Source organism: Bradyrhizobium sp. SPXBL-04, assembly GCF_051853035.1.
Classification (GTDB): Bacteria; Pseudomonadota; Alphaproteobacteria; order Rhizobiales; family Xanthobacteraceae; genus Bradyrhizobium; species Bradyrhizobium zhanjiangense.
This window is the reverse complement of the sequence record NZ_CP182472.1, coordinates 1,416,035-1,472,762: the sequence shown is the minus strand read 5'-3', so window position 1 is coordinate 1,472,762 and position 56,728 is coordinate 1,416,035. Positions and strand designations below refer to the sequence as shown.

General features: G+C 59.1%; 50 protein-coding genes and 5 pseudogenes (2 of these 55 cut by a window edge). 27 read left to right on the top strand and 28 right to left on the bottom strand.

Annotated elements, in window-relative coordinates:
- The 3 genes from ACNJX8_RS06940 to ACNJX8_RS06930 form a co-directional block, all read left to right on the top strand.
- Nucleotides 1-642: the 3' portion of an NADP-dependent oxidoreductase gene (locus tag ACNJX8_RS06940; protein ID WP_271587719.1), read on the top strand. Its footprint begins 276 nt before the window's first position; the window shows 642 of its 918 coding nt (coding positions 277-918); its start codon lies beyond the left edge, outside the window; it ends in the stop codon at nt 640-642.
- A 215-nt stretch (nt 643-857) separates the two neighbouring features.
- A complete protein-coding gene (locus tag ACNJX8_RS06935; protein WP_439360023.1) occupies nt 858-1,553 on the top strand; it encodes a glutathione S-transferase N-terminal domain-containing protein in 696 nt (231 codons plus the stop codon).
- A 32-nt stretch (nt 1,554-1,585) separates the two neighbouring features.
- A complete protein-coding gene (locus ACNJX8_RS06930; RefSeq protein ID WP_122401530.1) occupies nt 1,586-2,056 on the top strand; it encodes a pyridoxamine 5'-phosphate oxidase family protein in 471 nt (156 codons plus the stop codon).
- A gap of 778 nt (nt 2,057-2,834) precedes the next feature.
- Here the strand turns inward: ACNJX8_RS06930 and ACNJX8_RS06925 are convergent.
- From ACNJX8_RS06925 to ACNJX8_RS06910, 4 genes are all read right to left on the bottom strand, one after another.
- Entirely contained in the window at nt 2,835-3,044 is a 210-nt protein-coding gene (locus tag ACNJX8_RS06925) for a hypothetical protein (RefSeq protein ID WP_271587717.1), read from the bottom strand.
- On the bottom strand, nt 3,041-3,229 hold the full coding sequence (locus ACNJX8_RS06920; protein ID WP_439360022.1) for a hypothetical protein: 189 nt from the start codon (nt 3,227-3,229) through the stop codon (nt 3,041-3,043). Before ACNJX8_RS06920 ends, ACNJX8_RS06925 begins: the two co-directional genes overlap by 4 nt.
- 147 nt (nt 3,230-3,376) lie before the next feature.
- On the bottom strand, nt 3,377-4,612 hold the full coding sequence (gene clpX, locus ACNJX8_RS06915) for an ATP-dependent Clp protease ATP-binding subunit ClpX (RefSeq protein WP_439360021.1): 1,236 nt from the start codon (nt 4,610-4,612) through the stop codon (nt 3,377-3,379).
- A 91-nt stretch (nt 4,613-4,703) separates the two neighbouring features.
- A complete protein-coding gene (locus ACNJX8_RS06910) occupies nt 4,704-5,360 on the bottom strand; it encodes a hypothetical protein (RefSeq protein ID WP_439360020.1) in 657 nt (218 codons plus the stop codon).
- An 826-nt stretch (nt 5,361-6,186) separates the two neighbouring features.
- Between ACNJX8_RS06910 and ACNJX8_RS06905 the strand changes: the two genes are divergently transcribed.
- Complete coding sequence (locus ACNJX8_RS06905; RefSeq protein WP_439360019.1) at nt 6,187-7,239, top strand: LysR family transcriptional regulator; 1,053 nt, start codon at nt 6,187-6,189, stop codon at nt 7,237-7,239.
- Nucleotides 7,240-7,319: 80 nt separating this feature from the next.
- Here ACNJX8_RS06905 and ACNJX8_RS06900 read toward each other — a convergent pair whose 3' ends face one another.
- Nucleotides 7,320-8,273 (bottom strand): AraC family transcriptional regulator, encoded by a 954-nt coding sequence (locus ACNJX8_RS06900; protein ID WP_439360018.1) that lies wholly within the window; start codon nt 8,271-8,273, stop codon nt 7,320-7,322.
- Between the two features lie 1,092 nt (nt 8,274-9,365).
- Between ACNJX8_RS06900 and ACNJX8_RS06895 the strand changes: the two genes are divergently transcribed.
- Nucleotides 9,366-9,743, top strand: coding sequence for a c-type cytochrome (locus ACNJX8_RS06895; protein ID WP_271587711.1), 378 nt, complete (start codon nt 9,366-9,368; stop codon nt 9,741-9,743).
- 149 nt (nt 9,744-9,892) lie between these two features.
- Here ACNJX8_RS06895 and ACNJX8_RS06890 read toward each other — a convergent pair.
- From ACNJX8_RS06890 to ACNJX8_RS06875, 4 genes and pseudogenes are all read right to left on the bottom strand, one after another.
- A pseudogene (locus ACNJX8_RS06890) lies at nt 9,893-10,225 on the bottom strand ((2Fe-2S)-binding protein); the annotation flags it as partial.
- Nucleotides 10,226-10,249: 24 nt separating this feature from the next.
- On the bottom strand, nt 10,250-11,167 hold the full coding sequence (locus ACNJX8_RS06885) for an NADP-dependent oxidoreductase (protein WP_439360017.1): 918 nt from the start codon (nt 11,165-11,167) through the stop codon (nt 10,250-10,252).
- A 71-nt stretch (nt 11,168-11,238) separates the two neighbouring features.
- Nucleotides 11,239-14,412, bottom strand: a complete 3,174-nt coding sequence (locus ACNJX8_RS06880; RefSeq protein WP_439360016.1) for an efflux RND transporter permease subunit — start codon at nt 14,410-14,412, stop codon at nt 11,239-11,241.
- Nucleotides 14,409-15,530 (bottom strand): efflux RND transporter periplasmic adaptor subunit, encoded by a 1,122-nt coding sequence (locus ACNJX8_RS06875; RefSeq protein ID WP_439361824.1) that lies wholly within the window; start codon nt 15,528-15,530, stop codon nt 14,409-14,411. Before ACNJX8_RS06875 ends, ACNJX8_RS06880 begins: the two co-directional genes overlap by 4 nt.
- A 972-nt stretch (nt 15,531-16,502) precedes the next feature.
- Between ACNJX8_RS06875 and ACNJX8_RS06870 the strand changes: the two genes are divergently transcribed.
- Entirely contained in the window at nt 16,503-17,540 is a 1,038-nt protein-coding gene (locus ACNJX8_RS06870) for a hypothetical protein (protein WP_439360015.1), read from the top strand.
- Nucleotides 17,541-18,209: 669 nt separating this feature from the next.
- Here the strand turns inward: ACNJX8_RS06870 and ACNJX8_RS06865 are convergent.
- The gene (locus ACNJX8_RS06865) at nt 18,210-18,689 is read right to left on the bottom strand and encodes a redoxin domain-containing protein (protein ID WP_439360014.1); all 480 of its coding nucleotides are present in this window, start codon (nt 18,687-18,689) and stop codon (nt 18,210-18,212) included.
- 735 nt (nt 18,690-19,424) lie between these two features.
- Between ACNJX8_RS06865 and ACNJX8_RS06860 the strand changes: the two genes are divergently transcribed.
- Nucleotides 19,425-19,841 carry a cupin domain-containing protein gene (locus tag ACNJX8_RS06860; protein ID WP_271587706.1) on the top strand — a complete coding sequence of 139 codons (417 nt, stop codon included), beginning with the start codon at nt 19,425-19,427 and terminating at the stop codon, nt 19,839-19,841.
- A 502-nt stretch (nt 19,842-20,343) separates the two neighbouring features.
- On the opposite strand, the gene ACNJX8_RS06855 is transcribed toward ACNJX8_RS06860, so the two are convergent.
- Nucleotides 20,344-20,817: a cytochrome b gene (locus ACNJX8_RS06855; RefSeq protein ID WP_439360013.1), complete on the bottom strand. Its 474-nt coding sequence runs from the start codon at nt 20,815-20,817 to the stop codon at nt 20,344-20,346.
- Between the two features lie 65 nt (nt 20,818-20,882).
- Entirely contained in the window at nt 20,883-21,170 is a 288-nt protein-coding gene (locus tag ACNJX8_RS06850) for a hypothetical protein (protein WP_439360011.1), read from the bottom strand.
- 621 nt (nt 21,171-21,791) lie between these two features.
- Here ACNJX8_RS06850 and ACNJX8_RS06845 point away from each other — a divergent pair.
- From ACNJX8_RS06845 to hemC, 6 genes are all read left to right on the top strand, one after another.
- On the top strand, nt 21,792-22,031 hold the full coding sequence (locus tag ACNJX8_RS06845) for a hypothetical protein (protein WP_439360010.1): 240 nt from the start codon (nt 21,792-21,794) through the stop codon (nt 22,029-22,031).
- A 24-nt stretch (nt 22,032-22,055) separates the two neighbouring features.
- Nucleotides 22,056-23,453, top strand: a complete 1,398-nt coding sequence (locus tag ACNJX8_RS06840; RefSeq protein WP_439360009.1) for a cbb3-type cytochrome c oxidase subunit I — start codon at nt 22,056-22,058, stop codon at nt 23,451-23,453.
- Nucleotides 23,450-24,778, top strand: coding sequence for a c-type cytochrome (locus ACNJX8_RS06835; protein ID WP_439360008.1), 1,329 nt, complete (start codon nt 23,450-23,452; stop codon nt 24,776-24,778). Before ACNJX8_RS06840 ends, ACNJX8_RS06835 begins: the two co-directional genes overlap by 4 nt.
- A gap of 9 nt (nt 24,779-24,787) precedes the next feature.
- Nucleotides 24,788-25,030 (top strand): hypothetical protein, encoded by a 243-nt coding sequence (locus ACNJX8_RS06830; protein ID WP_439360007.1) that lies wholly within the window; start codon nt 24,788-24,790, stop codon nt 25,028-25,030.
- A gap of 13 nt (nt 25,031-25,043) precedes the next feature.
- Entirely contained in the window at nt 25,044-25,490 is a 447-nt protein-coding gene (locus ACNJX8_RS06825) for a cytochrome C (RefSeq protein ID WP_271587699.1), read from the top strand.
- Nucleotides 25,491-26,323: 833 nt separating this feature from the next.
- Nucleotides 26,324-27,259 carry a hydroxymethylbilane synthase gene (hemC, locus tag ACNJX8_RS06820; RefSeq protein ID WP_439360006.1) on the top strand — a complete coding sequence of 312 codons (936 nt, stop codon included), beginning with the start codon at nt 26,324-26,326 and terminating at the stop codon, nt 27,257-27,259.
- Between the two features lie 281 nt (nt 27,260-27,540).
- On the opposite strand, the gene ACNJX8_RS06815 is transcribed toward hemC, so the two are convergent.
- Together ACNJX8_RS06815 and nhaA are read right to left on the bottom strand one after the other, a co-directional pair.
- Entirely contained in the window at nt 27,541-27,774 is a 234-nt protein-coding gene (locus ACNJX8_RS06815; protein WP_439360005.1) for a DUF6894 family protein, read from the bottom strand.
- Nucleotides 27,775-27,957: 183 nt separating this feature from the next.
- A complete protein-coding gene (nhaA, locus tag ACNJX8_RS06810; RefSeq protein WP_439360004.1) occupies nt 27,958-29,826 on the bottom strand; it encodes a Na+/H+ antiporter NhaA in 1,869 nt (622 codons plus the stop codon).
- A gap of 1,284 nt (nt 29,827-31,110) precedes the next feature.
- Between nhaA and ACNJX8_RS06805 the strand changes: the two genes are divergently transcribed.
- The 4 genes and pseudogenes from ACNJX8_RS06805 to ACNJX8_RS06790 all read left to right on the top strand — a co-directional run.
- Complete coding sequence (locus ACNJX8_RS06805; RefSeq protein ID WP_439360003.1) at nt 31,111-31,599, top strand: hypothetical protein; 489 nt, start codon at nt 31,111-31,113, stop codon at nt 31,597-31,599.
- 42 nt (nt 31,600-31,641) lie between these two features.
- The gene (locus tag ACNJX8_RS06800; RefSeq protein ID WP_439360002.1) at nt 31,642-32,508 is read left to right on the top strand and encodes a caspase family protein; all 867 of its coding nucleotides are present in this window, start codon (nt 31,642-31,644) and stop codon (nt 32,506-32,508) included.
- A gap of 162 nt (nt 32,509-32,670) precedes the next feature.
- On the top strand, nt 32,671-32,955 hold the full coding sequence (locus ACNJX8_RS06795) for a (2Fe-2S)-binding protein (RefSeq protein ID WP_271587694.1): 285 nt from the start codon (nt 32,671-32,673) through the stop codon (nt 32,953-32,955).
- Nucleotides 32,956-33,038: 83 nt separating this feature from the next.
- Nucleotides 33,039-33,218, top strand: a pseudogene (locus tag ACNJX8_RS06790) (ferritin-like domain-containing protein); the annotation flags it as partial.
- Between the two features lie 25 nt (nt 33,219-33,243).
- Here ACNJX8_RS06790 and hemE read toward each other — a convergent pair.
- A pseudogene (gene hemE / locus ACNJX8_RS06785) lies at nt 33,244-34,277 on the bottom strand (uroporphyrinogen decarboxylase).
- Between the two features lie 111 nt (nt 34,278-34,388).
- Here hemE and ACNJX8_RS06780 point away from each other — a divergent pair.
- Nucleotides 34,389-34,570 (top strand): annotated as a pseudogene (locus tag ACNJX8_RS06780) (hypothetical protein); the annotation flags it as partial.
- 487 nt (nt 34,571-35,057) lie between these two features.
- Here the strand turns inward: ACNJX8_RS06780 and ACNJX8_RS06775 are convergent.
- The 3 genes from ACNJX8_RS06775 to ACNJX8_RS06765 form a co-directional block, all read right to left on the bottom strand.
- Nucleotides 35,058-36,152: a DUF7482 domain-containing protein gene (locus tag ACNJX8_RS06775; protein ID WP_439360001.1), complete on the bottom strand. Its 1,095-nt coding sequence runs from the start codon at nt 36,150-36,152 to the stop codon at nt 35,058-35,060.
- A gap of 69 nt (nt 36,153-36,221) precedes the next feature.
- On the bottom strand, nt 36,222-36,791 hold the full coding sequence (locus ACNJX8_RS06770) for a cytochrome P460 family protein (protein WP_271587690.1): 570 nt from the start codon (nt 36,789-36,791) through the stop codon (nt 36,222-36,224).
- Between the two features lie 11 nt (nt 36,792-36,802).
- Nucleotides 36,803-37,477, bottom strand: a complete 675-nt coding sequence (locus tag ACNJX8_RS06765; protein WP_128935402.1) for a cytochrome P460 family protein — start codon at nt 37,475-37,477, stop codon at nt 36,803-36,805.
- A 1,082-nt stretch (nt 37,478-38,559) separates the two neighbouring features.
- On the opposite strand from ACNJX8_RS06765, the gene hemA reads away from it, so the two are divergent.
- The 3 genes from hemA (at nt 38,560) to ccmB (ending at nt 41,627) form a co-directional block, all read left to right on the top strand.
- Complete coding sequence (gene hemA / locus ACNJX8_RS06760) at nt 38,560-39,825, top strand: 5-aminolevulinate synthase (protein WP_439360000.1); 1,266 nt, start codon at nt 38,560-38,562, stop codon at nt 39,823-39,825.
- A gap of 382 nt (nt 39,826-40,207) precedes the next feature.
- A complete protein-coding gene (gene ccmA / locus ACNJX8_RS06755; RefSeq protein WP_439359999.1) occupies nt 40,208-40,834 on the top strand; it encodes a heme ABC exporter ATP-binding protein CcmA in 627 nt (208 codons plus the stop codon).
- Between the two features lie 130 nt (nt 40,835-40,964).
- Complete coding sequence (gene ccmB, locus ACNJX8_RS06750) at nt 40,965-41,627, top strand: heme exporter protein CcmB (RefSeq protein ID WP_128935405.1); 663 nt, start codon at nt 40,965-40,967, stop codon at nt 41,625-41,627.
- 84 nt (nt 41,628-41,711) lie between these two features.
- Here the strand turns inward: ccmB and ACNJX8_RS06745 are convergent, their stop codons facing one another.
- From ACNJX8_RS06745 to ACNJX8_RS06715, 7 genes are all read right to left on the bottom strand, one after another.
- Nucleotides 41,712-42,188, bottom strand: coding sequence for a cytochrome c-type biogenesis protein (locus ACNJX8_RS06745; RefSeq protein ID WP_439359998.1), 477 nt, complete (start codon nt 42,186-42,188; stop codon nt 41,712-41,714).
- Entirely contained in the window at nt 42,185-44,182 is a 1,998-nt protein-coding gene (locus ACNJX8_RS06740; RefSeq protein ID WP_439359997.1) for a heme lyase CcmF/NrfE family subunit, read from the bottom strand. The genes ACNJX8_RS06745 and ACNJX8_RS06740 overlap by 4 nt, the downstream gene beginning before the upstream one ends.
- A gap of 42 nt (nt 44,183-44,224) precedes the next feature.
- Nucleotides 44,225-44,677 carry a cytochrome c maturation protein CcmE gene (gene ccmE / locus ACNJX8_RS06735; protein WP_439359996.1) on the bottom strand — a complete coding sequence of 151 codons (453 nt, stop codon included), beginning with the start codon at nt 44,675-44,677 and terminating at the stop codon, nt 44,225-44,227.
- A 3-nt stretch (nt 44,678-44,680) separates the two neighbouring features.
- A complete protein-coding gene (ccmI, locus tag ACNJX8_RS06730; RefSeq protein WP_439359995.1) occupies nt 44,681-45,379 on the bottom strand; it encodes a c-type cytochrome biogenesis protein CcmI in 699 nt (232 codons plus the stop codon).
- A 199-nt stretch (nt 45,380-45,578) separates the two neighbouring features.
- Complete coding sequence (locus ACNJX8_RS06725; RefSeq protein ID WP_439359994.1) at nt 45,579-46,202, bottom strand: DsbE family thiol:disulfide interchange protein; 624 nt, start codon at nt 46,200-46,202, stop codon at nt 45,579-45,581.
- Nucleotides 46,199-46,351: a heme exporter protein CcmD gene (ccmD, locus tag ACNJX8_RS06720; protein ID WP_341510187.1), complete on the bottom strand. Its 153-nt coding sequence runs from the start codon at nt 46,349-46,351 to the stop codon at nt 46,199-46,201. Before ccmD ends, ACNJX8_RS06725 begins: the two co-directional genes overlap by 4 nt.
- Before the next feature lie 7 nt (nt 46,352-46,358).
- Complete coding sequence (locus ACNJX8_RS06715) at nt 46,359-47,132, bottom strand: heme ABC transporter permease (RefSeq protein WP_439359993.1); 774 nt, start codon at nt 47,130-47,132, stop codon at nt 46,359-46,361.
- Nucleotides 47,133-49,398: 2,266 nt separating this feature from the next.
- Between ACNJX8_RS06715 and ACNJX8_RS06710 the strand changes: the two genes are divergently transcribed.
- From ACNJX8_RS06710 to ACNJX8_RS06700, 3 genes are all read left to right on the top strand, one after another.
- Nucleotides 49,399-50,298, top strand: coding sequence for a helix-turn-helix domain-containing protein (locus tag ACNJX8_RS06710; protein ID WP_439359992.1), 900 nt, complete (start codon nt 49,399-49,401; stop codon nt 50,296-50,298).
- Nucleotides 50,299-50,912: 614 nt separating this feature from the next.
- On the top strand, nt 50,913-51,569 hold the full coding sequence (locus ACNJX8_RS06705; protein ID WP_128956813.1) for a response regulator transcription factor: 657 nt from the start codon (nt 50,913-50,915) through the stop codon (nt 51,567-51,569).
- Between the two features lie 349 nt (nt 51,570-51,918).
- A complete protein-coding gene (locus ACNJX8_RS06700; RefSeq protein WP_439359991.1) occupies nt 51,919-52,311 on the top strand; it encodes a response regulator transcription factor in 393 nt (130 codons plus the stop codon).
- A gap of 46 nt (nt 52,312-52,357) precedes the next feature.
- Here ACNJX8_RS06700 and ACNJX8_RS06695 read toward each other — a convergent pair whose 3' ends face one another.
- A complete protein-coding gene (locus tag ACNJX8_RS06695) occupies nt 52,358-52,972 on the bottom strand; it encodes a sulfite oxidase-like oxidoreductase (RefSeq protein WP_439359990.1) in 615 nt (204 codons plus the stop codon).
- Nucleotides 52,973-53,147: 175 nt separating this feature from the next.
- Nucleotides 53,148-53,684, bottom strand: coding sequence for a PAS domain-containing protein (locus ACNJX8_RS06690; RefSeq protein WP_439359989.1), 537 nt, complete (start codon nt 53,682-53,684; stop codon nt 53,148-53,150).
- 332 nt (nt 53,685-54,016) lie between these two features.
- On the opposite strand from ACNJX8_RS06690, the gene ACNJX8_RS06685 reads away from it, so the two are divergent.
- Both ACNJX8_RS06685 and ACNJX8_RS06680 read left to right on the top strand, forming a co-directional pair.
- Nucleotides 54,017-55,021: a helix-turn-helix domain-containing protein gene (locus ACNJX8_RS06685; RefSeq protein WP_439359988.1), complete on the top strand. Its 1,005-nt coding sequence runs from the start codon at nt 54,017-54,019 to the stop codon at nt 55,019-55,021.
- 223 nt (nt 55,022-55,244) lie between these two features.
- Nucleotides 55,245-55,652: a globin domain-containing protein gene (locus tag ACNJX8_RS06680; RefSeq protein WP_439359987.1), complete on the top strand. Its 408-nt coding sequence runs from the start codon at nt 55,245-55,247 to the stop codon at nt 55,650-55,652.
- Nucleotides 55,653-55,765: 113 nt separating this feature from the next.
- Here ACNJX8_RS06680 and ACNJX8_RS06675 read toward each other — a convergent pair.
- Nucleotides 55,766-55,925 (bottom strand): annotated as a pseudogene (locus ACNJX8_RS06675) (IS5/IS1182 family transposase); the annotation flags it as partial.
- A 283-nt stretch (nt 55,926-56,208) separates the two neighbouring features.
- Between ACNJX8_RS06675 and ACNJX8_RS06670 the strand changes: the two are divergent.
- Nucleotides 56,209-56,728 carry the beginning of a trifunctional serine/threonine-protein kinase/ATP-binding protein/sensor histidine kinase gene (locus tag ACNJX8_RS06670; RefSeq protein WP_439359986.1) on the top strand. It continues 4,160 nt past the right edge of the window, so the window shows 520 of its 4,680 coding nt (coding positions 1-520); the start codon lies at nt 56,209-56,211; the stop codon falls past the right edge of the window.

Genomic DNA, 56,728 nt, shown 5'->3' with positions numbered 1-56,728 from the left:
GACTCGTATCGCAGCGGCACCCTGGCCGAGTATGTGGCAGTGGAGGCACGCAATCTCGCTCCGCTGCCAGGCGACGTCGAGTTCTCGGTGGGGGCGGCCGTGGCGATGCCGGGCCTGACTGCTTGGCAGGGACTGTTCGTGCACGGTCGCCTTCAGGCGGGGCAGAGCGTTCTCGTGCACGGCGCGGCCGGCGCGGTCGGCTCGATGGTGACGCAGCTCGCACGAGAGGCCGGTGCCTACGTCATCGGCACGGGACGTGCCGCCGACCGTCAGAAAGCGCTCGACTTCGGCGCGCAGGAGTTCGTCGACCTCGAGAACGGCGATCTCGAAGGCGTCGGCGGAGTCCATCTGGTTTTCGACGTCATCGGGGGCGAGATCGGTAAGCGGTCCGCCGGCCTGGTTCGAACCGGAGGAACGTTGGTAACCATCGCCGGGCCGACCGAAGCGCGGCCTGTCGACGGCTTGGCGATCGACTTTGTTCTGGTGTCCGATCGCGCGCAACTGGGTGAGATCGTCCAGCGGGTACGGGACGGACGACTGCGTACAAACATCGGCAACATCGCGACCCTTGACGAGGCAGTCGCCGCCTTCAATCCGACGCGGCGGATCAGCGGGAAAACGATCATCCGAGTTCGTCCGTGAGGAAGCAGCGAAGGCGAGCGGTTCTCCCCTCACACATGCATTGTCGGCGCTTTCCCCGGGCCGGTGCGTGGGGCAGGCAATGCCCATCCATCCCATCGTCTCTCAGCTGATGTCCAAGGTCGTGCCTGGGTACCCATGCTAGCTCGGCTCGCATCCTGGCGGAGAATTCGCCTTTGCCCCGGCCCGGCGCGGCCCGCTTATCTAGGAGGAAGAAAGTGACTGTTGATCATGCAATCTTTGCGCGCTGGCCGGCGCAGTATCCCGATCGGCTGCAACTCTTTTCCACTTCCACGCCCAACGGAGTGAAGGTCGGCATCATGCTTGAGGAAACGAGCCTTCCTTACGAGCCGCACCGGATCGACATCATGGCAAACGAAACCCACGACCCGGCCTTTCTGGCGCTCAACCCCAACGGAAAGATTCCCGCAATCTACGACCCTGATGGGCCTAGCGGAACACCGCTCGCGCTGTTCGAATCGGGCGCGATCCTCCTCTACCTTGCCGACAAGACCGGGCAATTCATCTCAGCCGATCCAAACGCCCGCTACGAAACGATCCAGTGGGTGATGTGGCAAATGGGCGGAGTCGGGCCGATGTTCGGCCAAGTCGGGTTCTTCAACAAATTCGCCGGTAAGGCCTATGAAGACAAGCGCCCGCGCGACCGCTACGCGACCGAATCAGCGCGGCTGCTCGGTGTCCTGGACCAACGGCTGGCGGGCCGGGACTGGGTGATGGGGGCCGACTACAGCATCGCAGACATTTCGCTGCTCGGCTGGGTGCGCAATTTGATCGGCTTCTACGAAGCACGCGATCTCGTCGGCTTCGACCGCTTTCTTCATGTGCAGGCGTGGCTCACCCGTGGCCTCGCTCGGCCGGCGGTGCAACGCGGGCTGCAAGTGACAGCTGGCTAGAAGCGCTCGCGAAGAACAAGGAGATGGTATCTATGATTGAAATCACTGCCGACATGGAGGCAATCATCAAGCAGGCGATATTGTCGTTTGTGGCGACAGTCAACGAGGATGGAACGCCAAATCTTTCCCCGAAGGCGTCTTTGACGGTAAGAAACGGCGTTCTGTACTTCGCTGACATCGCCTCGCCTCGGACGATATTGAACTTGGAGCGCAATCCCGCTGTCGAAATTAACGTAGTCGACATCTTCCAGAGGCGCGGCTACCGATTCAAGGGCCGTGCGTTGATACTGCCGCCAGAAGATGGCGAGTCCTTGATGATCGCCGACTGGGTTCGGGCGACGAATGGCCTAGAGTATCCTGTCGATCACGTTGTCAAAATCGAAACCACTTCAATCAGCCCGTTGCTATCTCCAGCCCATGTCTTCGCTCGCCCTCCTCGAAGTCAGGATGAAATCAGGAGCACCTACTATCAAAAGTACGGTGTGAAGCCCATCGGGGCATAAGTGCGGGCTCCGCAAAAAAAGACCAATCGGTACCCAGAGGTAGAAAGTCCGCGAACATCCGAACCACTATCTCGATCGCCCGCGGAGCGCAGCCTTATCGATGGCCGCCCCTGGCTGATGTGAGTTCGGGCACGAGGCTGCTCGCTGTCTACTGCCTAGACACCGATGACAAGGCGCTTACCGCGCTCATCAAATGACCCCCTTTGGACTTAAGAGGAGCGAAAGTCTTTCGTCGTAGGGCGGAAGCGGTCCATGCCGTCGAATTTAACCTGCGACGCCTCAATCGCGACGGTGGGAGCTTCCATGGGCGCGTTTACGAAGTTTCTTTCTTTACTTTCTACTGGACGTGCTTGCAGCTCCTCGGTGGCGTTTCGAAACAATATGACTGTCCCGCGACCGTCGAGGAAAAGTAACCTGTGGAGATAGTGATCGGCGGCATAGGCATCATTAGCTCGAAGATCGTTCTATTCCAGGGCATGACATCGTCGCGGCGTCGTGGGCATCCACATCGTCACTGGAGATGGCCAAAGAGCCACGGCGGGCGCACAGGTGGTCATCTGTATGTCGCTGACGTGACAGCTTAGCTGCCGCCTACGGCGAATACTTCGCTCCGACCAGAAAACTGATCATGACTGCCTTGGTCGAGCTCGGCCGCGCTTATCTCATCCCAGTCTTGGCGAGTTTCCTCATGCCGGCCTGGACCCAAGCAAATTGACTCCTCGCGGATCGAGCGCGGAGTCGCGGAACTATTTGAGGAACAAAATCGGCCCCGGGGACCCTAAGCGCCCCTGCCATCCCTTTTACCGAGCACGCAGCGCCATGCTGCGAGGCGCTCGGTCGGATGCTGATTCATCCAGTCGGCAAGCTGCGGTGCGCCCATCAGGCAGGACTGCATCGAGATGTCAGCGAAGTTCGAGGTGGTGACGGTCTGCTCGTGGCAATTTGCGGGAGAAGACAAGCTGCAGAGTACGGCAATGATCGCGATCATGATGCGCCCCCATCGCCGTGATCGATGTCTGCGTCCACGCGCACGTGGCTTGCGCATGCATTGTCCGGCTGGTCGCAGGCGCATTCAGGCGGCGGGAAGACGCTGTCATAAATCGCTCGAGCTTCTCGAACAAGGCGAGCTCGCTCTCGCTCCGACTTTGGTGCAAATCGAATGACATCACCCATGTTTCACTCCTATCATAGTACATTATCGTACTATTTAGCGATTTAGGTTCGTTGACGTCGATTTGGGCACCGGAGCAGTAGCAAACGAGGGGGAAGAACAAGTAACGGATCGGATGTTGTAGGCGTCAGTCGTTTGGCCCGGTCGAGTTAGTACGCTATAGCGCTGCTTCCCACCGTGCGCCCCGAGCGATCCGCGTAGATGTAGAGCGGCCGCGCCGTGCCCTCCACGACCTCGCGGGAAATCACGACTTCTTCCACACCTTCGAGCCCCGGCAGGTCGAACATGGTCTCGAGCAGGATCGCCTCGAGGATCGAGCGCAGGCCGCGCGCGCCGGTCTTGCGCTCGATCGCCTTGCGGGCGACCGCGCCAAGCGCCTCGTCGGCGAAGGTCAGCTCGATGTTCTCCATCTCGAACAGCCGCTGGTACTGTTTCACCAGCGCGTTCTTCGGCTCGGTCAGGATCTTCTTCAGCGAGGTCTCGTCGAGGTCCTCGAGCGTCGCCACGACGGGCAGACGGCCGACGAACTCGGGGATGAGGCCGTACTTCAGGAGGTCCTCAGGCTCGACGTGACGGAAGATCTCGCCGGTGCGGCGGTCCTCCGGTGCGAGCACCTGGGCACCGAAGCCGATCGAGGTCGACCGGCCGCGCGCCGAGATGATCTTCTCGAGGCCGGCGAAGGCGCCGCCGCAGATGAACAGGATGTTGGTCGTGTCCACCTGCAGGAACTCCTGCTGCGGATGCTTGCGGCCGCCCTGCGGCGGGATCGAAGCCACCGTGCCCTCCATGATCTTGAGCAGCGCCTGCTGCACGCCCTCACCCGACACGTCGCGCGTGATCGAGGGGTTGTCGGACTTGCGGCTGATCTTGTCGATTTCGTCGATGTAGACGATGCCGCGCTGGGCGCGCTCGACATTGTAGTCGGCGGCCTGGAGCAGCTTCAGGATGATGTTCTCGACGTCCTCACCGACATAACCGGCTTCGGTCAACGTGGTCGCATCCGCCATCGTGAACGGCACGTCCAGGATGCGGGCGAGCGTCTGCGCGAGCAGCGTCTTGCCCGAGCCGGTCGGACCGATCAGCAGGATGTTCGACTTCGCGAGCTCGACGTCGTTGTGCTTGGTCTGGTGGTTGAGGCGCTTGTAGTGGTTGTGCACCGCGACCGAGAGGACCTTCTTCGCATGGCTCTGGCCGATCACGTAATCGTCCAGCACCTTGCAGATTTCCTTCGGCGTCGGAATGCCGTCGCGCGACTTCACGAGCGAGGACTTGTTCTCCCCGCGGATGATGTCCCTGCAGAGCTCGACGCACTCATCGCAGATAAAGATCGTGGGACCTGCCACCAAATTGTGGAGTGTAGTGTTGGTGATTGAGTGAACTGCCATGGCGGCCTCAAACCAGATCCAGGGGGTTGTCAACGGGAATACGATCATCTGCTGCCCCGCGCCCATTGTCATTGCCAGAGAACAGTGGGGGTCAACCGCCGCATTTCGGCGCCAACAGATCGTTGAAAATATTGATCACGGAATCGAGCGCAGTTAACACCCTCGCGCCGTCGACGCCGCCAGCAGCGGCTTGCCGCAGCATCGCGGACTGATAGAATGAGGCGACGTAGACGCGGCAAGCCTCGTCTTTGTCGGCCGCATTGGCGGGTTTGCTGTGCACCGTCGCCAAGGCCGCGCGAGCGGTGTTAACATCCTTGTTTAAGTTGGACTCTGCGGCAGGCCCGGCATTCGTAGATGCAATGATCAGAGCAGAGGCGACGAGAACAGTGATTCTTCTCATGATCAGGCTCCAGAATGGCAGGTGTTGCGAGGGACTTACATTTCGGCCGGGCGATAACGCATCCATGTCTTTCTTTGATCTCCGTTGCGCCAAGCCTAAGGCGATTGTCACGAGCGGCTCAATTGAGCGCCGGTTGAGCTCGGGCACCCAAAAGGGCGCGGGACGACGATCCGAAGGTTTAATGCACTCGAACAAATCGTAGAGTTCGTCCGCTTCGGCATCCTGCGACTGCTTTCCTTCCGTCGGACGCCCGCAACCATGCGGGATTTGCTTCGCAATCAGGCTCGCACCTTCGCGCGAAACCGATTTTCGGCCCGTGCACGATGAGCGAACGATGAAAGGTTCCATATTTTCGATGAGGCCGGTTGAAAGAAAAACTACATTTCGTCTTGGAGTTGCCAGCCGACCGTCGCTGGAAGGGCTGAGGCACGCCTTCCCGCGGGAGAGGGCGCACTCGTCGATGACGATCGGCTCAATGGAACTTTCGGATCAGATTCGTGACGCGGATTTTCGCCTCTAGCTGGCCCTTAAGCGGCGGCGGCCGTGGCGGGTACGGCGGGCAAATCCCTCATTCTTCCTAAAATGAAGAAGGATCAATCATACGGCTTCCGAGGGTACTCGCGGCCCTCCGGACTACCTACGAGAGCACGGCGCGCCCGACACGCTCTCGGACTTCGCGCACCACTCGGTGATCGTCAGTCCGGCCCACTCATCGCCGACCTTCTCCTTACGCAAAGACGTGTCACCTCCGTGCGCGTTGAGAGCCAGCTCGCGATCACCACCAGCGAAGGAGCCACAGCAAGCGCCGTAGCCGGGCTAGGGTTTGCCGCGTCGGACGAAATCAGCGTGCGGGCAGAGCTGGAGACTGGGCAGCTCGTACGGATGCTGCCTGAATGGGATTTCGGCTCGATCGAACTGAATGCGCTCTTCGTGAGGGGATAAAGACCATAAAGCCTGCCGCAGGGCATTTGCCGATTTCCTCGTCAGGGAGCTCCGCCCACCTCGCTGCGCACTAGCCCGGCTCTCAGAGCCTCCAGAAAGCGTGTCCGTGCGTCCAAACCAATAGACTGGGCCGTTCCAACGTGTGCATGCAAGTGGCATCCACAGTGCCGTCATTTCGGCGCCCCCCGTCACGGCGTCAAGTGCATAGACAGGAGCAAGTTATCGGAGACCCATGGAGCTTCATCAAGTTCGCTATTTCCTCGCGGTCGCATCCACGCTTAACTTCACCCGCGCGGCGGAGCAGTGCAATGTAACACAGCCCGCTTTGACCAAGGGGATCCAGAAGCTGGAGCAGGCACTCGGGGGCCCGTTGATTTATCGTGAGCGCCAGCTGACGCAGCTCACCGACCTCGGGAAGGAGGTTCTTCCGATGCTGGCGCGCACACTGGCCTCGGCAGAAACGGCACGTCGCAGAGCTAAAGAATTTCAACGCAAGGAGGTCGCGCCACTCAAGATAGGCCTCGCCCCCTCTATCTCGGCTTCGCTCATTCTCGATCTGATCACTGAGATTGCAAGGTTCGTCGCGGGACTTAATGTCGAGCTGTGCGAGGGCACGGCGGAGAAGCTCATCGACCTGCTGCTTGAGGGGGAGATCAGTGCCGCAATCGTCGGGGACGTGCAGGACATACCCACCCGCATCGACGACTGGTTGCTCTTCGAAGAGCGCTACGTCGCGGTTCTGGCGCCGACACACCAGCTCGCAAATCGCCCCTCGATCGGAATTGACGACCTCCGCGAGACCGTCTTGCTGGAGCGCGTCGGATGCGACGTCCTCCCAAAGATTCAACGGTTGTATTTCCCCAAGGAACCGCCGCATCTGGGCCACCGCAGCGGTCACGACTTGCACCTCCAGTACCTGGCCGCCGCTGGCTTCGGCGTGGTACTCGCGCCCGAGCACATGCCATGCCTTCCGACGCTCAAGACTATTCCGCTCGAAGGCGACCCGATTTCGCGGGAGGTGCGGCTGCTGGCCGTGCAGGGGCGCCGCTACTCGCCGGCACTGGACGCTTTTATCAAAGTCGCGCGGTTTCGAGACTGGTCGATCGAAGTCCGCCAGAAGGAAATGCCGCATGTAAGGCTCCCAGAGATGGCGAGCGCGCCCGCACCGGCGAGCACGCGGAAGGCGAGCGGCTTACAGCGCATCGATCCCACAGCCAGAGACCTTACGCGGTGCAAACGAGCTAAGACGCTCGCCTGCGTTCGCCCCGACCCGAGGGAGCACTGAGTTGATCGAGCTCGCGTGTCATAACAAGGCGCAATGAGCTCGCCGGCGGCGGCGCCAACGCTCTTGCGGACGAATGATTCTCACGCGGCATCGGATTGCTCGATCGCATCTTCAGTCGGAGCAGCCCTTGAGGACCGTGCGCTCTGCGCTTTGGAGCGGTATTCTGAGGGGTCGCTGCCGTAGTACCGACGAAAACTGCGCGTAAAGCTGCTCCGGCTCTGGTAGCCGACGTTTAGGGCGACCTGGTCGATCGATAGCGCGTTGGCTGAGAGCAGGTCAGCAGCGAGGCGCATCCTAAGACGGCGCAGGAGAGACATGGGCGCCTCACCGAAGGCAGTTGAGAAGCGCGCCATGAAAGCTGAGCGGCTGAGACCGACGGCCTGGGATAGACTTTGTACGGTGTGCGGAAAGGAGGGGCGCGAGGCCATCTCGGCGAAAGCTCGTGCGATCGGCGGGTCGCTTAAGATCGCGAAGCGCTCGACCCACGCTTTCGTCGAGACTAGGCAACGTCGAAGCAGCGCGAGCAACACGAGCTTCAGCAGCGCCGCCGACATTGGCCCCACACCGACGTCCTGGGCCGCGAGCTCGGCTATTGCGCAGGCTATCACTTGGTCGAGTTGGTCATGTACGTCGAACGTCTCAACAATGGGCGTTGCAAGGGATGCGAACAAGTCCAGTGCTGGGCCGTAGGTGGCTCGAAACGTGCCGCACGCAAGCGCCAGTGTCGGCTTGCCATCGCCGACGGTGTGCCGGTACGACGAGCCGGGCACGAAGCGGCCGTCGTCGCCCTTGCCTACCTTCCGCAGTAGGGTCGGGCGCTCCGTGGCGACAATTGTCATTGCTCGTCCAGGCGGGACTATCACCAGTGTATGCGGCGTCAGGCGGATGGGCGTTTCACCCTCCAGGAGAATGAACCCGACGCCTCGAAGACAGTAGTGGATGGTGGTGGCATCCGCGCAGGCGACGGCAAGGTGAGCCCCCGTCGCAAGCACGCATTGCGATAGTCTGACGAAGGTGACGTCCAATGTGGTCATCAACTTGTCGAGGTCTTGTCGCGATATACGCCAGAATGGCTCACCTGCCACGTCCAAAACGCCTCTATGTTACTCAGGTTCATGAGATCAGCGCGGGCGGCGAGAGGACGCATCTCGCAAGCAGCCAATCTCGCACCGAGCGAAGGGTCCTTCCGCGCCTTAACCTGATCTGGGATTTTGATTGGTTCGGTCTTCGTTGCCTCCGACTAAACACGCAGGACAAGTAGCCACTTGCGGCTGCCCCAGTAGTGGTGACAGCCGAATTAGATATATTCAGCTGTAACATGAATGAGCCCGCTGAGCGTCTCAACGACTTGGGAACATTATGAATTCGCGTGAACGCACGCCGACGCGCGTCAGGAAGCCCCGAGCCGCCATCGCAACAGCTGGCTTCGTCACGGACCGATCGTACGCACGGGTGTCGGACCCGCAGGTCGTGATGTGACCGCGGACTGCTCGACCCCCCTAGCAACTCGTATGCGACGAATCGTAAGGCGGTCAGGATGGGCACGTTCCAGATCAAAAGCCGCGCGCAGGTAAGTATTACCGCGGTTCAAGCCGCGCACTTGTCGCGATCTCGTCGTTTCGGTCGAGATCGTCACGCCGAAGTCAATCCGGGCCGATTTGGTGCTTCCCTACCTGTTTCCCTGCGAAGCGCTGGAGCCGGATCCAGGCTCGAAGCTGGAAGGAGTGCTCGCGCATGACGTTTCGAAGCAACCCAACGGGAAAGAGTGATCGCGAATTGCCCTTTTTGTGTCGTCCTACGCCACGCCCACAGACCTCTTGGATGATATCTCACGCCTATCGAATGCATGTCCAAAAGGAATTTCTCATTTTGTCCCCTGTATCCGATCTTTCGGTGTGGCGGGCGGTCGAGCGCACGCGGCCGTCCCGTTAAGGACTGAAACTATCGCGCGATTCGCCGTGACGCGCGCGGCCAGCGAAGGATGCGCGATGAAAGTACCAATGTAAGCCCGGCTGTAGCCGCGCGGATCTGGTCTGCTCGGCGCCACCCGCCTCGACTCGGAGACGATCTCAACGATTTCGCGCAGCCGCGCCACCTCTGATCCCGATAAAAAAAGGATGTTCGTAATGAACAGCGCAGGAACACTTCGTGCGATTGTCGCGGCGCTCTTGTTTGCGGGAGCCGCCGCCAATCCAGGCCACGCGCAGGACGCCGCGCACGGAAAGACAATCTTCCAAGCTTGCGCAACGTGCCACGCTACGGATCAGGCCAATCGTGTGGGGCCTGGCCTGGGAGGAATCGTCGGCAGAAAGGCGGGTACGGCTCCCGGGTTCCCCTACAGTGACGCGATGAAGAAGTCCGATATTGTGTGGGATACGAAGATCCTCGATGCGTATTTGGAATCGCCCCAGAAGGTAGTTCCCGGAAACAAGATGCCCTACGCAGGGCTGAAGAACCCGACGGACCGGGCTGACCTCGATGCCTATCTTGCGACGTTGAAGTAGCGGATCGTTGGGCGAGACCTTGGCAGGGCACGGCCCAGTTGAACGTCTAAGCATCTTTTTACTGCCGCCTCGTCTGCGCAGGCATCCGAATTGCCTGATCACGTGTCTGATGAGCGAACGTGGAAAGAAAAATCCGGAACAAGCGGCCTGAGCCGCGCAGCCGCCGACATGATCTGGGCGGACTGACAGTAGCCGCACTGCGCCACCTCCAGCTCCGGCCATGCCTTCTGTAAGGCTGCACCCTGCGGCGCCTCGCTGATCGCCTCGATCGTGGTGACCGCGCTATCGCCAACGCTGTCGACCAGTGTTTGGCAGGAGCGGACCGGCTGGCCGTCGACATGCACGGTGCAGGCGCCGCACAGCGCCTGGCCGCAGCCGAATTTGGTGCCGGTCATACAGAGCACATCGCGGAGCACCCACAGCAGCGGGGTGGCTAGGGCTGATAAGACGCAGGCGGTCGACCCGGACCGCGCCGGCCGAATGCATGCATCAAGGGGCACGGGTCCCTACGGACGAACGCGGATGATAGTCTTCCCCTTGCGTCGCTCGGTCCGGTTGAAAGAAGCGACGGCATCGTCGAGGGTCGCGATGTTGCCAACGTTCGTCCGCAGTCGCCCGTCCCGTACCCGCTGGACGATCTCACGCAGTTGGGCACGATCGGACTCGACGACGAAATCGACTGCCAAGCCGTTGGCGGGCCGTTCCTCGCTTGGCCCGACGATTGAAACAAGGGTTCCTCCGGCTCGAACCAGCCGCACCGACCGCTTTCCGATGTCGCCGCCGAAGACATCGAAAACCAAATCGATTTGGCCGACGTCTTCCAAAACATCGTTCTCGAGGTCGACGAACTCCTGAGCGCCGAAGTCGAGCGCCTTCTGACGGTCGGCAGCGCGTCCGGTGCCGATGACATAGGCGCCGGCCTCTCGCGCGAGCTGGGTCACCATCGAACCGACTACGCCAGCCGCACCGTGCGCCAGGACGCTCTGCCCCGCCTGAAGGCGGCCGTGCTCGAACAGTCCCTGCCAAGCAGTCAGGCCCGGCATCGGCAGGCTCGCGCCCACGGTGAAATCGACGTCGCCCGGGAGCGCCGCGAGGTTGCGCGCCTCGACCGCGACATACTCAGCCAGTGTTCCGTCGCGATACCAGTCCGTGAGGCCGAAAACCCGCTGTCCCACCGACAGCCCTGTCGTGCCATAGCCGAGCGCGGTGACCACTCCGGCCAACTCGTGCCCAGGGATCGACGGTGTTCGGTCATGATCGAAGCGATCGGCCCAGGTCGGTGGCCACGTCAGCTCATCCCACGTGAAACCCGACGCACGAACCTGAACGACGACGTCGTTTATCGCTGCCTGTGGCTCGGGCTGCTCCACCAGCTTCATACCGGCCGTTCCCGCAGCCCGGTCCGTCACAATGATCGCCTTCATGGGAATTCTCTCCTCGGTAATTTGCCTCTTCGGCGGCGGCCGTTCTGGCTTCATCTCGGCGTAACCGCAACTCACTCCGCCGCGGCGGCCATCGCGTGCGTCGGCTTGCCCTCATCCGCTCCTTCCGCGAGGTTGCGCACGACCATGTAGAAGATCGGCGTGAAGATTAGGCCGAACAGCGTAACTCCGAGCATACCGAAGAAAACGGCGACGCCGACGGCCTGGCGCATCTCCGATCCGGGTCCGGTGGAGACGACGAGCGGCAGCACGCCGAGGATGAAAGCGAACGAGGTCATCAGGATCGGCCGCAGTCGCAACCGGCAAGCCTCGATCACCGCTTCCAGGCGCGGTTTACCCTCAAGCTCGATGTCCCGCGCGAACTCGACGATCAGGATCGCGTTTTTGGCCGCAAGTCCTACCAGCACCACGAAGCCGATCTGGGTCAGGATGTTAATGTCCTCGCCCATGATGCGCACGCCGATGGTGGCCGCGAAGAGGCACATCGGCACGATCAGGATCACCGCGAGTGGTAGCGTCCAACTGCCGTACTGCGCCGCCAGCACCAGATAGACGAACAGCACACAGATCGGGAACACATAGAGCCCGGCATTGCCACCCGTCACCTGTTGATAGGACAGATCGGTCCATTCGAAAGAAAAACCGCTCGGTAATGTTTTGTCGGCCAATAGCTTGATGGTGTTGAGCGCGGTCTTCGAGCTCACGCCTGGCGCCGGCTCGCCCTGCAGCTCGGATGCTGAGTAGAGATTGTAGCGCGCGACACGATCGGGCCCGGAGATATCCTTGAAGTCCACTACGCTCCCCAGCATAACCATGTCACCGGCCGCGTTGCGGGTACGCAGCCGCGCCAAATCAGAGGCCTCTCTTCGGAATGGAAGATCGGCCTGCGCGGTGACATGATAGGTCCGCCCAAACAGATTGAAATCGTTGACATAGGTCGAACCGAAGTAGGTTTGGATCGTGTCGTTAATGCTGGCGATGGGAACACCGAGCTTCTGCGCCCTCACGCGATCGATGTCGACGAATAGCTGCGGCGTATTCGCCGTGAACGGTGAGAACACCGACGTTAGGTTTGGCGACTTCCGCGCGGCGGCCACGAGCTCGTCCGTGGCAGCTCCGAGCAGCTCGGGACCGCGCCCCTGTCGATCCTGGATGCGGATGGCGAAGCCGCCGCCGGTGCCGATGCCTGGCACCGCAGGCGGTGGGATGACGATGATGAAGGCGCCCTGGATCGCCGACAGCCGCTTTCGCAGATCCGCAGTGATCACGCTGGCAGTCAGGCCCTTCCTAACTCGCGCCTCGGGGTCGTCGAAGACGGGGAACAGTGCCGCGGCGTTGCCCGCCTGCGTGCGGGTCGCGCCGGAGAAGCCAGCAAACGCCGCGACACGGATGATCCCTGGCGTATCCAGCGCAATTCGCTCGATTTCCCGCACCACCGCGGTGGTCCGCACCAGCGACGCGGCGCCCGGCAATTGCACCGAGATGATCAGATAACCACGATCCTGCGCCGGGATGAAGCCCTGAGAAGTGGTGGCGAGCAGCCAGCCAGCACCGCCGATCAGCGCGAGGTAGATCGCCAGCATCACCACCGTGTGTCGGATCACGAAGGCGGTGGCGGCCGCGTAGCCATGCGCTAGGCGCTCGAAGATGCAATTGAAAAGCGCGGTGAAGCCGTCCCAACCCCGTGCAACGATGTTCCAGCGCGCCATTGGACGTTTCTGCTCATGCGGAGTAAGAATTCGGGAGGCCAGTGCTGGCGACAGCGTTAGCGAACAGAAGCAAGAGATCGCGGTCGCGACCGCGATTGTGACGGCGAATTGCTGGAAGAATCGCCCGGAAATGCCGCCGAGGAACGCGGTCGGCACGAACACCGCGCAGAGCACGAGGGCGATCGAGACCAGCGCGCCGCCGACCTCCTCCATCGTCTTGAGAGCCGCCTCGCGCCGGCTCATACCTGCCTGGAGATGTCGCTCGACATTCTCCACAACCACGATGGCGTCGTCTACCACGATGCCGACCGCAAGTACGAGGCCGAATAGCGTAAGGTTATTGATGCCGAAGCCGAGCACCGCCATCGCTGCAAATGTGCCGACCAGCGACACCGGGATCGCAACAATTGGGATGATCGCAGGCCGCCAACCTTGAAGGAACGCCAGCACCACGATGACCACGAGCGCCATCGCCTCGTAAATCGTCTTGATCAGCTCATGAACCGATTGGGCGATGAATTCGGTCGGATTGTAGCCGATATTGTAGTCGAGCCCCTTTGGGAAGCTCGTCTTGAGCTGCACCATCGTGTCGGAGATATGTTTCGCGGTGGCGAGCGCGTTCGATCCGGGCCGCTGCGTCACCACCATCGCAACGGCTGACTTTCGTAGTATGAAGCTGTTGGTAGTGTAGGCCAGCGCGCCAAGCTCGATCCGCGCAACGTCGCGCAGCCGTACGGTACGGCCGTCGGAACCAGCCTTCACCACGATGTCCTCGAATTGCCTGATATCCTTGAGGCGCCCAGTGAAGACCAGGTTCGGCTGGAATGCGCGATCCGCAATCGGTGGCTCTGCGATCTGGCCGCCCGCGATCTGCAGGTTTTGGGCCCGGACCGCGGCAATGACGTCGCTTGAGGTCATACCGAGATTGGCGATCCGGTCAGGATCGAGCCACAACCGCATCGAATAGTCGCGCGCGCCAAACATCTGGATGTCGCCAATGCCATCGAGCCGCAGAAGCTGGTCGCGCACCTGCAACAGCGTATAATTCGATATGTAGAGCTGGTCGAAGCTATCGTCGGGCGACAGCATGAACACGACCATCAGGATGTCGGGTGAGTTCTTACGGGTGACTACTCCGTTGCGCTGCACCTCCTCCGGCAGCCGCGGCTGCGCGATCGCGACGCGGTTCTGCACCAGCACTTGGGCCTTGTCGAGATCGGTGCCAAGCTTGAAAGTCACGGTTATCGTGAGCTGGCCGTTGGAGGTCGCCTGGCTGTACAAGTACAGCATGTCCTCGACCCCATTGATCTCCTGCTCGATGGGAGCTGCGACCGTATCGGACACAGTCTGTGCCGAGGCGCCGGGGTATTGCGTGGTGACCGTAACCGTAGGCGGCACTACCTGCGGATATTCAGAGACGGGCAGCGTCTGGTACGCGATCGCGCCCACAATCAAGAGCACGATCGACAGCACCATCGCCAGGATGGGCTGATTGACGGAAAGACGTCCGAGATTCATGACTTACTGCCGCTGATCTCGACGCTGCGCGGGCTCACCTTAGCGCCAACGCGTGCTCGCTGGAGGCCGTCGATGATGACACGATCCTCCGGCTTCAGGCCTGTGCGAACAACGCGCAGTCCCTGATCCAACGGACCGAGTTCAACCGCACGCGCTTCCACAGTGTTGTCATCCTTGACCACGAACACGATCTTGCGCGACTGATCGGTCGCGATCGCTACATCTGGCAAAAGAAGCGCCTCATAGGGCGAGGAGCCAATTAGCCGCACGCGGCCGAATTGGCCGGGCAGGATGGATAGATCGTGGTTCGGGATGATCGCGCGGCTGCGAAGCGTGCCGGTGGAGACGTCGAGCCGGTTGTCGATGAAATCCATATGGCCGTCGTGCGATGGTTTGGTCTCGCCGGTCAGCGCCACCTGCACTGGATTAGGCGTATCGCGTGAGCTCGGCCGCTTACCCTCGAACCACAGTTTGTTGTTCTTAAGATAGGTCGCCTCGTCAACGTCGAAATATACGTACATTGGGTCCATTGAAACAATCGTGGTAAGTAGCGTCGAGCCGCCGTTGTCGCTCCCCTGCACGAGGTTGCCGACGCTCACAAAATGGCGGCTGACGCGGCCGGTTATCGGTGCCACCACATGCGTGAATTCGACATTAAGCTGGGCGGCCTTTAGCGCGCCTTCGGCAATAGTCTCAGCGGCGTGAGCGGCCTCCAATGCCGCGCGACGCTGGTCGACGACTTGCTCGGAGACAGCACTGGTCTTTACGAGGATGAGCCCGCGCTCAAGCTCGCGCTTGGCCAGCTCTGTCTTGGCTCGCGCATCGGCGAGCTGACCGTCCGCTTGGGTCGCCACCGCCTCGAACGGGCGAGGGTCGATGATGTAGAGCAGATCGCCGGCGTGCACCATGTCGCCGTCTTTGAACTCGACACTGGTGACAAAGCCACCGACGCGGGCACGGACTTGCACCTCCTGGATCGCTTCGAACCTGCCGGTGAACTCGTCCCAGTCGGTGACGGTGCGTTTGACCGGTTGCGCCACCGTAACGGACGGCGGAGGCGCGACCACCTGCGATTGCGCCTTCTCGTTGCAGCCCGCGAGCGTAAGCGCAAGTAGCATGCAGATCGATGCGCCAACGCATCTGCGAAAGCGACGAAACGGACGTCCGATGAACTGGATCGCCACAGCCATTCTTTCAGCTGCGCTCACTTCCGGCTCTCCCAAACGAGCTAGAACGCCGCATTGACTGAGACAGGTATCTTGCGGCCTTGCGAAGTTTGCGGTCATGTTCGATCGATACAAAGGCAATTACCGCACGAACAGCACCAATGTCTTGGAAGTAGATAACTTGGCTGACGGCACCGCCAAGAGACGCGACAGCCTCAATTGCGCCGCTGCATTGCATGTCGACTCTCCAATAGCATCGTGTTCCGCGTGTCGGTTCAGCGTTGAACGTTACGACACGAAGATGCTCTAGAGAGTGACCCTGCAGCACGGCGAAGGGAAATTACAATTCGACATCGACTTGATAAACGATGGTTATTTCTGCTTTCCGATTGGCATGATTATGTAGTCGGAATGCACGACCACACCGCACGCTGAGCCCGGCGCTTCGTTTCAGCAAAGGCTTCTGAGCCGCGTTGTCGGTGACTCCGCAATGAACGCCGTCACGACACGCACACCGTTGCCGCGACTTAGGTCGCGAGCCCGAACAGACGCTCATCAGTTATCTGCGTGAGCGACACGCATTATGAACAGTGAGGTCAGCCATTCATGATAACTCAAATACATTTTTTCCGGCTAGCGACTCATCGGCGAATTGAGCATCTTGCGTGCTAGGATCCGCCGTTTCTATCAGGACATGCTTGCCTTCGGCGGAAGCTTCGACTGACGCTACCTTCCGCTCTTGCTATGCACCGGTCGAACATTCAATAGCTCAATCAAGACGGTAATTGCTCGAAAGAGACACTTCGCCCAGCAATGAACGCTTGATCGGAACCGATGCACCACGCGAGACAATACTCGAAGGCCCTCCCTCTCTCGGAGGTCGTCTCGTAACCGGTTTGTTAACCGTGACTCCGTAGGTTGAGGATGGACGCAATTGTTCGCGAGCAAAATCGTAGGAGGCGTCTCGAGAAGCGCTATAGCTATGTCGCCCTTGCGCCGGCGGCAGCGGCAATTTGTTATCCATTTCTGCTCAAAGCTTTCCATGCTATCGTCGGCACGCAAGGCGTAAGCCTGCCACCCTTCGCAATCGCCTGCGCGACTTGTGTTTTGATCGTTGCGTTCGTGGTGCCGTTCCTCGGGATCGCTCTGGCTTGTCGACCATCGTCCGATTCCGGTTCAAGACGCCTCGCCTATGCGAGCGTTGTCTCGCCGACGCTCTATGTGTTTCTCGGCGTTGTGCAAGCCCTAATCAAGAGCCCTATTCCCGATGAGGTTATCTGGTGCGCGATCTGGCTCGCAATCGCGAAATGGTCGCAGTCTGCACGAGGTCCGGTTGAATCAGCTGAGCCTGTGGTCGGAGGTTGGCGGGTTGTCCACGGAGTAACGGCCGTGGTCCTAAGCCTATATGTGATGTTTCATCTCGCGAACCATCTGTTCGGCTTGATAGGTCCTGATGCGCACACCGCAGTGATGAAGATCGGACGCGTGGTTTATCGCTCTGCCGTAGGTGAACCTGTGTTGGTTGCAACGATGCTTTTCCAGATAGGGACCGGCCTCCTTCTGGCGTGGCGCTGGAGCGCCTCGGCGCATAATTTCCAGAGGACCTATCAGGTCGCTTCGGGTGCCTATCTCTCCGTCTTCATTCTCGGCCACATGAATTCGGTCTTCGTCTACGCACGAAGCTTTCTCGGCATACCCACGGATTGGAACTTCGCGATCGGAGCTCCGACTGGGCTCATTCATGACGCTTGGAACATCCGTCTGCTCCCTCACTACGCGTTCGGCGTCTTCTTTGTCTTGAGCCACCTCGCTTCAGGATTAAGTGTGGTGCTGATCGCACACGGTGTCGATCAACGTACTGCCGGTCGACTTTGGGGTGTCTGCATCGCTATAAGCGCCGTCATAGCAACAGCGATAATCGCCGGAATGTCTGGAATCAGAATCGGTGCATTCGCTTCGTGAGTTTCGACCACAAAATTGCCTGGCATACGCCTTTTTCAGCGAGGCCCGTGGAAACCATACGTCTCATCGTGTGGCGCTGCCAAGCTATGACTACGATCCGGCGATCGCCGATGGGACCTGACGGAGAAGTCCCGACCCGCTTCCGATTACGCTCCATTGCCCAGGTCATCGGCACTTGCGGTGCTGCAGCTACCCTATAAGCAATCTAAGGCGTGCTATCGCATTCTCCTACTGACGAGACTACCCGCTTCGGAAGATGGTGAAGAAGGCAAACGAGAACGCGGCAACGCTGCTGAAGCCGACATCTGCCGCGACGCGCGAGATTGAACGCCCGACCCAGAGTTGATCGATCGCAAAAGCTATTCTTGCTCTTCGGACTAGCTAGGCCGAGATCATAGCACGATCTTTTGTTTGGTTGCAGGAATGACCTTCGCCCTGATGGGAGCTGCTAGAGCAACGTTCGCCAACTTAGATAGCTTCCAAAACCGGAATGCCAGCACTTCGTCGAAAGTGTTGCCGTTATCTGACTAGGTGAGCCGCTGCAGACGTCGTGGCGGAACCCTAACCAACCACGCAAAACATTCCTGAATCATGTCCCCCGCGAAGCGCCATCCAGACACGTGCGCCATCCATCGATCTCCCAGCTAATCCCCCGCTGCTTTGCTGCTTTCAATTTTTTGCCAAAGATTTGAGGTGGCGGACAAAACCGAGCACATCGTCGGGCATCAGACGGCCGATCGCGCGGGTCGAATAGACGGCCGTCACCACTTGGCCTTCCGGGTTCAGGACGAAGCCGGTTGCCTGGAGACAGACGGGATCGTCATTAACGAAGGCGCCGGTCACCGCGGAAACCGCTCGCGCGTCAGCACCGTAAGCGACGGGGAAACCGATTTTGTGCTTTTCGACGAGCATTTCCGACTTTTCCCGGTCGTCTACCGATACCGAGACGACCTTGATGCCTTCACCGACGAATTTGTCTGCCGCTCGCGCGAAAGCAGCGAGCTGAGCGTTGCAGTACGGGCACCAGGAGCCACGATGGAATACAACCACGCCGAACCAACCTGCAAGATCGGCAGGCAGGCTGATTTTTCCGCCCCCGACGCGAGCGAAGGTAAGAGATGGAAAGGTGTCGCCGTTTTGCAGCATCATAATTGGCCTCACTGTTTGAACCGCAAGGCGCTCAAATCGCCCGCGGCTTCCTCAAGAACGGCCCCGCATCCGATGACCAGGTCTCTTCGCTGATCCCATCTCCGGAAGGCGCGCCGATTCGATGGGTCGTTGCTTCGCATTATCGAGCCGCCTAGCTTCTCAAGCCGACATTGTATGTCGGTCGCAGGATCGAATTATACGACGTTAGCTCGGAGATTGACCAAAGGACGTCGGCAACGCAAAATTGATTGTCGCCATAAAATCAATAAACGATAGTTATAGTCACTCGCGCAGTGCGCCCCCGAGCCAGATGCCAGTGGCGGCGTCTGCAGAAACCCGCCGCCTCGGCAATCGATCAACGTCCCGGCCTGCGGCAAACGGCCGCCTATCCACTCCTGGACTGACATTGCATGGCGCCAATGATGTCATGTGTAGCGTTGACGTGGCACACCTAATTCTCCAGGTGCGTGCGGCACGCGGGCTCCTCTCGCGTCGGACCTCATCAGCACAATGGACGCGCTGGAATGGAAACCATAACAGTCAGACATTTGCCCGTGAGGTGACGTCAGCTTAGCATCGCTCAAGCGAGCCCAACGTTCCAACACGAGTTTCAGATAACATTTGAAATAGCCAGTCTCGTGACGACCTCTTCCCGCCCGTTATATCGGATACGATCGTGATTTTCCTATCGAGGATCATCATCTTTCCGACTTGTTTCTCAAAAGGACAAAACCCATGAAGATCCAACCCATTATCGTCCTCAGCGCCGCTCTCGCCTTCTCGATGACCGGCCCTATTTGCGCCCATGATAGCGGGGCGGAAACCGTCACGAAGAACTTCGAGGCGGCTATTCCCAATATCCCTGGCAAGTCGCTGATTGCTGTGGAAGTCGATTACGCACCGGGCGCGGCCTCTCCGCCCCACACCCACGCGAACTCTGCTTTTATCTATGCATATGTGATCTCTGGCGCGATCGAGTCGAAGGTAAATGATAGCGAGACGCGCATCTATCGGGCCGGCGAGAGCTGGTCTGAATCTCCGGGCTCGCTCCACTCGATCAGCCGCAACGCGAGCAAGACCGAGCCGGCGAAGCTGCTCGCCCTGTTCGTCCTTGACACCAATGACAGCCCGCTCACCACTCCTACAAACTGACGCTTCAGACGCAGTGAGCAACGAACGTCCTCAAGGAGCTAACGATAGACGAGTACAATGCGTTCACTCGGTTCGCCGGGCCTGCACCGCATCGAACGGATCTTAGCCACGCTCGCTAGCACATTCTACGGCAAGCCAACTGCCCGCGCCGTCGAGGCTGTTTGCGGCAGGATCGGCAACCCCAACGCAGATCTTCACGCGCTACGATTGCGCAAACTACTTGCGCGACGTCGAACAAACGAGCCTCAATGTTGCTAGACTTGATTAGGTAATCGGCAATTCGGCGACTCAAATTGCACCAGCTAACAACGGCGGTCGAGGGCGACCTCGGCTTCCTGCAGGAGGCACGGACTTCGACATCATCCACCTTATTTGTGTCAGTGCGCTGTCGCGACGAACTCCTGTCATTGGAGCGGCAGCGCATGAGATTCAGTGATTTTTGCAAGCAAACATCGCCAATTTCAGAGGGAATACGGCTCTCCGCGGTACTCGGACTGATCATTCATGCGCCGGGAATCATCGACTGAAACACTTCATCACGCAGATAAAAATAGTGGAAGAGGGCCGCGGCTGTATGCACGCCGGCAACCCAGAGGATGGCGTTACCTAACGTGGCATGTATTTCCATCATCAGATGACCCAGACCATGCGCTTTCGTGATCTGCGGAGCAATGTCGAATCCGGGAAGAGTGACGGGAATCCCCTCAAGCCAGGTACCAAGCACGGCCGTTGTTGGAATCGCTATGAGGAACACATAAAGCACGAAGTGGACGAGCTGCGCGACCAGGGTCATCCATCGCGGCATCGGCTGCTTCGCTGGCGCGCTGTCGATCAGCCTCCATACCAACCGCAGTACGACGACACTGAAAACAAGAACCCCGAGCGTCTCGTGAATCCTCCGGAGCCCGTCCGCGGAGGCGGAATAGAGCGAGTAGCCATCGCCACTGCTCAGCACATAAGCAACAAGAACCAGCATGACCGTCAGCCAATGGAACAATCGGGCGCCGGCGCCGTAGCGAGAAGAAGTGCTGCGCAAAGCGATTACCAAACTTGGAAATTCACCACCGCGGCTTCGCCTCTGGCTCCGGGCAGCGTCACCCTGAAGGTGATTTCGACGAGCTGTTCAGGAAAGGCCAGTCTCGCCACACCGATCAGGTTGCTGGCGCACCGAGGCGTGCCGCCGGCCTCCCTGCGCACGTTGCCCGCCGCGGCGAATGCGGCGACGACGAGGACATAAAGCCTCTCCTGGGCGGCGGTGTTCAGCGTCGCTCCGAAGCGCGCTGAACTCTTGACGGCATTGGCGTCGGTCGCTCGCATCTGTCGTTCCATTATCGAAACCTCCGCGAGCCGACCGAATTCATCGAGAAGCAGGTGCTATCAGGTTGCCATTTTCTTGCCGGCTGAGTTGGCCAGAGACATGGATCGCATCACCGACCTTAAACTGTTGTCTTTCATATCGACCCTCGTTGCTTTTCACGCTGGTCGCGTCTCGTTGGCGGCATTTAGTGTTTGAATGACGACGGTTGAAGAATGACCCTGCAACTGCGCCGAGTGAAATCACCTTTCGCCATAGAGTCGATAGACGATCGTTATTGCCGCCTCCGCGGTGTGACGACGCCATAGCGGGGAATGCCTGCAGGCGCATATCCAAGCGACTGGCGCTCGCGCCTTTGGACAAATCGAGTTTTGCTCATTCGATAGCGGCGCCCGCTTACCCTTGTCGCAACCTAGGCGATCAGCGTAGGGCAACCTGGATCTCTGGAGATGCGACGGGGTGGCATTCCTCACTACGACGCTGTTGGTCGGCGATAACGATCGTATATCGACTCTATATCGAAAGGTGATTTCTCTTGGCGGTCTTGCAAGCTCATTCTCCAACGCGTCGTCATACCGCAGCTTTCAAATGACGTCACCAACACGCGATCAGATCGAGAAGCCAGGAGGCTCGATATGCAAAGCAACGGCGTAAACCCGGCTTCAGTAAGTGGTAAAGCCGTCGATTTCGGCGAACCATGGGAAGATGGCTACCGGTACGTAACGGCGGACAGGATCGGCGAAACGATCCATGTTTCCGACCAGCTCAGCTACAAAAATAAGGACAAAGTGATCGCGCCGGATTCTCCCGATAACGCCGGCCCGGTTGCAATGCCGCTGACGTCACGCTTTTGGTGCGCCTCAGGGCAACGCTGAACAACGTCGTCGGGGAGACGGATGATGTCCGATAGCGCTGCAGCCATTCCACTTCGCGAGCTCCCTCCGGATGACCGTGTTTTGGCACGGGTGCTCGCGGCGTACGTCGCCTCGGCAACAATCTGGCTTGTATTCGCCACGGCCGTGGGGCTCCTCGTCAGCTTCAAATTCGCTTACCCGGATTTCGCGACCACGCCAGCGCTGTCGTTCGGTCGGCTGCGCGCGATACACACCAGCGGAACGTTTTATGCCTGGGCGAGCCAGGCGCTGATTGGGCTTGCGCTGTTTGTCGCCGCGCGCAGTTCTGGCGCAAGGCTCTACAGCGAGCGCCTCGCATGGATCAGTCTTGCGCTCCTCAATGTCGCCGCCGCGCTGGGCACGGTCACACTCGATCTCGGCTTCACCTACGGCCAGGAGTATCGCGAATGGCTGTGGTGGATTCGCGCAATCCTTGGACTCGGCTTGATCACCGCGGTCTGGAATATGATCGCCACTGTCGAGCGCCGGGATGACGAGCATATCTATATTTCTAACTGGTATACTATCGGGGGCACGCTGTGGACGATTGTTATGGTCGTGGTGTCGATGTTGCCCTGGTATCAGTACGGACTGGGTCAGGTCGCGGTACAAGCCTTCTTCATGCATAACGCCGTCGGACTATGGTTCACGCCTCTATCGCTCGGAGTGTCCTACTATGCGCTGCCGAAGCTCTTAAACCGGCCGATCTATTCATATTCTCTCGGCGTCTTTGCATTCTGGACCAATCTCATCTTCTATCCGATCATCGGCGCTCATCATTTTGAATTCAGTCCACTACCATGGTGGCTGCAGACTACGGCCATCGTCTTCAGTGTGGCCATGCTGGTTCCAGTGCTGAGCGGCACCGCAAACTTCCTTCTCACCTTCCGGGGGACTCACGAATGGATATATCGCTCGCCCGCGGTTTTCATCCTCGTCGGCGTCTACGGCTATATACTGGGTTCGACACAAGGCACATTCGAGGCGTTTCGCTCGCTGCAGCAGCTTTGGCATCTGACCAATTACACGGTAGGGCACTCGCACCTGACGATGTATGGCTTCGTCACTTTCGCGATCTGGGGCGGCATCTATGCGCTGTTGCCGCGCGCCACTGGCAAGTACCCCTACAACGTGACCATGGGCATACATTTCTGGCTATCCGCCGTCGGCGTCGTCATATACGTTGCGGCGCTATCGGCCGCCGGCACCGTTCAGGGGCTCGATTGGTTTCGAGGACTCACCTTCATCCAGTCGGTCGAAGATGCCGCGCCATACTGGCTGTGGCGCTCCGTCGGCGGCTCGCTGATGTTCGCCGGCCATCTTGTCTTCGCTTTCAACGTCTGGACAATGACCTACGGTAGGTCCTGCACCAAGCTTGCGGCAGCCAAGACGGTGCCGGCATGAACAGGACATTGGCCATTTCTGGCGGTTCAACGCTGATTTACACTGGATTAGCGATTCTTATGGGCGTGCTGCCGGGGATCTGGCTGTCGAAGGTGCCACCGACGCCGGGCCTTAAGCCACTAACCTCGATTGAGGCGCGGGGTCGAGATGTCTATGTCTCCGAGGGCTGCTTCTATTGCCATACCCAGCAAGTACGTCCGCTCTCTGGAGATAAGCCGTTTGGCCGCCCGTCTGCGCCGGGCGATTATGCCTATCAGACTACGGAATTACTAGGTTCGGAGCGCACTGGTCCAGACTTGAGCAATATCGGCGCGCGGCAGTCGAGTAGCATATGGCAGTACATCCATCTCTATCAACCGCGAGCAGTTGTGCCTCAATCGATCATGCCGGCCTTCCCCTGGCTGTTCAAGATTGTGGACAAACTACCTCCGGGAGAGAAAGCGGTGCCATTGCCGCCCCAGTTCGCGCCAGGCGGGACCGTCATCCCCAACGAGGACGGCAAGGCGCTCGTAGCCTATTTGTTGTCCCTGAAGCAGCCCCCGCTCGTTCCGACGCAGTCCCGCGCCGCGACTGAGAGTCCTTCGAGCGGGTCCCTGGGGTTTGACGCCACCAAGGGTGCCGCATTGTTCGCCGACAACTGCGCATCCTGCCATGGTGCGGAAGGCAAGGGTGTGCCGGGAACGTTTCCGCCGCTCGCCGGAGATCCGGTGGTTAACGACGCCGATCCCACGGCACATATCGGCGCTGTGCTGCACGGACTTGGCGGGCGGGTAATCAATGGCCAGAGCTATGAAGCGCAAATGCCGGCGTTTGCCGATCAAATGTCTGATCAGCAGATTGCTGACATCATCAATTACGAGCGATCCTCGTGGGGCAATCGTGGTGCCTTAATCAGTGCGGCTGATGTCGTCGCGGCTCGCGCCACCGAACCAATGCAGAAGCAGGCAACGACGCCGAAACAGGTCTCGCCGGTAGCGCCCCCGGCACCGACGTTCGATGCTGCGGAAGGACCGAAGCTCTTCGCCGACAACTGCGGCGTCTGCCACGGCGCCGAGGGCAAAGGCGTTCCTGGCACATTTCCGCCGCTTGCAGGCGATGCGGTCGTTAATGCCCCTGACCCTGCCGAGCATATCACCACCATGCTGCGCGGCCTTAGCGGTAAGGCAATCGACGGCCAGAAGTACGAAGTAGAGATGCCGCCGTTCGCTGACCGACTGTCTGATCAGCAGATCGCCGATATCATCAATCACGAGCGCACGTCATGGGGTAACCATGGGCCGTTGGTGACGCCTGCCGAGATCACGAAGCTCCGTGCTGAAAAATAGGAGGCGACGATGACCGATACGATTACCACCTGGATTCTCTCGGCGCTTGGCTACCTCTGCACTGCGCCTTCGATCGTTGGTGGCGCTGGCGGTCCTAGTCTTGACGGACCACTAATCGGCAACGCGCTGGTGGCGGGCGGGGCCGGGCTCGTGACACTGAGCTGCATCGTGGCGGCGGTGTGGATGCTGGTCGCCCCCGGCGAACGGGATCCCTATCATCCAAAATATCGCGTCCTGCATGCCGACCGTTAGAGGATTGCAACACGTGTCCGATCCGCGCATCCGCATCTATCTCGACGAAGCGACCGATCCCGTCACCGAGCAGCGGCCACCGGCGCAGATAGCGCTCGACACCAAGAGCCTTGCCGACGGCGAACACGGCCTGCGCATCGAAGCCCAGGACGCCACTGGCCAAGTCGGCGTCCGACGCCTTCGGTTCCAGGTCCGCAATGGGCCCGGAATCACACTCAGCGGGCTCGGTGATGGGGCCGTCGTTCACGGTACGCTGCGCTTCATGGTCAACGCGTTTGGAGCCGAAGAACCATTCGAGCCGCACCGGGCAGAATCGCCCTCGCCAATCCCTGTTTGGGTTTGGGTGCTAAGCCTGCTGATCGTTGCTTGGACCGCCTGGTATGTCGCGACGCTTTGGAACGTTCCCGCGAACTACGCCAAAACCCCGACCTATTCCACGTCAATGAATCCATTCAAATAGCGCGCTGCTAGAAAAGCGAGCTTAACAATGAGGGGCTTCGCCCCAGCATCAGGGATCAAGCTCACATGCCACGCACCATAGTCAACAAGCACGGCTTCCCCGGCGTCAGGAAGCGGTCGGACTGTGCTAGGCGACGAAAACCCTACTATGCCCGCATCAGCAATGGTTGCGAAAACTTCATCTATAGCAAGAACTTCGCGACGGCCGAGGAGGCCGCTGAGGAATATCAGCGAATGAGAGCTGAAAAGCCATCGCCCCTATCGTCGAAGATTGCCGGTGAGCATCCTGCCCGAGGTGACCACCCCGGCGCCACCGACCCATCCGGATTTCCGCGACTCCGAGCGAATATGCGCACTCACGACACAGTACGCGGAGGCGACTAGAAAGCGACGCGATCCAATCGAGCGGCTTCGGCTCTTGATCATGGAGACTCCCCCTTGGCCTGGCATAATGGCCACAGGATTTTTCGATCACCGTTCTACCTTTATCGCTTCGTTATGAACACAAGTGACGGCGGCCCACATGAAGCCTTACAGGTCGATCCCTTCGACTTGAAAGGATGCAGGGAATCAATCGATGCACTCGTATCTAAAGGCTCAAATTCCGTTCTCGTCGAACCGGCATCCTCGTTCTCGACTTGGTCCAGCAACTTTCGAAGTTGCGATCCAGGCTGCTATCCGTTTCGGGCGGCGTGAATTGATGAAATACGGACCGAGGAAATATGCTCACGCACCAGAGTTCTGTCGTGCGGCTAAAACGAGCAGGTGCCGACCTTATTGCTACTTGCGCAGCGCTAGAGGTCGGCGCGCTACACAACAATCAGAGCGTTGATCATGGAAATTCGCCTTGGCACCAGGCGAAGTGATTTGGCCCGCTGGCAAGCCAGTCACGTCGCCGCTCTTATTCATGGCGTCGAACCGTCCGCTGAGGTAAGACTCGTTTTCACAAGTTCGGTTGGCGATAGAGATCGACTGTCGTCGTTTCAACAGTTTGGTGGCATCGGAGCATTCACGAAGGAGAGCGAAGACGCGCTTACGCACAAAGAAGTTGACTTGGTCGTTCACTCTCTCAAGGATCTTCCGACCAGATTGCAGCCCGGTTTGGTATTGGCGGCCGTTCCCAAAAGAGCGGACCCTCGTGACGCAATTTGTGGCGTTATACTAGATCAGCTACGACCGGGGCTGCGCGTCGGCACTGGATCAATTCGCCGCAAAGCGCAACTTCTCGCTCTTTGCAGTGCTCTGGATGTTCGACCCATCCGTGGAAACGTTTTTCCAAGGCTTTGTAAGGCAAAGAACCGAGAGGGAATAGACGCTACTCTATTGGCTGCGGCGGGGTTGTCACGGCTAGGATTGCTACATGAGGCCTCACAGATTCTAGACCCGAATGTTTTCCCGTATGCAGTCGGCCAAGGCGCCCTCGCGGTCGAAGCTCGCGAAGAAGATACGGCACTCATAGCACTGCTTCAAAAGATTGAAGATCGGAAATCGCGCACCGAAGTAGACGCAGAGCGCGCATTGATGAGAAGTCTCGATGCGGGTTGCAGCTTACCGCTTGGGGTTTCTGTCAGATGGGTCGCCGGGACATTAACGCTTCGAGGACAGGTGACTCATCCAGATGGTCACACGAAGATTGCTCATGAATGCGTTGGTACGGCCGACCAAGCCGACGCAATAGGCACACGTCTAGGAGACAAACTTCTTCAGCGAGGTGCGGAGGAGATATTGAAGGCTGTGCCTCGCATCATGGAAGAGCAAAGGCCAATCTGACTTCGATACCTGGCCTGACGAAAGACTTCGGGTCTTTGGACACCGCATGCAATTTTCGGCGCGACCAGTTGCAAAGCCTCAAACCTGGCCCACCACCGAAACGCAAGGTTGCCAACCGCCGTTGCTGCCCAGAGCGCGCGAGCACTCCTCCGCAATTCGCGTTGGCGCGTCAGACCTTACGGCGCTGACGCTGAAGATAGTCTTCGTAGGGCACCAACGGCCCGCTTTTCAAGTGGGACATATGCGCGTTGGTCCAAACGATCGCTTGGAACACGGCGACCTCAATTCGGCTCCCCGAGCACGAAAGTGAAGGGCACAACGAAGAGCTCATCGCCCTGATCATCGCTGACATGCAGAACCCAGTCACGCCAATCCTCGAGGCTGCGCTCTTTGGTGAGGGTCTGCACGATGCGGTTCGCATGATCCCGCGCTTCAGCAAGATCATCCACGACAGCGCCGCGGCGATCGACGAAAACCTTCTTGGTGTTCGCGCAGTGGAAATATACGTGCGTCATTTCGACTCCTTCAAATGCGACGGTTCGCCACGATAACTCTGTTCTCTGGTGTCCTCGACCGCGGGATACCAGGAGATCTCGACCAAGTGCCCTAAGTTTCACGCCTGCAATGTGGAACAGGCAGACCGCCTCGTCGCAGGTGGAATCATCTCCTTTTCACGGTCAGGCATAAGCGGCGGCAGGCTATGATGATTTAATGCCGGCGCTCTGCGGCGCAGCTCCGATAAGCTCCTGACGCGGAGCTCCCCAGAGCAGGCCAGTCCCGACGACGGCAGAAAGACTCGAGGCGGCGAACACAGCGATTTTTGCGGCCGAGAAGTCGGTGGCGCTTGGAAATGCCTGTCCGGCGATGAAGAGCGACATCGTGAAGCCAATGCCAGCGAGGGCTCCTGCCCCGCCCAGCTGCCGCCACGTGTATTCGGCCGGCTTGACGGCTATGCCTGTGCGCACTGCCGCCGCGGCCGCGAGGAAGACGCCGAGCGGTTTTCCTATAGCGAGACTAGCGACGATCGCAGCCGTGAGACGGCCATGGCCAGCGAGGACGCCTGGGTTGATCGTCACTCCGGCATTCGCCAATGCGAAGATTGGGAGGACAGCGTAGCTCGATCGCGCGCCGGCGTGTCGTAGCAGTCGATCGGCGGGCGATTCAATTCTATCGTAGATTGCGTCGAGCGCCTGCAGGGCTGGAGTGGAGGGGCCGCGCCTGAGAACTTCGCCCTCATGCCGAGCCTCGGACGCGATGATGGTGCTCGCCTGCGTCATCAGGGCGGCCAGATTGGCGGGCGGTCGCGTCGGAATGAACAAGGCAAGTAACACGCCGGCCAATGTTGCGTGGAGACCGCCCGCGTATACGAGGGCCCACAGCGCAGCGCCCATCAGGATGTAGGGCGAGAGATGGTACACCCCAGTTCGGCTCAGCAGCACTAGCGCAACCACAACCATCGCCGCCGCAGCAAGGTAGGCCACGTGGATTTCGCCGGAGTAAAACACGGCGACGACGACGATCGCACCGATGTCGTCAACGATCGCCGCCGCGGTGAGGAAGATACGCAGCTCGACGGGGACGCGGGATCCCATCAGTGCAATCAAGGCAATCGCGAACGCGGTGTCGGTCGCCATCGGAACGCCCCACCCGTACGACCACGGCCCCACGGGGAGAACCAGCGAATACAGACACGCCGGCACAACCATGCCCCCGAAGGCGGCCGCGATCGGAAGCGCCGCGGAGCGACGGCTTGCGAGGTGTCCGACTGTCATCTCGCGCTTCACTTCCAATCCCACAACGAGGAAGAACAGCGTCAACAGCCCGTCGTTGACCCAATGGAGGATGGACATCCGAAAGGCTGCGCTGCCCAAGCTCACGCCGAACTCCCAGCGCCAGAGCGCCTCGAACGCCGGCCCGATCGGCGAGTTCGTCAAGACAATCGCCGCCACAGTCGCGACGACGAGCATAATGCCAGCAGACGGGCCCCAGCTCGCGAAGTCTAGGGCAGCCGTACGGACGCGGTGGCCAAGCGTGCCAAGCATTGCATCAACGAGAGAACTTTCGTCCCAGGGTCCGTCGTAGCGCCGGCGGTTGATGTAAAATGTCGGCGTGAATCTCACGCCGCTCGCACGTGCACTCGCGATGTCCGACTCCACCCTCGCCTTCGCGCGGCGAACCGCGTCGCTATCGCGAAGCGCGGGGTTGGCATGCACACCCAGGTCAGCGGCCACCGCCGAAAGGTCGTCCTCTGTGAGCTGCATCGACCTCGTCATCAGCTTGATGTGCGCGGACCAGAACGTCTCTGGCGTCTGAGCAAGCTCAGCGAGCTCCGCAGCACGGAAGGAAAGACTGTTGTCCGTGAGCGGCCTGTGGCGGAAGGCATAGCAAACGCGGTCGCCAAGTTGATCGCGCGCCTGCGCGATGCGCTCGTTGGCAGCCCTGCAGTGCGGACAGGCGTAGCTGCCGTACTCAACCAGCGAGATCTCGGCATCGGCGGGGCCGAGCACGTGCTCTGTCTTGTGATCGACCGCACGATCGAGGCGGCCGGGCGGGATCATCAGCTTCATCGCTGAACGGAGCCCAAGTGTTCGCGCGCCGCTCTCACCTGGGGCCGCTCGCCAGCAGCGACCGCGGCTCGCGCATCGAACTTAGTATGGCACAAGACGCCCGACACCTCGGCGTTAGACCCGACGACTGGGATCTCCATACATCTCGACGCGAAGCGGCCGGTATCGTCATCGCGCAAGCAACTCACACTTGTGCTGAACGCACGCTCCAATCCGTTCGCAACACTCGCCCCCTCCACGAGCGCGATGACATTCTCCAACGGCGGGCGTTCGACAGAGCGGGGCAAGGAAATGCAGGCAGTCTCTTCGATGTGCATGTCGGACCTCTTATGATCGTCCAACGGGAGGCCGACTTCGGCCGCAGCCGCGGGCGGGCGATGACGGATTAAGATTGGGTCAGCGACGATGGAAAAGAAAATCACCTCTCGCCATGAAGTCGATAGCCAGCCGTTATCGGAACAGCTCAAAAGTAGTGCGTCACGAGCTGCCGACCGGAGCGGAACTCTCGGCTAGCGCGAAGAGGTGTTCACGCGCTCATACTTCGGCGGAAGGATTATCTGCGCGGCTCAGCCGATCTCCCGGCGAAAACACCGGTGCCGCGAGCGCGGTCGTAAAGCCCAAGCGCCCGTACACCCCGCCCCAATCGGAGCTGCGAGTAAACCGTGACCCAGAGCACTGCAGAAAGACCGGCCCCTTACCTAGCCGTCCCCCACCTCATCGATGCGGCCAGAAGGACCGCCTGTCGCTCTGAAGACACACGGCCCCGGCATGGCTTTGCGCTTTTTACCCTGGTGCGGTGTCCGCCACTCGCACGGATTTCCAACACTCGAGGCGTCGGTTTAAGCAAGCTCCGCGGACCGAGGACGGCGGGGGCGCGGCCGTCTCGACCGGGTTCGAGGGTACTCACCGTCAATCCGCAAAACCAGCCCCGCTATGGCGCCGGGGTCCCTTCGGCCCCAAGAGCCCGTCGTCCACCGCCGTCCTTTACCACTTCGGAAACTCTGGTTCTTCGAATGCATATCACTCGAAGTTGGTGCCATCACGCTCTAGCCCATGAGTTCGGCGCGCCATGGGTGGTTACATGATTGTCTGCTCGCCACGTCCGCAGAGGCTCCTAACTCGTCGTCGCCCTTGAACTACCCGATGATGGGCCTCCTCACTGTAGTCTCGCCCAGCAAAGCGGCAATAATGGTCGTCTATCGACTCCATGGCGAGAGGTGATTTCCCTCGACCGAGTTGCAAGGTCATTCTCGTTGCGTGATTTAAAGCGAAACAGGAGCTTCCATGAAGATTCAGGTCTGCAAGCTCGCGAGTGCGCTCGCAATTGCTGTTCCAATCGCGATCGCCGCCACGGCCAAATCGTCGGCCTCCCCGATCAATGGCACGTCGATCAGGGCGACGACACCAGATTTGACGACAGACGTGCACTTATTGCAGCGGCGGAGTCACCACGCTGCGCCGGCAGCATCGGCAGCATACGGTTCATCGTCCTACGACGGCTCCTGGGACCTCATATTCGTGACGCAAAGCGGAACCTGCGATTCCACCTACAGCTTCACTGTCGATGTGACCAACGGAATTGTCTCGCATCCCAATCTCGTGAAGTTTCGAGGATACGTTGCAAAAACGGGCGCGGTTCGCGCTTCCGTGACGGTCCAAGACAAATATGCCGCGGGCGCGGGCAAACTGTTTGCGACGTCCGGTCGGGGGACCTGGAGCGGCCACTCAGGATCAGCGCGCTGTTCAGGCTACTGGACGGCGCGACGGAATTGACGAGCAAGGGGAAAGGCGCGTTTCGTCGGAGACCACAATGGAATGAGATCTCCCGGACTAGTCGGCCTTGCAGTCTCGCTCAGCTTGCTCTCAACCAGTCTCGACTGGACAAGGCAGCGGGAGACGCCTCGGCCCATCAGCGATCCCATCTGGTCGGGCAAATCCGCGCCCCTCGATACTAGTCGACTAGCGCTAGTGATTGGCAATTCGGCCTATCCCGACGCTGACTCTCCTCTTCCCATAATGACACGGGACGCGGAAGGCCTGACAAATGCTCTTCGGGAGCACGGCTTTCTGGTCGATGCCGTTGAAAATGCCACGGGCTCGGACATGACACACGCAATCGATCATCTAAGGGCAAGAGTACATTCGAACTCAACTGTGTTAGTTTATTTCGGAGGTTACGGAATCCAGTGTGACGGACACAATTATCTAATCCCAGTCGATGCGAAGATTTGGAGTGAAGAAGATATCCGTCTACAAGGGTTAAGCATTGACCATCTCCTCTCGCAACTCCAGACCTCCGGAGCACGCGTCAGGCTCCTAGTTATTGAGGCTTCGCGCCGCAACCCTTACGAGCGACGCTTCAGGACTTATTCACATGGGCTTGCACCCATTCAAGGAGGTGCGAATGCGCTAATCCTGAGCTCAGCCGCGCCTGGTGTAATCGTCGAAGATCCTGATGAACTACATAGTCGGCTGATGACCGCTCTTCTTACACAGATGGATTCTTCGAAGGGGATAGAGGAGGTCTTCAACAATACCCAAAATGCAGTGGTGACTGCAACTCAGCGCCAGCAGACTCCAGTTGTGTCATCTACGCTAACCGAGAGTGTCGACCTTTGGGCGGGACGGAGCGGCGTTCCTGTGTCCTCGGTCGGATCTGCGGCTAGCGGTCCCAGCGAGTGAACATACTAAGTTCTGCTGATCTGCAAGGAACTAGGGTCAGGGAACACCTCCAGGGGCGGGTCTCCACTCAATCATCTCCATGTTCTTTGGAACATTCTACGCGCCCGACCGCCGTCCCATATCGATCTCAACCGCTTTGCTGAAACGTCCCTTTAGGGTTTTATGATCGTTTGCTCCTGCAATGTCCTCACCGACCGCGATGTTCGCCACGCCGTGAACACAGCCGAGGATGGGCGGCGCAATGCCAAACAGATCTATGACTGTCTCGGCTGCAGCGCTGAGTGCGGCCGCTGCGCGCGCACCATCAAGACGATCATCGACGATGCGTATAGGGAATGTGCGCTAGCCTGTCAGGCCGACTGTCCGTATCGCCGGATCAAGGATGACGCGCAGGATGAGCCCAGAGTTGGACCCGCAGCGACCGACTTCCTTGGTTTTTCTCGATAGGTGCCCCTCGGTTTCGTCTCGGGGATGCTTGCTTGTCTTTCATCAGAAGCGTTCTAAGCTAAGAAAGGCAAAGGCCCGACCTCATGCAGGGCGACCCCAGAGTCATCGAGTATCTTAACAAGGGACTGCGTCACGAGCTCACCGCGATTAGCCAATACTGGCTGCACTACCGGTTCTTGGGTAACTGGGGCTTGCTGGAAATGGCCAAGGCTTGGCGCAGAGAATCGATCGAGGAGATGAAGCACACCGACCGCTTCACCGATGTCGGGTCTGTCGGAGGATCGCTCGCTAGCCACGTACGCGTTTGATCATCTGTTCGACATGGGCGATCGGCGTCTCCGGCTGGATGCCGTGGCCGAGATTGAAGATGAAGCGCCCTTGCGCAAAATTTGCCAGCACGTTGTCGACCGCGCGGTCGAGTGCCGCGCCGCCTGATATCAGCACCAGTGGATCGAGATTGCCCTGCACGGCGACTTTGTTTTGCACGCGCTCGCGGATGAAGGCCGGCTCGGCGGTCCAGTCCATGCTGACCGCATTGACGCTGGTCGCTTCGACATAGCCAGGCAGCTGCGCGCCGGCGCCGCGCGGGAAGCCGATGATCTTGGCATCAGGCACCTTGGCGCGCACGCCTTCGACGATGCGCCGCGTCGGCTCGGGCGACCAGCGCGCGAACTCGGCGGGTGGCAGCACGCCGGCCCAGGTGTCGAAGATCTGCAAGGCGTTGGCGCCGGCGTCGAGCTGCGCCAGCAGATAGTGGATCGAGTTCTCGACCAGCACGTCGATGATTTCAGCGAACGCCTCGGGATGCCGGTAGGCCATCATCCGCGCCGGCGCCTGGTCGGACGTGCCGTGGCCCGCGACCATGTAGGTCGCAACCGTCCACGGCGCGCCGCAGAAGCCGATCAGCGCCACCTCAGGGTCAAGCGCGCCGCGCACGATCCTGAGCGCCTCGAACACCGGCTGGAGCGTGTCGAAGTCGGCCTGCGCTTTGAGCGTTGCGACCTTAGCCGGATCATCCAGCGGCTCGAGTCGCGGACCTTCGCCGACCTCGAACCGTACCGAGCGGCCGAGCGCATAAGGGATCACCAGGATGTCGGAGAAGATGATCGCCGCATCGAAGCCGAACCTGCGGATCGGCTGCAGCGTGACCTCGGCGGCGAGCTCCGGATTGAAGCAGAGGTCGAGGAAGCCGCCAGCCTTGGCGCGCACTCGCGATATTCGGGCAAGTATCGGCCCGCTTGCCGCATCATCCACAAAGGCGGCACGGCTTGCCGCTGGCCGGAGAGCACGTCGATGAAGGGCTTGGTTGCAGACTGGGGCACTGATGGTCCTGATGCAGAGTTGAAGTTCCTGACACACCGCCGCGCGCGGAAGCGGAGCAGTGAAACCAGCGCAAATGCGCCGCGTTGGCTCAGGCAATGGAGGAGGAATCCATCGCTCAGACCTTCAAGCCCGCGCCGCACGACAAGCACGCCGAAGATTTAGGCGAAACGCTCGCGGCCGATCGCCACGCCAAGCTCGACACCGGGTTGGAAGATAGCTTCCCGCCTCCGATCCCGTCAGCGCCACGCAGCCGACGCCATCGAAGGCCGACGCAGATGCCGACAATTCAAGTCGATCTTCAGCTAGCGCCCGCCGGTTTCCGATAGGCTTGGTCCGTAGGAGTACCCTGGTCCGTAGGAGTACCAAGCATCTTATCAACGTTGTCGAGGATCGGCTTGGAGCCCGCAGGAGCGTCCTCGCGCTTCGGAATGGCAATACGGGGCACTTGACTCTCCTGCTCCGAGCCGCAAATGATTATTCGGTTGGTGGCAAAGCGGCCCGTCATTGACGCTAGCCGTGTCAGCCCGTGGTGGCCAATGGACTGGCTCGAAACATAGCGCCGATCGCACCACAGCACTGACGTGGACGGCAACCTGTCCTTCAACGCCGCAGCATCGGTCGCGATAGCCCGGCAGATTATCAAGGCCTACAAACAGAAGCGTCGGGTCCTAGCGCGTGCTCATCAAATTCGCATCGACGTGAGAGGGAAGAGTCGGTGGCTGAGAGACCGATTGCGCTTCCCGCGTGAACGAGGGAAGCGCAGCTATGTGGCCAGGAGATTATTCATCGGTGAAGCCTACAACCGGACAATTCACTAGATTTCCCGTTGTCTTCACCGGCCCGCCCGCAGGGCTCACCAGTAAGCCCGCCGCACTTTTGGATTCAAGATCGTCGCCGTCAGTGATCAGTTTTCTTTGATCCTTCACGATAGCTTCCTTGGTCCACTCGGCTAGCCGTACGTCCCACATCGGGGAGTATCCGGCGCTGATCTCAGTGAAGTGCGCGAGGATGTCGAGCGAAGGCCCCTCTCCCTTGATAGCACTGTTGAGTCCCTGGCGATTCGGATCTTTCGCCCCCATGTTTCCATTCACAATCGTATAGATCACCTCGATCGCGCCGCTCTGAAGAATGTCGCTTTCCGCAGGCGCAAAGGTGGACGCCTCAAGGGTTGCCGACTCCTCGGAATTTGCGTCAAAACTAAGATAACGCAGGTGTTTTCCGTTCGCGAATCCAGACCGGAGTTTCAAGTCGACAGTGCCCTTATCAGGACAGATGCTTGCTACGGAGTCCGTCACCACGGAGTAGTCAGGGCTGCCGTTGCAGAATGAAATTTTGTCCGGCCCGACATCGAACGCGATGATCGGCGCATTGAAAACGATATTCATTTTATTGGACACCCGCACCAGTGGGCTGTAGTGCGCATCCCCAATAGATCCGGCTCGGGCTGTCTTAGGAGGAAAGAAACTGGGCGCGTCCCCTCCGATCAACTTCTGCGAAGGTGAGAAATCGACCCGCCCTGATTTAAAGGTGAAGTTACCCGAGTCGTCCATTTCCGCAACCCGTGTGCTCTTCAGGTCCTTGGCATCAGTGAGACTCGGCGCCCACGTAAGTCCCATCTTTTGCGAAGTATCGTAATCGCTTACGTCGGTGAGAACGAACCAAACGGTCTCTCCCGAGGCAAGACGGCCGCGGTGGAGCGGTAGCGTCACCACCTCTCGTACTAGGTCCACCTGGCCCGACGTAAGAAATTGCTTCGTGATCTTTTTGCCAGCAGCTGGATCGGCCGCTAGACTTACATGAGGTGTCGAAAACGACACCGCAAACATCACCATCGATCCGCCAACGCATCTGACGAGCTTCCCGCTGGGTTTCATGACGCTACCTTCTTTGCATCCAGTCTGGTTTTGCACACGTGACATTGAAGCTAGTTCGCCGAGGGCCTGTCACTTTTTGAGTCCGGGATAGCCTTGAACATAGATCCAGTCAGTCGCTTTGGCAGGGATGTGGCAACCTAGGCAATCTGAGCGGAAGTCGGTTGAGGTCGTTTTCACCGGGTCACCCGCGTCAAACCAGGACCAGCCCCAACCGTTGCCCCACAATTTATTATCGGGGTGACTGTTTTTGTCGTCCTTCACCATCATGAACCATCCTTTGAGGCTTTGTTGATGGCTGACGGTCCCAGTCGTCATTTCCGAAGTCGCCGCGGCGTACACTTCTTTCACCAGGATCGAACCGTCGGGAAATTTGCCAGTCGTCCGATAAGCTGCCGCAGTTCCGGGCGACCCATAGACCACGTGCATCTCCTTAGCACCTTTGTCACCTGCAACAGACCAGCTCCCAAGGAATTCGTAGGTCGTTCGGTACTTCTTCGGGACATGCATATTGCCTGCCCCGTCGACGAGTTGTTCTTGCGCAGACGCGGCCCGGCTAGGTACGACCTGCGATACTAAGCAGCCGACGCTCACAGCGATGAACGATGCGGACGCTATGGCCGCACTTCTGAGAATTTTCATCACGGTTGTCCCTACTTTTTGATAGACGGATTCTCGCTGGGCGGCATTTTCTTGGAGCCACTCTGGCCGGGCGGTAGCGGCACCTGGTCGAGCAGCGCGTAGAACTGCGTCCATACGTCATCCCGTTTCGCGCTTGCGATGTGGCAGTAGCCGCACTCCTCGACCGGCCGGACTTTGGCAGTGGCCGCTTTCGGTTCGTGGTGATTGAAGTTGAAATAACCCCAACCGTCGCTTGCCTTATATCTCTCGGTGTCCTTGACGGTCACATCCGCTCCGTTGAACGCCCCCGGGAAAAATCCTTTTCCCGATGGCGCGGTACTCGAACCGTCCGGATTGGTGGCAGGCTGCATAAGCTGCAATTCCTTCACGAAGATTGTTCCTTCAGGGAAGACGCCCGTTTTCTTGTAAATATCGTAAGAACCGGGCTCGATATACACGTTATGAAATTCCGGGAAGTTTGCTTGAGGCGGGTTCAAAAAGTTGGGCGTCAGTGGCGATCCGACGTAAACCCATTCGTGAAAGTTTTTTGGCAGAATAAGGTCCCCGTCTTTCGTGTATTCAGGAAGATAGCGGCCGGTGGCGTGCCAATCGTCAGGTGGCGGAAGCTGTGGTTGCTGCGCGAAGGCTGCGGTTGCTAGAGCGCCAACGCCAAGGACCGCGGAAAGTGCCAGTACGGTGCGTCTCATAATCTCTCTCCTATGACAGCTCGATATTGCCGATGAGGCAATGACTGCATTCTTGCGCAGGTGGTCTCATTAACCGCGCGCAGATCAGACTAGGCGTGGATGCCCAAGTGCGAAAGCAACAAGGGGTCATGAAATCGATGCCCGATGGAAATGACGCACTCTCGAACTATTGCTGTTTGATCATCGAATCTTTCTGTCCCCTCGTAACGCGGCGCAGTGAGTTGCGACTAATGGCCATGTCCAGTCATTGCTGATGAGCTAGACTCTTTGCTCATCTGCAGATTGGGCCATTGAGTGTCCAATTCTTGTTGTTCCAAATGTCGCACGCGATCCCACGGAAAGGGGCCAGTGCAGTTTCTCGGCCGATACCGAGCCCCGATCACTCAATCCCTTTTAGGGTCGCCCACTCGCTCGCGGCTTGCCTCTGCCTACTCCGAGCGATTGTCGCGTCACTGCAGCTTACGAGCTAATGTCCAGCGTGTTGGTGGAGGCACTTCGCGAGAAGGCATAGTGTCTCGACTGGCGACACCTCACCGCGCCAGCGCTGAAGAGGCCTCCTACATCAAACTATGGGTGCATGACACTACCAGTCGGCAGGCGCTCTTTGTTCAATTCGACCCGGCTGCCGATCCGGATCGCCCAGCTCTTCGCTGGTGAACAGCCATCGAGCGGCTTGGACTATGATCTGGGCGGCATCTTAGAATGCGGTGAGCGACGAACCATCTCGCTGATCTGGTCGTACGGTCGACTTAGCTTCCGGTACCAAGTCGCGACCAGGGGGATTTTGCGTCCGGGCGGCGTGCGCACCATGCAAAAAAGGACAGGAGGCTAGCCTAAGTCTGAGCTGCCTCAGGCAGCGGCGCTCGATCATAACCGGAAGATTTTAAAATCATAACTGAGACGAGTGCGAAGTGCTCTGCGTGATGGGCTATGGTCGACCTATGCTCGAGCGACGGATAGGGAAGGTTGACATGGAAGATCTCGACATATCGGCTGAGCGTCAAGCGAAGCATCCAGCGCACGGAAGCTCCGGTAATGGACATTCGTGTGCGAACACACATTCGTGTGCGGACATGTTGTGCATGAAACGAGCGTTGACGACGTCCACCGCAACCTTCGCTAGGGGCGCCGTCAATTGTGCGGCCGAAACATACGAACACCATTTTCGTGGCTCTCTTGAGCGCCTGCGCGAAGAACAACGTTATCGCGTCTTCGCTAACATCGAACGCGTCTCCGGTCGCTTCCCTACCGCCAAATGGCGCCGCCTCGACGGATCCGTTACTGAAATCACGGTTTGGTGCTCGAATGATTATCTGGGCATGGGACAACATCCGGAGGTCGTGAGCGCGCTGACCGCGACGGCACACCGCTGCGGTGCAGGAGCAGGTGGAACTCGCAACATCGCGGGAAATAGTTCGCCCTTGGTTGATTTAGAGGGCGAACTTGCTGATTTGCACGGCAAGGAGGCCAGTCTCGTCTTCACCTCCGGCTACGTATCGAACCAGGCCAGCATCTCCACGATCGGTAAGCTAATCCCAGAGTGCGTAATCTTTTCTGATGCATTCAACCACAATTCGATTATCGAAGGCATCCGTCAATCAGGTTGCGAAAAGCGAATTTTCCGCCACAACGATCTTGGTCACCTTGAGGCCTTGCTTCGCGAGGCGGGAAGCCGCCCCAAGCTCGTCGTGTTCGAATCGGTCTACTCAATGGACGGCGATGTGGCGCCGATCGGCGCAATCTGCGACCTTGCCGAGCGGTATGGGGCGATGACCTACCTTGATGAGGTTCACGCCGTCGGCCTCTACGGCGCTCGCGGCGGCGGAATTAGCGAGCTCGAGGGTGTGATGCACCGCTTGACGGTGATCGAGGGTACTCTCGCCAAGGGATTTGGCTGCATTGGCGGCTATATCTCGGCGTCGCGATCTATTTGCGATGCGGTGCGCAGCTTCGCGCCCGGATTCATCTTCACGACCGCCCTCCCTCCACCGATTGCCGCCGCAGCGCGTGCATCTGTTCGCTATCTGAAACACTCGTCTGCCGAGCGCGAAGCACACCAACGACAGGCCGCTGCAACGAAAGAGGCGCTCCAAGCCGCCGGGCTTCCGGTTCTCCGGACCGGAACCCACATCGTGCCTGTGATCGTCGGCGATGCGGAATTGTGCAAGGCGGCAGCCGATCGCCTTCTACAGCGCCACGCCATCTATATCCAGCCGATCAACTATCCGACGGTCCCGCGTGGGACAGAGCGGCTGCGCATCACGCCGTCGCCATACCACGCGGATACCCATATAGCTGAACTCGCGGCTGCGCTCGCTGAGACCTGGGAGGCCCTTTCTCTTTACTAAGAGCCGTGATTGGGAACACTCCCGCGACCGCCTGCGGCTTCGTCGGCAGGGGGTCGGCTAACCGACGGCGCAGCGTACAAGGGAAGGGCGTCGGGCGTTCCCGGTGGTGCAGCCGAGGCAGCAAGCTGGGCAATGCAACATCGCTTTCACGTTTGTAGGGGCGATCGCGTGGCCCATCCTGCCCTCAGCGTTCAAGATCTGGCTCCCATCCGTTTAATGGGCAGCCCCGAAGAGCGAACCTCCTCGGCCTCCTGGGCTGTTCTCCCCCCACGTCGCCGCTCGAACACGTTTGTCCCGAACCCATCGTTCATTTCGATAAGCCCTCCAAATGAGGGTTCATTGAAAACGATCACAACGAAACAACGGACAAGGAGGACTGAACATGGATATTAGGCAGCGATCCCATCTGCTGATCGAGGATCTGTCCGTGGCGCGCGGCGAGCGCATCCTGCTCGACGGGATGTCTTTGCGACTAAGCGCGGGCCAAATCGCCGAAGTGACCGGTCCCAACGGAGTGGGCAAATCTACACTCTTGCGGGCGATCGCCGGCTTTTTTCCACTAGGATCCGGCCGCATGTCATGGGTGGAGTCCGAAGCCACGGATCCGGCGCCCCTGGCAGAACGCCTCCACTACGTGGGCCATCTCGACGGGTTGAAATCGTCGTTGACCGCCCGCGAGAACCTCGACATCGGCCTGGGATTCTTGGGGCGAGACCGCCGAACCCCGTTAGAGGCGCTGGACCGCATGGAGTTGGCCCACGTTCTCGATCTGCCTGTCGGCTATCTTTCCGCGGGGCAGCGTCGCCGTGTCGCATTGGCCCGGCTCTTAGTCGTCGATCGCCCTCTATGGTTACTCGACGAACCGCTAACAGCGCTCGACCGGCACGCGCGCGCCTTGCTGAAGACTATCGTCGCCAGCCATCTCGAAGGCGGAGGATTGACACTGGCCGCGACCCACGAACCTCTTGGTCTGCGAGGGACAGTCCAAGTCAGACTTGGAACCAAATGATGGCAATTTCGCTGAAGTGCGGTCGCACCCTACATAGCGGTCTGTCTCGAGGTCGGGAGAGAAGAGATCACGCTGCTTTTCCGATTTCAGCGGAGCGGTCTCGACGCAATGGCGATGCCGGATGGGCACTATGACCCGTATTCTGCTCGTCGTTTTTCTTCGCGACCTCATGCTAGCCCGCCGCATCGGTGGAGGTGGGATTCTCGGTCTGGTCTTTTTCCTCAGCCTTGTGACGGTCGTACCTTTCGCGATCGGGCCTGACCTACGCTTGCTGTCGCGGATCGGCCCAGCAATTCTATGGATAGCAGCACTTCTCGCGAGTCTATTAGGCCTCGATCGTCTATTTCAGGCGGATCAAGAGGACGGTTCGCTGGACCAGATGTTCCTCTCGCCGGCGCCCCTAGAACTCATTGTTCTTGTGAAGTGCATCGCCCACTGGTTTGTGACGGGGCTACCGCTCGTTATGCTCTCGCCTCTGTTTGGGCTGATGTTGGATTTGGATGGTTCCGCCCTCCGATCGGTTGCAGCAACGTTGTTGGTTGGTACGCCGGCCTTCACCTTTCTGGGGGCGATCGGGGCGTCTCTTACTGTCACCCTGCGGCGCGGCGGTCTGTTGCTATCGATCCTCGTCGTACCACTAGCCGTGCCGGTGCTGATCTTCGGTGTCTCGGCGGCGCAAAGTGCCACAACGCCCTTTTTGACACCGTTCTTGGTCCTCTGCGCGCTCGGACTCGCGTCCATCGCGCTCGCTCCGATAGCTGCGGCCGCAGCACTTCGTAGCGCGGGAGAGTAATGAGCGCGTGCGACGACAGAGTTTTCTTTCGGGCGCCACCTATGTGGAACGACTGAGCTAAGGCCGCTTGACCTCAGGGCGAGCCTATAGCGGAGTATCGGAGTCAAACACAGCGGCAAGCCGATCCCGCTCGGCTTGGCTCAGTGGTGCCGCTGGCGTGAATTGTTGGCGGCGCAATCCGAACAGGAGAGCGATCGCGCCCCCCGCAAGCACGAAAGCCGGCATTCCCCAAAGGAGAGCGGTTTCCAAGTCGAGTGGCGGTTTCAGCAGGATAAAGTTTCCGTAACGCTTAACCAGAAAATCGCGGACCTGCTCGTCACTCTCTCCGAGCTTAAGGCGCTCGCGCACCAGCAGGCGAAGGTCCCGCGCGAGCTCTGCTTTGGAATCGTCGATCGACTGGTTTTGACAGACCAGACAGCGCAGTCCGGCGGAAATAGCGCGCGCGCGTGCCTCAAGTTTCGGATTAGTCAGGATTTCATCCGGCTGAACCGCCCTTGCCAAGCTAGGGGCGACGCTTGCGAGCACGATCGAAAGCAGAAGAATGCGACGAAGCCACGTCATTCGGCGGGCTCCGGCGCTGCGCCGCTGCCGGCGACGCGGAGGCGAGCCGCGCGGCGCGCGAAGCCAATTCGGAGGCGTCTATCGGACAACGACACAATCCCACCGAACGCCATGATGACCGCACCGATCCAGATGCTCGTCACGAGCGGCTTCCAGAACAGGCGCGCATCGATCGAACCATCCGCGTGGCGGTCCCCAAGCGAAATGTAGATCTGCCCAAAACTCAGCGTTACGATGCCAGCCTCGGTGACGGTTGTCTGTCGCGTGGGAAAGCTCCGCTTGGATGGATCGACGGCGGTCACGTATGCGCCGCCCTGGCTGATGACCGTATGGCCGACGAGTTCAGAATAGTTCGGGCCCTGCCGCGATCGAAAATTCTCGATGGTGGCTTGATAAGGGCCGAGATCGATCGTCTGGCCTAACTTGACGGTCGCGATACGTTCCACACCCCAACCCGTCGCCGCCAAGCCCATGAGTGTCAAGCCGAGGCCCGCGTGAGCGATCGCCGCACCCCAGGCGGAGCGCGGCAACCCGACCGCGCGTGCTAGCATCACCCGGCCGCCTTGCCCACGTGCCCAGATACGCGACGCCACATCGGTGAACGCACCAACGATGAGGTAGACGGCAAGGCCGAGACCGGCTGCAGCGAAGACGGAGCCACCGCGGACGGTGGCAACGAGCAAAATGGAGACTACAAGACCCCCCAACGCTGCGACCGTCACCCGTTGCGCTGCGCCGAGCAGGTCGCCGCGCTTCCAGGCGATCGACTGACCGAGCGGCATCAGCAGAACGATAGGCACTACGAGCGGGCCGAGCGTTAAATTGAAAAACGGCGCGCCGACTGAGATCTTGTCCCCCGTCAGAGCCTCAAGCGCGAGCGGATAGAGCGTGCCGGTCAGAACCGTAGCGCAGCAGGTGGTCAGCAGCAGGTTATTGACTGCCAGCGTGCTCTCGCGTGAGAAGGGTGCGAACACGCTACGCTGGCTCAGGGAAGGTGCGCGCCATGCGTAGAGCGCGAGTGGCCCGCCGATGAATACGGACAGTATGACCAAGATGAAGACGCCGCGAGCCGGATCGCTAGCGAAGGAATGGACGGAGGTCAGTACTCCCGAGCGCACGAGGAACGTACCCAGCAACGACAGCGAGAACGTAAGTATCGCCAGCAACAGTGTCCAAATCTTGAGGGCTTCACGTTTCTCCATGACAGCAGCCGAATGGAGGAGCGCCGTGCCCGCAAGCCAGGGCATCAATGACGCGTTTTCGACCGGATCCCAGAACCAGAAACCGCCCCAGCCAAGGGTGTAATAAGCCCAGTACGACCCCATGGCGATGCCAAGCGTCAAAAAGATCCAGGCGATCAGTATCCAAGGCCGAACGTAGCGGGCCCAAGCGGCGTCTAGTCGGCCACTGATCAGCGCGGCTACCGCGAAGGAGAACACGATCGAAGAACCGACATAGCCGACGTAAAGGAGCGGCGGGTGTATGGCAAGGCCCTGGTCTTGAAGCAGCGGATTGAGGTCCTGGCCCTCAAACGGCGCAGGAAATCGTCGCAAAAAGGGATCGGAGGTGAACAGAATGAAACAGAGGAAGGCAAGGGAGATCCAGCCCTGGACCGCTAGCGTATTCGCGCGCAATTCGTACGACATGCCGCGCTCGAAAATCGCCACCGCCGCTCCAAAAACCGCGAGAATCAGAACCCAAAGCAGCATCGATCCTTCGTGATTGCCCCAGACCCCTGCGATTTTGTATATAAGTGGTTTGGTGGTGAGTGAGTTCTCGGCGACCGTCACGAGACTGAAATCGGACACTACGTGAGCGTAAGTCAGTGCTGCGAAGGCATAACCCAAGAGCAGGAACTGGGTGATTGCGGCAGGGACCGCGATTGAAGTAAGTGCCGAATCGCCAGTACGGGTTCCCCAGAGCGGCAGAATTGATTGAAGCAGCGCGACGGCAAGAGCCAAAGCGAGCGCGTAATGTCCGGTTTCGATGATCATCTTGTCGGTCCCATCAGCTGGGATGTTTCGTGGCACGCGGCGCTATTGCGCTCGCGCAGATCTTTCGTTGCGCCAAGTGCCTGCTTGCCTGAGCTTGTCAGCCAGGTCCTTGGGCATATATCGCTCGTCGTGTTTTGCTAGCACGGTGTCGGCATGAAAACGGCTCGGTCCTTCCACGGTGCCCTCGGCGACGACGCCCTGTCCTTCACGGAAGAGATCCGGCAACAATCCGGTGTAGCTGACCTCGATGTCGTGCTTTAGGTCTGTCACCGCGAAGACGACAGTCGACGATCCCTCATGAGTAAGTGAGCCACGTTTCACTAGGCCGCCGATGCGCAGCCGTGTCCCTAGCGGCGGCGCCTTTGCGGCCATTTCGCTCGGCCCGTAAAAGAAGACGATACTGTCACGCAACGCAAACAGGATGAGCCCTATCGCGATCGCCAAAGTGAAGCCAGCTGCGCTGATGATAACGAGGCGCCTGCCCTTTCGCGTCAAGATCTACTCCTTTAGACGAAGCCGTCTGACGAGTTCATCCACGCTGGCCGACGCTTGCTCATCGCCTCCTAGCTGAGCACGTGCGCTTGCGACAGCCGCCTCGGCCTTCTTGCGCTCACCCAACGCCGCGTAAGACCTAATAAGTTGTAGCCATCCTTGAAGGTGATGGCCGTCCTTCGAGAGTTTCTCGGCGAGCTCCGCTACCATCCCCCGGATCGCGTTGCTCCGTTGCTCTGGAGGAAGCCCTGCAATGTTAGCTCCGGCTTGCCCGGCGTGGATGTCAGGAACCGCGGCAGCGAGGCTAAAATCTCCATTGGATGGCCTCGATGCGATCGGCATGTCAGGTTGGCTGGGAGCGCCGACCTTGAGGTACGACGCGAGCGCGACGAGCGGCAGCATTAAGACGATTGCCAAAGCCGCCGCGCCGCGTCGCTCACCTCCACGACGGGACGCATGCGGCCGGCCCTCGCATGCCGAGTTGAGTGACGCGAGCAGCCGGCGCTCGATCTCGGCGCGAGTCGTCACGGCATCTTCAGATGCTAGCAGTCCGCAGCGCACGTCTTCATCCGCTTCAGTCAGAAGATCGCGATAGAACGTCACATTCGGATCGTGAGCGCGAACGACCACGCGCCGCTCGGAAAGCGACCTCGCCAGCGCCAGCGCGACTGAAGAAGTCATCATTGCAAAAATGGCCCACAGCACGTTTCAAGACCTCCGTTTGTCCTCGCCACCGCATATCGCACCATCCGCCAGTATCTACCGCCGTTGAAGCTCGGGCTAACCGACTGTGCCGTTTTCATTGTCCGGTCGGACTTTGCGAACAATGGAAGCGGACGTAGCCCTACGACGCCGAGACAAAAACCGATCCTTCTTGCATCCATCGCGGAGTGCAATGGAGTCGTCATGGACGCGCCGCCTCGGCAATCGCCGCCATCAAACCAGGCCAACTTGCGTCCGAGATGCCACCAACCAGCTTGTAAGCGATTGTGCCATCGCCCTTGATCACGTAGGTCTCGGGAACGCCATAGACACCGAGATCGATTCCCGTTCGGCCCGAGCGGTCAGTGCCGACCTGTGCGAACGGGTTGCCGTGAGCGACGAGATAGGCCAACGCATTTTTGGGATCGTCCTTGTACACAATGCCGGTGAGTTTCACGCCCCGCCGCTGCAGCGTCGGGTCGCTCGCCAACGCCATTAAAGCCCCTTCTTCTTCCCGACACTCAACACACCATGATGCAAACACGTTCAAGATTGTCACGTGCCCTCTCCGCAAATCTGCGCTCGACAAGCCGGGTGGACCGGATGTTGAAAGCCCTTCGAGCGGCTTCAGCGCAAATTGCGGTACTGACCTGCCTATTAGAGCAGAGGGCACGAGTGAGGGGTCTCCGGCCCCGAGCCGCACTAGAAGTACTGCCGCAATTCCGCAGAAGACCAATAACGGGATAACCACCCAAAAGCGGGCCACTCGGCGTCGAGGCGGCGTGGCACTCGACGATAGGTGAATTGAAGCCGGGACATTGCTCATGCGCGACCGCGCCGATCCGAGTGATCAATAAGACGAGACAAGGTACGGCGCTGAAAGCGATAGTCGATAAGCACTGCTACAATCATTCCAGCTAGAACAGTGCCCGTCACCAGAAACGCCGCCATGATGAATCCGTCATGCCGCAACATGGTCTGCTCAGGAAGCTATTTCGGCAGACAGCATACGAGTCATCGCCGCCTCGCCATTTTCCGCCAGCGTGATCGCAAGCCGCCGGGCTCGGCGGCGGATGATCTCGTTGCGAATCGCCATAACGTGGAGAGTCACGAACAAAAGTGTGTATGCGAGCGCCATAACGATCAGCGGCCATAGCATCGAGCCAGCAATCGCCGAGCCCTCCATCCGGAACACCGACGCCGGTTGGTGGAGCGTGTTCCACCAATCAACCGAGAACTTCACAATCGGAATATCGATAAAACCCACCAGGGTCATAATCGAAACTGCTCGTGCCGCTCTACTCGGGTCCTCGATTGTCTGCCAGAGCGCGATGAGACCGAGATAAATGAGAAGCAGAACCAGCATGGAAGTGAGCCGTGCGTCCCACACCCAATATGTGCCCCACATTGGTTTGCCCCACAACGAGCCCGTGACCAGGCAGATGAAAGTGAAAGCTGCGCCTAGGGGTGCGGCCGCTTTTTGAGCCGCATCGGCGAGTGGATGACGCCATACCAACGATCCAAGCGCAGACACCACCATCAACGTGTAGGCGAGCATCGCTGTCCAGGCGGCGGGGACGTGGATGTACATTATTCGCGCCGTCTCACCTTGCTGATAGTCGGGGGGCGCGTCGAACGTTCCAAATAGACCAAGCGCGAACGCGACGGCTGTCGAACCCCAAAGCAACGGCAGCAGCTTTGCGGTAATGCGCACGAAGTTGCCCGGATTGCTATAGGCGGTAAAGCTGAGCTTCAAATTTTGCTCTCCTCTAAGCCAACCTGCAGGCTGGGGGAATTCGCTCGCTTCCGAACGCGGCTCGCGAAAAGACTCTGCTCTCGGGTCGCCCTGCAAGCAGATGAGTATTGCATCACAGGAGACACGGGTTCGCAAATTACCCTCAGTTATCATTTCGATGCCCGAAGGTCAGAGTTTAGACATATCTATCGAGACGTCCGCCCGATGAGGTTTGATCCTTGACGCTGATTTTTCACGAAGAAAATTTGGCTTTGAGGCTCGGTGTTGTGCAGTCACGTAGTTGGGCATTGAGGATGTGGAAGGCGTCTGGGGATGAGCGATCACTTGGATAAGCGGCCTCGCGTCTGACGCATGCCTGTCTTGGTAACGGTCGAAGCACTCAAAGGCTATCGGTGCTCCTGGCTCGCCGCTTGATCCGGAGGCGGCCCTTATGACCATGTCGATGGTGGAGTGCGGCAAGCTAACGGCTTAGGTCAGTAGAAGCGGTTCGCCGAGCGGCGAGCGTCTTGACCTTTCGTATAGGACCCTTGCTGCATTTGGATGGCTGACCTGTACCAGCGTTCAATTGAGCCGGCGATCGCGATCATCGTATGTATGAGGCTGCGATGGTCCTCTCCCCCCGCCATCGCTGCCCACCTTGGGCGCCTCCCTAGACTTGGGCCGCTTGTGGCAACGCAGGCGGCCTTCTTTTGTCTACGCCCATTCGGAATTAGACCGGCGTTGATTCAACCAATACCTCTGTACTGTCACTCGATACCCGCGCCCAATGGCGTCAATCACAAGACCCGTGCTAGCTGTTGATACGGAATGAAAAGCAACGGAACCGGCCCGCGAGCAGGCAGTTGCAGGATAGGGTCGGCGGCGTAGCGCCCGCCCGACCTTTCCCCTGATTGAAACGTGTGTCGCCGATCCCGCAAGTGTCTCTAGTTCGACGGTTCGCTGCGGAGAGCCGGCCATGAAAAACATCGTGGATCTCCTAATCTGGTTTTGGCGGGGGAGCCCGCCCGCGCCCAACACACAACTTCGGGCTATGGCCGAAAATCGAGACCAATCCAGCATGGCCGATTTTGTCCGCATCTTCGATCAAGACCAGTACGGAGAGAGTTAGGGGTGTCCGCGTAGCAATCGGTTTCGCGGGTCTCAGGGGCCGGGATGATAGAAAATGCGGGCCACGGGACCGCTATCAAGGGTACATTTCTAAACGGCCGTCGCGGTACCAGTGCATCCTTCGAGAATCGGCCACGCATCTTCAAAATCCAACCCGTGACGAACTCGTGAGAACTATCTCGCACCAATCACGATAAGCGTATAGTGGCCTATGATGTTGTGACCGCGAAGATTAGGGACGCATTTCGATTGCACTCGCCACAAAGTCGCAAGCTCGGGCGGACGCGATGATCTACCACCTCCGAATGATTAATTTGCCGTATCTGACGAGTTTGCTCGGCGACTGCATAGTTTGCCTCCAAGTAGGGCGTACAGAATTATTGATTTGCTACAGGCCTGACTAGCCGGCGCGGCAAACTAGAGCTGCACCAAAATTGGGGCCAGGCCAAACAATAGGCGCTTGAAGAACAGTCGTTCCAGGTTAGGACCCGCCGTCCGGTATTTCTGGTCTTGTGTTTCTCCGTAGCATGCGCGCGATCCTGAGGGACATCCAACCAACTCGGGGGCGCGCACGACGGTTCAGGACTCCGAGTTGGCCATGTGAAGCTCCGCATGAATTAAGTCGAAGCCTGGATATACGAAAGTCGCAGCTCGGCTCCGCGAAAGTTTGTCCCCGTTTGGCCCTTCCTGTCAGACGCGCAAATGCGAGTGCAATTGAGGACCAAGGTATCACACGGCATGCTCACCTCGACCCGTTCGTCGCGGATTCGGGCGAAGAAAGCCGGCGCTCGGCCTAGTGCCCACGCAGAAACACCGCGACAATGGAATGGATGAAAGAGTCCTGAATGGGCACCCGGAGCTCGACCCCATGTGTCTAGCAAATGACGGTCAGTTGACAGCACGAACCCACTTTGAGCGAAGAGGAGAAGCCATGCCAGAAGGCTCCCTACTACTTCCGACCTCCAAACTAGGAGCCGAACTCCACCAAGTCCGTTTACGGAAGAATTCGACGACGCTACGCCGTTCGCCGCGTGGCCCTGAAGATCTGCGACAGCTTTCAAGATCGCAAGCGTTGCTCCCGATAACCCCGTCCCGAAACTTTGAAGGCGACCATGGCTGCTCCATTTTTGATAGAATTTGCCAATCAGATGGTCACCTCGTGGCGGACGTGATCCATCCTGTCGTTGAAATCTCTCCTTCCGACACTGTGGCACGCTTCAAGGTAAATGGGTATGGCATGACGGCCGAATCCTTGCGATTCACCGGACGAGGAAGAATCCAGAATCATTTTCGGGCTCCAGTCCATATGCTCGTGATGTACGAGAAGGGAGCGCGCAGTGAAGGAGAGACATTCGTGGAAGGTCTGCCGCGATCTGCGCTCCGAAACCTCGAGCGGAAACTGACATTCGTGCCGGCTGGCCGCGAATTTCACGATTGGCACGAGCTGCGCGGGTCGCAGATGCGGCTCATGTACTTCTACTTCGAACCTGAGAACCTGAAGGCTCTTTCTAAGCGTGGCATCACCGACCTACCGAACGCTCCACGTATACTATTTCAAGACGAAACGCTCTGGCACACCGCGCTCAAGCTGAAGACGTTCGTCGAGAGCCGTGCAGGAGACCCGATGTACTTCGGGAGTCTCGGTACTCTGCTCATACATGAAATCGTGCGTTTCACTTGCGGGATGCCCAGCATTCAACCTCAACTCCAAGGCGGCCTTGCACCGTGGCAGCAACGACTCGTCAGCGCCTATATCCAGGAACATCTCAGTGAGCGGATACCGATTGGCACGTTGGCGCAACTCGTTCGTCTGAGCCCATATCATTTCTGCAGGGTATTCAAGCAATCTGTCGGAATGCCGCCACATCGGTACCAAACTATGCATCGTGTTGAGCACGCCAAGTTGCTTCTCTCAAAACGAGTGGGCTCGATGACGGAAATCGGTCGGGCGGTAGGCTTCAGCAGTCGTAGCGCGTTTGCCACGGCGTTCCGGAAGGCGACGGGAATTGCCCCCGCGGATTACCGCCGAAGCGTGGCTCCTCCTTTGACATATGAATGACCTGCGACGTTGCGACCAAGTTTGCTATTCGGAAAGTGGAGGCATCTCGGCCTCTCATTGCGTTGAGGCGGTCGGGCTTTCGGCGCCTTAGGAACGCAGCTCATGAGCCGGAAGAAGACCTGCATCTACGAGTGATGGCCTAGCAGCATCCGTTCGCGCGACGTAACGGTGAGCACGGTATCGCACCTAAACGGATCATTTCGGTCTTAATCCGCCGAACCGGTTAACACGCCGCAAATCGGAGACCTGCCGTACTCGATGCTCCCCCATAGCCCACCAGCAACCGGCTAAGAGCCGGAAGACTCGTGGCGAACAGAACGCAGAAATCCCGCTGTCGGAGCTCAGCAAAGCGATCGAAAGCTGAAGCGGCGCAAAGGGGACGGCCCCGCCCAAACGCCACAGAGTGATCCCGGGTTCCGTAAATCTGTCGCTGCTAATGGAGCGTGAAGGTGAGCTGACATTTCATCGGGCCGCCTACAGCATGGAGGTGAGGACATCAAACTGGCGAACTTCTCGTGGCCCGCGAACCATGGCGTTCCACGCTGGAACCCCTCTCATGTGTTGAACGGCCTTCGTGGCGGTGATATTTTTACACGAAGTTGGGAGAGTATCTCGTGGCGCAGCATTCTATTCAAAAGCGTGCAGTAGCCGAGGAGCCAACTATAGCCGTCGTTGACGATGACAGGGACTTCCGCGACTCCCTCGGAGATCTGTTCAACTCGGTCGGCTTCAAGGTCAAGTTGTTTGGGTCGGCCGCGGAGCTGCTCGAAGGCGAATTATTACCCGACGTGGTGAGCTGCCTTGTACTTGACGTTAGATTGCCGGGCTTGGGCGGTCTCGACTTCCAAACCGAGCTGTCGAAAATGAACGCTTCCATTCCCATCATCTTCATGACCGGCCACGGCGACATTCCGATGTCGGTTAAGGCAATGAAGGCAGGCGCTGTCGATTTTCTGACGAAGCCGTTCCGCGATCAGGACATGCTGGATGCGGTGACGATCGCGCTGGAGCGCGATCGGACGCGGCGAAAGGTCGAGCAGCGGCTTACGGACCTGAAATCGCGTCTCGAACGTTTAAGCCCGCGCGAGCGAGAGGTGCTGGCTCTCGTGACCTCTGGCTTAAAGAACAAGCAGATCGCTTTCCAGCTAGGCGTAGCTGAGATCACTGTGAAGGCGCACCGCGGCCATGTGATGCAGAAGATGGGTGCGCAATCTCTAGCCGAGCTTGTCAGAATAGCGGAGACGCTTGGTATAAAGTCGCCACGGTCTTAATCGCTTCGTGGTGGCTCCATCAGCAAAAATTGTTTAGGCGCAAACCCAACTGATGCTTTTGATCGGGTGCCGGAAGCGCGCCCCCTGCCGCGTCGAGCGCAATGACCTGGCATCAGCGCACGCGTTCGGAAGTGGCCCAAATCGGGTTGACCTATTCAGAAGTTCTGGATCACTTATCCTAAAGTATAACATCGATTATTCCGAGGTCTGGCATCGCCCGTCCACAATATAATCGCGGGTCCAAACGCTTGTCGTTATAGTACGATGCTTGGATAGCCGCGCGGTGCCCTACTTGAGATACGGAACGCGAAATGCGGCGGTCCGCATCCCCAGCATTGAAGGCGGGGATATGTCTAGCGAGATTCAGATTTCGATCATCGATGATGATGAGCAATCTCGCGATGCGTTAGCGGGGCTCATGCAGGCAGTTGGCTTCACGACTGAGGCCTTTGCATCCGCAATGGATTTCTTGGCGTCTCCTAACGTCCGCCATACCTCCTGTTTGATCGTTGATGTCCACATGCCGCGCATGACTGGGCCTGAATTGCATAGCCGCTTGGTAGGATCTGGCTATGACATACCAACAATTCTGATCACGGCTTACCCCGATGACAGCGCGCGAACTCGAGTTCTGGGTCAGGGCGTCGTTGGCTATCTGACCAAGCCCATCGACGAAGAGGTTCTGCTCGGATGCGTCCAATCGGCTCTGCAGCGCGCAAAATCGGATGAAAACCCATCATGACCGCGAAATCAGCTGCCGGCGCCCCGGCCAGGTTCGGTCCCGAGTTTCAGCTCGAAGATCGTTGCTCTTTGAATGGGTCGCCGTAGATGTGATATCCGTTAAATTCCCATAAGCCCGGCGATTCGCGATCCAAAAACTCGATCCCGCGTACCCACTTCACGCTCTTATACGCATAGAGGTTTGGCACCACGAGGCGCAACGGGTAGCCATGCTCGGCCGTAAGGAGTTCGCCGTTATGCCGCAGGGCGAAGATCGTCGTCGGGCGCAGAAAATCCGAGATTGGCAGGTTTGCCGTGTGGTTATTCTCGCCATGGACCATCACATGCCGCGCCTCTGGCCGCAGCTTCACTCGCTTCATTAATTCTGTGGCGAGCAATCCTTCCCAATGGTTGTCGAACCGACTCCAGTGCACGACGCAGTGCATGTCCGCAAATACTTCGCTCTGCGGCAGATTGGAAAGTTCCTCCCACGAAAGCCGCAGTTGCTCCTCCACCAGGCCGAACACTCGAAAATCCCACGTCCTGGGACGAAAGACCGGCACCGGGCCCACATGCTTCACCGGCCACTCGAGCGTAAGCGACTGTCCTGGGGGCAGCCGCCCAGCGGCACGCAACTCACGCTCTCGTTCACGTCGCTCGTTCGATCGCACAACTAGCTCCATCGCAAAAGTATGGCGCGCGCAAAAGCACCGCGCGCCTAGTTAGCGTACCTTCTAATTTCCAGGGCCCGAAAACGCGGTCAGCCGGGTGCGGCGGACAAGCATTGAGCTTCTGGTACGCCACATGCCGAGAAGGTCCCTATGAAGAGCTACGGAACCCGAAGCGGCGAAGGGAGCCTCACTGCTCCTCCCCCTCACCGATCTCGGAATCGGAATTATTTGCAGACTCGGAGAGTAAGCCAGGGACAGTCTTGCTGGTATTGTGACGGAAAATGTTGACGGCTCCGATCACTTCGTCGTCGTTGTCACGAATCGGAAAGACATTAACGAGCGCCAGGAGACGATTGCCGTTGGGATGCTCGCAAATCACGTCGGCGTTGCGAACGGTGGCGCCGTTGTTGATCACCACGGATGGTGGTGCAAGTTCGTGCGGCATCACTTGTCCTGAAGGGTAACGCAGAAGGTGTGACCCGCAATACTTCTCCGAGGCTCCCAGAGACGGCGTGCGTCCCCAACCCGCGATTGCAGCTTTGTTGCACTTGACGACAGTGGCATCCTTTTCGAGAACGTATATCCCTACCGGGATAGAATCCATTGCCGCTTGGTCTGCAAGAATTCCTTTTGTGACGAGGTGCCCGTCGACGATTTCTCCTCGGAAGTCGATTTTGTCGAAGTCGCCATCCAAAATCATCGTGCTTGTTGCGTTGGTTGCCATTTTCGACCTCCTTTGTGTACCCACCTTGTTCATAGGACCTATTCGGCCTTACACTTGAATTTGAGTAAGCATAGTCTCGCAGGTCACTACCGTCGTCTCACCGTGCGCCGCATGATGTCTCATTTTGCGCCGATCGCCATTGGGTCGTTGTTCAGTTAAGGCCGCGGAGAGGCGGGTGCGGTGATCAGCTCGCCTGCTGGAACCGAGACGCAAAGGAACTCTCCACATCCGCCCTTAAAAATTGGGCTGCCCCAAAGTCTGGCACCCTCGCTTTGCCCATGTAACCGGTCTAAGTTAGGTTCCAAAGCATTTGATCGGCCCACGGGATGATCATGCAAGTCCATTTTTCCACGGACCATATTGCGCCGCGCGACCGCGTGAGGTTCTGGTGCGACTATTTCGCGAAGCAGGCCCATAGCATCACGCCGGGCGAGATTCCGGATCCCGCTTCCTTTCGCGCGGAAGCGAGTGGATCGATTGCAGGCGAATTTGCGCTGCTGGAGATAAGTTCGGGACTTGAGAGGGTCCAACGGACGGCGGCCGACGTTGCCAGGGACAAGATTGAAGCCTTCTTCGTCCGCCGATTTCGCGCGCCGGTCATCTGGAGGGCCGCGGCGCGCAGCACGCCAGTCGACCTCATTCATGAGCCCGGTGATTTCTGCATAAGCTCGACTGAATGGCAATTCGACGCAGAATGGAAAGGCCCAGAGTCGTTCGACATGCTGATCATCCCGTGGGCTGCACTCTCGCCGATTATAACCGGGGGCCGACTGGAACGCCCGTTTCGGTTGGCCGGTGCCTCGCCGCTCGGCTCGCTGCTCGGCGCAGCTATTGATGCGGTGAAGGCGCAAGCCCCGCTGCTCTCCAACGAACACGGTGAAGCCGTGCTGCGCAATCTCTGCGGTCTCGTGGCACTGAGCTGTAACATCTCCAACGATGGCATCAATCGGGGGCGGGATTCGCTACAATCGGCGCGGCTCGCGGCCGCCAAGCGTTACGTCGACCTGCATCTCGCCGATCCTTCCCTGACCGCCGCCAGCGCCGCGGCCGCACTCGGCATCTCGACGCGCCAGTTGCATCGCCTGTTCGAGGCAAACAATGTCAGTTTCGCCCGATACGTTTCGCGCGAGCGACTGCTCCGGTGCCGCGACGCCATCGCCGACGCGACGGGAACCGGCCGATCGGTGATCGATATAGCTTTTGGCTGGGGGTTCAACAGTATGGCGACGTTTTATCGCACGTTCGCAAGCGAGTTCGGTAGCCCGCCCACCATGCTGCGTGCGGCATCGCAAGGACGAGTGAATGGCCAGCGCACGACAGGAAAGGACACATCGTGAATGCTCGGGGCGATCTCCCGCTTGGCGCTAGATGAGACGTTGACTGGCGCTAAATGAGACGACGTCGCAACTGCTTCCGTGTGAATGACCCACGGAAATCGCGCGCCAATGAGATGCGTCGGGTTGCACGACGTTTCTATGCGCCTGAGATGTCGCATCCGATTGCTATCATGTGTCGCGCGCAGCCGAGTGAGCCGCGCCCGCACGCAAAGGAAATGACATCGTGGATGCTGTGCAGCAGGAGCTTGTTCAGACCACCTTCGCCCGGCTGGCGGCGATGCCTGAGGTCGCCGCGGCGTTGTTCTACGAGCGGCTATTCGCCACCAATCCGAATTTCCGGCCGCTATTCAGAAACAACATGCGTATTCAGGGCGTCAAGCTAATGACCATGCTCGCTATGGTCGTCTACAATCTACCCGCGCTGGATCAACTTTCGCCCGCGATCCATGACCTTGCCGTCCGCCATGTCGAGTACGGGGTTAAGCTCGCCGACTACGACGCGGTGCGGGAAGCGTTGCTCTGGACCCTCGAACAGGCGCTTGGAGAGGATCTCACGCCCGCCGTTCGTGAGGCGTGGACGGTCTGCTACGATGAACTCGCGGGTGAAATGAAGGCGGCGGCCGGCATTTGATTTACGATCTCCCGCATGGCACTAGGCGCCTTTTTTCCATCTCTGGAAGCGGTGATCCCGATATGTCCGTTCCGAGTCTTGGTTGTGTGCAAACGGATACGATCGGCGGGCGGCCGTTGTCGGCCGACGTTTATGACCTCGTGCGTAACAATCAGATAATGTCGCGGTGTCCACCGCGACCTGGACATTTTAGCCGACGACACCCGATCCGCGTCCGCTGGTGGCCATCGAACGGGCATCCGGATCTGTCAGCGATATCTGTTGATCCGGCGTATTGCGCATCGTACGCATACGACGAAGACCGCCTGATGACGCATGCGCGCGAGAGCCGGGTAGCGCTATGACAGCGCTACGTGAAGGTTAGGCAGCTTGCTGAAGTGGTGATGCTGTGGCAACAAGAATGTCACCTATCCCGGGGCTCTCGGGGTACGTGCTGGCGCCCCTGCGGGAAAGCGCGGACTTTACCCTTTACCGCGGCCGAAAGCACGACGCTCCCTCGCCGGTCCTAGCGATCGCACTCTTCGAACAGCCGTCGCCTCAGAGCATCAGGCGGCTCATGCACGAATACTCGCTCGGAGCCGAACTCGATCCCGCGTGGGCTGCCAAGCCTCTGGCCATTGCTCGTCACGAAGGGCGGATGATCCTCTTACTCAAGGACCCTGGCGGTCAGCCGCTGGATCGGATTCTTGAGCGTGACCAGGGGCAACCCCTCGACCTGACTCGTTTCCTTCGCACCGCTATTGGGTTGGCAAGAACACTCGGTCAAGTCCATCAGCAGGGCTTTATACATAAGGATATCAAGCCTGCGAATGTTCTCGTCGATGACACCGGCAACGCGTGGCTCACGGGATTCGGGATTGCCTCCAAACTTACGCGCGAGCGCCAGTCGCCCGAACCTCCAGAGTTCATCGCGGGAACGCTCGCCTACATGGCACCCGAGCAGACGGGACGAATGAACCGTTCGGTCGATTCTCGGAGCGACCTTTACTCGCTTGGGGTGACCTTTTACGAGATGCTGACCGGGAGTCTTCCATTCACGGCCTCCGACCCGATGGAATGGGTGCACTGTCACATCG

What these genes read in the sequence shown, in the direction of transcription:
- ACNJX8_RS06930 (WP_122401530.1), top strand. Translation starts at nt 1,586, where the DNA reads ATGATTGAAATCACTGCCGACATGGAGGCAATCATCAAGCAGGCGATA.
- ACNJX8_RS06925 (WP_271587717.1), bottom strand. Translation starts at nt 3,044, where the DNA reads ATGATCGCGATCATTGCCGTACTCTGCAGCTTGTCTTCTCCCGCAAAT.
- ACNJX8_RS06920 (WP_439360022.1), bottom strand. Translation starts at nt 3,229, where the DNA reads ATGGGTGATGTCATTCGATTTGCACCAAAGTCGGAGCGAGAGCGAGCT.
- clpX (WP_439360021.1), bottom strand. Translation starts at nt 4,612, where the DNA reads ATGGCAGTTCACTCAATCACCAACACTACACTCCACAATTTGGTGGCA.
- ACNJX8_RS06910 (WP_439360020.1), bottom strand. Translation starts at nt 5,360, where the DNA reads ATGGAACCTTTCATCGTTCGCTCATCGTGCACGGGCCGAAAATCGGTT.
- ACNJX8_RS06905 (WP_439360019.1), top strand. Translation starts at nt 6,187, where the DNA reads ATGGAGCTTCATCAAGTTCGCTATTTCCTCGCGGTCGCATCCACGCTT.
- ACNJX8_RS06900 (WP_439360018.1), bottom strand. Translation starts at nt 8,273, where the DNA reads ATGACCACATTGGACGTCACCTTCGTCAGACTATCGCAATGCGTGCTT.
- ACNJX8_RS06895 (WP_271587711.1), top strand. Translation starts at nt 9,366, where the DNA reads ATGAACAGCGCAGGAACACTTCGTGCGATTGTCGCGGCGCTCTTGTTT.
- ACNJX8_RS06885 (WP_439360017.1), bottom strand. Translation starts at nt 11,167, where the DNA reads ATGAAGGCGATCATTGTGACGGACCGGGCTGCGGGAACGGCCGGTATG.
- ACNJX8_RS06880 (WP_439360016.1), bottom strand. Translation starts at nt 14,412, where the DNA reads ATGAATCTCGGACGTCTTTCCGTCAATCAGCCCATCCTGGCGATGGTG.
- ACNJX8_RS06875 (WP_439361824.1), bottom strand. Translation starts at nt 15,530, where the DNA reads ATGCTACTTGCGCTTACGCTCGCGGGCTGCAACGAGAAGGCGCAATCG.
- ACNJX8_RS06870 (WP_439360015.1), top strand. Translation starts at nt 16,503, where the DNA reads ATGGACGCAATTGTTCGCGAGCAAAATCGTAGGAGGCGTCTCGAGAAG.
- ACNJX8_RS06865 (WP_439360014.1), bottom strand. Translation starts at nt 18,689, where the DNA reads ATGATGCTGCAAAACGGCGACACCTTTCCATCTCTTACCTTCGCTCGC.
- ACNJX8_RS06860 (WP_271587706.1), top strand. Translation starts at nt 19,425, where the DNA reads ATGAAGATCCAACCCATTATCGTCCTCAGCGCCGCTCTCGCCTTCTCG.
- ACNJX8_RS06855 (WP_439360013.1), bottom strand. Translation starts at nt 20,817, where the DNA reads ATGCTGGTTCTTGTTGCTTATGTGCTGAGCAGTGGCGATGGCTACTCG.
- ACNJX8_RS06850 (WP_439360011.1), bottom strand. Translation starts at nt 21,170, where the DNA reads ATGGAACGACAGATGCGAGCGACCGACGCCAATGCCGTCAAGAGTTCA.
- ACNJX8_RS06845 (WP_439360010.1), top strand. Translation starts at nt 21,792, where the DNA reads ATGCAAAGCAACGGCGTAAACCCGGCTTCAGTAAGTGGTAAAGCCGTC.
- ACNJX8_RS06840 (WP_439360009.1), top strand. Translation starts at nt 22,056, where the DNA reads ATGTCCGATAGCGCTGCAGCCATTCCACTTCGCGAGCTCCCTCCGGAT.
- ACNJX8_RS06835 (WP_439360008.1), top strand. Translation starts at nt 23,450, where the DNA reads ATGAACAGGACATTGGCCATTTCTGGCGGTTCAACGCTGATTTACACT.
- ACNJX8_RS06830 (WP_439360007.1), top strand. Translation starts at nt 24,788, where the DNA reads ATGACCGATACGATTACCACCTGGATTCTCTCGGCGCTTGGCTACCTC.
- hemC (WP_439360006.1), top strand. Translation starts at nt 26,324, where the DNA reads ATGGAAATTCGCCTTGGCACCAGGCGAAGTGATTTGGCCCGCTGGCAA.
- ACNJX8_RS06815 (WP_439360005.1), bottom strand. Translation starts at nt 27,774, where the DNA reads ATGACGCACGTATATTTCCACTGCGCGAACACCAAGAAGGTTTTCGTC.
- nhaA (WP_439360004.1), bottom strand. Translation starts at nt 29,826, where the DNA reads ATGAAGCTGATGATCCCGCCCGGCCGCCTCGATCGTGCGGTCGATCAC.
- ACNJX8_RS06805 (WP_439360003.1), top strand. Translation starts at nt 31,111, where the DNA reads ATGAAGATTCAGGTCTGCAAGCTCGCGAGTGCGCTCGCAATTGCTGTT.
- ACNJX8_RS06800 (WP_439360002.1), top strand. Translation starts at nt 31,642, where the DNA reads ATGAGATCTCCCGGACTAGTCGGCCTTGCAGTCTCGCTCAGCTTGCTC.
- ACNJX8_RS06795 (WP_271587694.1), top strand. Translation starts at nt 32,671, where the DNA reads ATGATCGTTTGCTCCTGCAATGTCCTCACCGACCGCGATGTTCGCCAC.
- ACNJX8_RS06775 (WP_439360001.1), bottom strand. Translation starts at nt 36,152, where the DNA reads ATGAAACCCAGCGGGAAGCTCGTCAGATGCGTTGGCGGATCGATGGTG.
- ACNJX8_RS06770 (WP_271587690.1), bottom strand. Translation starts at nt 36,791, where the DNA reads ATGAAAATTCTCAGAAGTGCGGCCATAGCGTCCGCATCGTTCATCGCT.
- ACNJX8_RS06765 (WP_128935402.1), bottom strand. Translation starts at nt 37,477, where the DNA reads ATGAGACGCACCGTACTGGCACTTTCCGCGGTCCTTGGCGTTGGCGCT.
- hemA (WP_439360000.1), top strand. Translation starts at nt 38,560, where the DNA reads ATGAAACGAGCGTTGACGACGTCCACCGCAACCTTCGCTAGGGGCGCC.
- ccmA (WP_439359999.1), top strand. Translation starts at nt 40,208, where the DNA reads ATGGATATTAGGCAGCGATCCCATCTGCTGATCGAGGATCTGTCCGTG.
- ccmB (WP_128935405.1), top strand. Translation starts at nt 40,965, where the DNA reads ATGACCCGTATTCTGCTCGTCGTTTTTCTTCGCGACCTCATGCTAGCC.
- ACNJX8_RS06745 (WP_439359998.1), bottom strand. Translation starts at nt 42,188, where the DNA reads ATGACGTGGCTTCGTCGCATTCTTCTGCTTTCGATCGTGCTCGCAAGC.
- ACNJX8_RS06740 (WP_439359997.1), bottom strand. Translation starts at nt 44,182, where the DNA reads ATGATCATCGAAACCGGACATTACGCGCTCGCTTTGGCTCTTGCCGTC.
- ACNJX8_RS06725 (WP_439359994.1), bottom strand. Translation starts at nt 46,202, where the DNA reads ATGAGCAATGTCCCGGCTTCAATTCACCTATCGTCGAGTGCCACGCCG.
- ccmD (WP_341510187.1), bottom strand. Translation starts at nt 46,351, where the DNA reads ATGTTGCGGCATGACGGATTCATCATGGCGGCGTTTCTGGTGACGGGC.
- ACNJX8_RS06700 (WP_439359991.1), top strand. Translation starts at nt 51,919, where the DNA reads ATGTCTAGCGAGATTCAGATTTCGATCATCGATGATGATGAGCAATCT.
- ACNJX8_RS06695 (WP_439359990.1), bottom strand. Translation starts at nt 52,972, where the DNA reads ATGGAGCTAGTTGTGCGATCGAACGAGCGACGTGAACGAGAGCGTGAG.
- ACNJX8_RS06690 (WP_439359989.1), bottom strand. Translation starts at nt 53,684, where the DNA reads ATGGCAACCAACGCAACAAGCACGATGATTTTGGATGGCGACTTCGAC.
- ACNJX8_RS06685 (WP_439359988.1), top strand. Translation starts at nt 54,017, where the DNA reads ATGCAAGTCCATTTTTCCACGGACCATATTGCGCCGCGCGACCGCGTG.